45 protein-coding genes and 1 riboswitch are annotated in these 46653 nt (G+C 55.4%); of the genes, 23 read left to right on the forward strand and 22 right to left on the reverse strand.

Annotation, left to right across the window (positions count from 1 at the left end):
• The 5 genes from yihA to ftsY all read left to right on the forward strand — a co-directional run bounded on the left by yihA (position 1) and on the right by ftsY (position 5154).
• Entirely contained in the window at positions 1-609 is a 609-nt protein-coding gene (yihA, locus tag B2R48_RS07075) for a ribosome biogenesis GTP-binding protein YihA/YsxC (RefSeq protein WP_296999078.1), read from the forward strand.
• 39 nt (positions 610-648) lie between these two features.
• Positions 649-1578 carry an acetylglutamate kinase gene (gene argB, locus B2R48_RS07080; protein ID WP_213475456.1) on the forward strand — a complete coding sequence of 310 codons (930 nt, stop codon included), beginning with the start codon at positions 649-651 and terminating at the stop codon, positions 1576-1578.
• A gap of 151 nt (positions 1579-1729) precedes the next feature.
• Entirely contained in the window at positions 1730-2752 is a 1023-nt protein-coding gene (locus B2R48_RS07085) for a GGDEF domain-containing protein (RefSeq protein ID WP_296999081.1), read from the forward strand.
• Between the two features lie 222 nt (positions 2753-2974).
• A complete protein-coding gene (gene mtaB / locus B2R48_RS07090; RefSeq protein WP_296999083.1) occupies positions 2975-4222 on the forward strand; it encodes a tRNA (N(6)-L-threonylcarbamoyladenosine(37)-C(2))-methylthiotransferase MtaB in 1248 nt (415 codons plus the stop codon).
• On the forward strand, positions 4219-5154 hold the full coding sequence (ftsY, locus tag B2R48_RS07095; protein WP_062953984.1) for a signal recognition particle-docking protein FtsY: 936 nt from the start codon (positions 4219-4221) through the stop codon (positions 5152-5154). The genes mtaB and ftsY overlap by 4 nt, the downstream gene beginning before the upstream one ends.
• Before the next feature lie 59 nt (positions 5155-5213).
• Here the strand turns inward: ftsY and B2R48_RS07100 are convergent, their stop codons facing one another.
• Together B2R48_RS07100 and B2R48_RS07105 are read right to left on the reverse strand one after the other, a co-directional pair.
• Positions 5214-6593: a diacylglycerol/lipid kinase family protein gene (locus B2R48_RS07100; protein WP_296999086.1), complete on the reverse strand. Its 1380-nt coding sequence runs from the start codon at positions 6591-6593 to the stop codon at positions 5214-5216.
• Between the two features lie 82 nt (positions 6594-6675).
• Complete coding sequence (locus B2R48_RS07105) at positions 6676-7179, reverse strand: Dps family protein (protein WP_296999088.1); 504 nt, start codon at positions 7177-7179, stop codon at positions 6676-6678.
• Between the two features lie 226 nt (positions 7180-7405).
• Between B2R48_RS07105 and B2R48_RS07110 the strand changes: the two genes are divergently transcribed.
• Together B2R48_RS07110 and B2R48_RS07115 are read left to right on the forward strand one after the other, a co-directional pair.
• Complete coding sequence (locus B2R48_RS07110) at positions 7406-7861, forward strand: hypothetical protein (RefSeq protein WP_062953981.1); 456 nt, start codon at positions 7406-7408, stop codon at positions 7859-7861.
• 164 nt (positions 7862-8025) lie between these two features.
• Positions 8026-8565, forward strand: coding sequence for a YqaA family protein (locus B2R48_RS07115; protein WP_296999091.1), 540 nt, complete (start codon positions 8026-8028; stop codon positions 8563-8565).
• A 76-nt stretch (positions 8566-8641) separates the two neighbouring features.
• Here the strand turns inward: B2R48_RS07115 and B2R48_RS07120 are convergent, their stop codons facing one another.
• Positions 8642-8851, reverse strand: a complete 210-nt coding sequence (locus tag B2R48_RS07120) for a hypothetical protein (RefSeq protein WP_114129905.1) — start codon at positions 8849-8851, stop codon at positions 8642-8644.
• Positions 8852-9195: 344 nt separating this feature from the next.
• Here B2R48_RS07120 and B2R48_RS07125 point away from each other — a divergent pair, with 344 nt between their 5' ends.
• The 4 genes from B2R48_RS07125 to chrA all read left to right on the forward strand — a co-directional run bounded on the left by B2R48_RS07125 (position 9196) and on the right by chrA (position 13410).
• Positions 9196-9723 carry an RNA polymerase sigma factor gene (locus B2R48_RS07125; RefSeq protein ID WP_062953994.1) on the forward strand — a complete coding sequence of 176 codons (528 nt, stop codon included), beginning with the start codon at positions 9196-9198 and terminating at the stop codon, positions 9721-9723.
• A gap of 1 nt (position 9724) precedes the next feature.
• Positions 9725-9967 carry a hypothetical protein gene (locus B2R48_RS07130; protein WP_296999093.1) on the forward strand — a complete coding sequence of 81 codons (243 nt, stop codon included), beginning with the start codon at positions 9725-9727 and terminating at the stop codon, positions 9965-9967.
• Positions 9968-10481: 514 nt separating this feature from the next.
• Positions 10482-11957, forward strand: coding sequence for an AMP nucleosidase (locus B2R48_RS07135; RefSeq protein ID WP_062953977.1), 1476 nt, complete (start codon positions 10482-10484; stop codon positions 11955-11957).
• 187 nt (positions 11958-12144) lie between these two features.
• On the forward strand, positions 12145-13410 hold the full coding sequence (gene chrA / locus B2R48_RS07140; RefSeq protein ID WP_414716180.1) for a chromate efflux transporter: 1266 nt from the start codon (positions 12145-12147) through the stop codon (positions 13408-13410).
• Between the two features lie 16 nt (positions 13411-13426).
• Here chrA and B2R48_RS07145 read toward each other — a convergent pair whose 3' ends face one another.
• From B2R48_RS07145 to B2R48_RS07170, 6 genes are all read right to left on the reverse strand, one after another.
• Positions 13427-14884 carry a serine hydrolase domain-containing protein gene (locus B2R48_RS07145; protein ID WP_296999095.1) on the reverse strand — a complete coding sequence of 486 codons (1458 nt, stop codon included), beginning with the start codon at positions 14882-14884 and terminating at the stop codon, positions 13427-13429.
• A gap of 91 nt (positions 14885-14975) precedes the next feature.
• Positions 14976-16151 carry a CynX/NimT family MFS transporter gene (locus B2R48_RS07150; protein ID WP_296999097.1) on the reverse strand — a complete coding sequence of 392 codons (1176 nt, stop codon included), beginning with the start codon at positions 16149-16151 and terminating at the stop codon, positions 14976-14978.
• Positions 16152-16262: 111 nt separating this feature from the next.
• The gene (locus B2R48_RS07155) at positions 16263-16844 is read right to left on the reverse strand and encodes a helix-turn-helix domain-containing protein (protein WP_213475464.1); all 582 of its coding nucleotides are present in this window, start codon (positions 16842-16844) and stop codon (positions 16263-16265) included.
• Positions 16845-16912: 68 nt separating this feature from the next.
• Positions 16913-17482 (reverse strand): 16S rRNA (guanine(966)-N(2))-methyltransferase RsmD, encoded by a 570-nt coding sequence (gene rsmD, locus B2R48_RS07160; RefSeq protein WP_213475465.1) that lies wholly within the window; start codon positions 17480-17482, stop codon positions 16913-16915.
• Between the two features lie 5 nt (positions 17483-17487).
• Positions 17488-18837 (reverse strand): pseudouridine synthase, encoded by a 1350-nt coding sequence (locus tag B2R48_RS20315; protein WP_348657872.1) that lies wholly within the window; start codon positions 18835-18837, stop codon positions 17488-17490.
• Positions 18834-19556, reverse strand: a complete 723-nt coding sequence (locus B2R48_RS07170) for a gamma-glutamyl-gamma-aminobutyrate hydrolase family protein (protein WP_296999100.1) — start codon at positions 19554-19556, stop codon at positions 18834-18836. Before B2R48_RS07170 ends, B2R48_RS20315 begins: the two co-directional genes overlap by 4 nt.
• A 270-nt stretch (positions 19557-19826) precedes the next feature.
• On the opposite strand from B2R48_RS07170, the gene B2R48_RS07175 reads away from it, so the two are divergent.
• Complete coding sequence (locus tag B2R48_RS07175) at positions 19827-20279, forward strand: nucleoside deaminase (RefSeq protein ID WP_044826992.1); 453 nt, start codon at positions 19827-19829, stop codon at positions 20277-20279.
• Positions 20280-20301: 22 nt separating this feature from the next.
• Here the strand turns inward: B2R48_RS07175 and B2R48_RS07180 are convergent, their stop codons facing one another.
• Positions 20302-20754: an RrF2 family transcriptional regulator gene (locus B2R48_RS07180; RefSeq protein WP_213475468.1), complete on the reverse strand. Its 453-nt coding sequence runs from the start codon at positions 20752-20754 to the stop codon at positions 20302-20304.
• A 153-nt stretch (positions 20755-20907) separates the two neighbouring features.
• Here B2R48_RS07180 and B2R48_RS07185 point away from each other — a divergent pair, with 153 nt between their 5' ends.
• Positions 20908-21537, forward strand: coding sequence for a class I SAM-dependent methyltransferase (locus B2R48_RS07185; RefSeq protein ID WP_296999104.1), 630 nt, complete (start codon positions 20908-20910; stop codon positions 21535-21537).
• Positions 21538-21602: 65 nt separating this feature from the next.
• Here B2R48_RS07185 and B2R48_RS07190 read toward each other — a convergent pair whose 3' ends face one another.
• Both B2R48_RS07190 and B2R48_RS07195 read right to left on the reverse strand, forming a co-directional pair.
• Positions 21603-21860, reverse strand: coding sequence for an Atu4866 domain-containing protein (locus tag B2R48_RS07190; protein ID WP_296999106.1), 258 nt, complete (start codon positions 21858-21860; stop codon positions 21603-21605).
• Positions 21861-21943: 83 nt separating this feature from the next.
• Complete coding sequence (locus B2R48_RS07195; RefSeq protein ID WP_296999108.1) at positions 21944-22690, reverse strand: SDR family oxidoreductase; 747 nt, start codon at positions 22688-22690, stop codon at positions 21944-21946.
• A gap of 170 nt (positions 22691-22860) precedes the next feature.
• Here B2R48_RS07195 and B2R48_RS07200 point away from each other — a divergent pair, with 170 nt between their 5' ends.
• Positions 22861-23787 carry an AraC family transcriptional regulator gene (locus tag B2R48_RS07200; RefSeq protein ID WP_296999110.1) on the forward strand — a complete coding sequence of 309 codons (927 nt, stop codon included), beginning with the start codon at positions 22861-22863 and terminating at the stop codon, positions 23785-23787.
• A gap of 37 nt (positions 23788-23824) precedes the next feature.
• Here B2R48_RS07200 and B2R48_RS07205 read toward each other — a convergent pair whose 3' ends face one another.
• Positions 23825-25426: a glucan biosynthesis protein gene (locus B2R48_RS07205; RefSeq protein ID WP_296999112.1), complete on the reverse strand. Its 1602-nt coding sequence runs from the start codon at positions 25424-25426 to the stop codon at positions 23825-23827.
• Positions 25427-25598: 172 nt separating this feature from the next.
• Positions 25599-25800, forward strand: a riboswitch (cobalamin riboswitch).
• 226 nt (positions 25801-26026) lie between these two features.
• Here B2R48_RS07205 and B2R48_RS07210 point away from each other — a divergent pair.
• From B2R48_RS07210 to B2R48_RS07220, 3 genes are read left to right on the forward strand one after another with little or no spacing between them, the layout of a single operon-like run.
• A complete protein-coding gene (locus B2R48_RS07210) occupies positions 26027-27052 on the forward strand; it encodes an ABC transporter substrate-binding protein (RefSeq protein ID WP_084271955.1) in 1026 nt (341 codons plus the stop codon).
• A gap of 40 nt (positions 27053-27092) precedes the next feature.
• A complete protein-coding gene (locus tag B2R48_RS07215; protein WP_296999114.1) occupies positions 27093-28169 on the forward strand; it encodes a FecCD family ABC transporter permease in 1077 nt (358 codons plus the stop codon).
• Positions 28166-28978, forward strand: a complete 813-nt coding sequence (locus B2R48_RS07220) for an ABC transporter ATP-binding protein (protein WP_296999116.1) — start codon at positions 28166-28168, stop codon at positions 28976-28978. Before B2R48_RS07215 ends, B2R48_RS07220 begins: the two co-directional genes overlap by 4 nt.
• A 26-nt stretch (positions 28979-29004) precedes the next feature.
• Here B2R48_RS07220 and purD read toward each other — a convergent pair whose 3' ends face one another.
• Positions 29005-30288 carry a phosphoribosylamine--glycine ligase gene (purD, locus tag B2R48_RS07225; protein WP_296999118.1) on the reverse strand — a complete coding sequence of 428 codons (1284 nt, stop codon included), beginning with the start codon at positions 30286-30288 and terminating at the stop codon, positions 29005-29007.
• A 115-nt stretch (positions 30289-30403) separates the two neighbouring features.
• On the opposite strand from purD, the gene xseA reads away from it, so the two are divergent.
• Genes xseA through B2R48_RS07240 form a run of 3 tightly spaced genes read left to right on the forward strand, consistent with a single transcriptional unit; the run spans position 30404 to position 34500 of the window.
• Positions 30404-32089, forward strand: coding sequence for an exodeoxyribonuclease VII large subunit (xseA, locus tag B2R48_RS07230; protein WP_414716179.1), 1686 nt, complete (start codon positions 30404-30406; stop codon positions 32087-32089).
• Entirely contained in the window at positions 32089-32943 is an 855-nt protein-coding gene (locus B2R48_RS07235; protein ID WP_296999121.1) for a M23 family metallopeptidase, read from the forward strand. The genes xseA and B2R48_RS07235 overlap by 1 nt, the downstream gene beginning before the upstream one ends.
• Positions 32944-32958: 15 nt before the next feature.
• Positions 32959-34500: a gamma-glutamyltransferase family protein gene (locus B2R48_RS07240; protein WP_296999123.1), complete on the forward strand. Its 1542-nt coding sequence runs from the start codon at positions 32959-32961 to the stop codon at positions 34498-34500.
• On the opposite strand, the gene B2R48_RS07245 is transcribed toward B2R48_RS07240, so the two are convergent.
• The 6 genes from B2R48_RS07245 to B2R48_RS07270 form a co-directional block, all read right to left on the reverse strand.
• Positions 34493-35086, reverse strand: coding sequence for a hypothetical protein (locus tag B2R48_RS07245; RefSeq protein ID WP_296999125.1), 594 nt, complete (start codon positions 35084-35086; stop codon positions 34493-34495). The two genes, B2R48_RS07240 and B2R48_RS07245, sit on opposite strands and share 8 nt — an antisense overlap.
• A gap of 106 nt (positions 35087-35192) precedes the next feature.
• The gene (locus B2R48_RS07250) at positions 35193-36092 is read right to left on the reverse strand and encodes a lauroyl acyltransferase (RefSeq protein ID WP_296999127.1); all 900 of its coding nucleotides are present in this window, start codon (positions 36090-36092) and stop codon (positions 35193-35195) included.
• Positions 36085-37056: a tetraacyldisaccharide 4'-kinase gene (lpxK, locus tag B2R48_RS07255; RefSeq protein ID WP_296999129.1), complete on the reverse strand. Its 972-nt coding sequence runs from the start codon at positions 37054-37056 to the stop codon at positions 36085-36087. Before lpxK ends, B2R48_RS07250 begins: the two co-directional genes overlap by 8 nt.
• On the reverse strand, positions 37049-38341 hold the full coding sequence (locus B2R48_RS07260) for a 3-deoxy-D-manno-octulosonic acid transferase (protein WP_296999131.1): 1293 nt from the start codon (positions 38339-38341) through the stop codon (positions 37049-37051). Before B2R48_RS07260 ends, lpxK begins: the two co-directional genes overlap by 8 nt.
• Positions 38338-39069: a lysophospholipid acyltransferase family protein gene (locus B2R48_RS07265; RefSeq protein ID WP_296999133.1), complete on the reverse strand. Its 732-nt coding sequence runs from the start codon at positions 39067-39069 to the stop codon at positions 38338-38340. The genes B2R48_RS07260 and B2R48_RS07265 overlap by 4 nt, the downstream gene beginning before the upstream one ends.
• A gap of 62 nt (positions 39070-39131) precedes the next feature.
• Positions 39132-40940, reverse strand: a complete 1809-nt coding sequence (locus B2R48_RS07270) for an ABC transporter ATP-binding protein (RefSeq protein ID WP_296999135.1) — start codon at positions 40938-40940, stop codon at positions 39132-39134.
• Positions 40941-41115: 175 nt separating this feature from the next.
• Here B2R48_RS07270 and B2R48_RS07275 point away from each other — a divergent pair, with 175 nt between their 5' ends.
• The gene (locus tag B2R48_RS07275) at positions 41116-41913 is read left to right on the forward strand and encodes a hypothetical protein (RefSeq protein ID WP_296999137.1); all 798 of its coding nucleotides are present in this window, start codon (positions 41116-41118) and stop codon (positions 41911-41913) included.
• A gap of 15 nt (positions 41914-41928) precedes the next feature.
• Here B2R48_RS07275 and B2R48_RS07280 read toward each other — a convergent pair whose 3' ends face one another.
• Positions 41929-43071 carry a glycosyltransferase family 4 protein gene (locus B2R48_RS07280; RefSeq protein ID WP_296999139.1) on the reverse strand — a complete coding sequence of 381 codons (1143 nt, stop codon included), beginning with the start codon at positions 43069-43071 and terminating at the stop codon, positions 41929-41931.
• The gene (locus tag B2R48_RS07285; protein ID WP_296999142.1) at positions 43068-43985 is read right to left on the reverse strand and encodes a UDP-2,3-diacylglucosamine diphosphatase; all 918 of its coding nucleotides are present in this window, start codon (positions 43983-43985) and stop codon (positions 43068-43070) included. Before B2R48_RS07285 ends, B2R48_RS07280 begins: the two co-directional genes overlap by 4 nt.
• Before the next feature lie 218 nt (positions 43986-44203).
• Between B2R48_RS07285 and B2R48_RS07290 the strand changes: the two genes are divergently transcribed.
• Positions 44204-45151 carry a diacylglycerol/lipid kinase family protein gene (locus B2R48_RS07290; protein ID WP_296999144.1) on the forward strand — a complete coding sequence of 316 codons (948 nt, stop codon included), beginning with the start codon at positions 44204-44206 and terminating at the stop codon, positions 45149-45151.
• A 386-nt stretch (positions 45152-45537) separates the two neighbouring features.
• The coding region (locus tag B2R48_RS07295) for a HAMP domain-containing protein (RefSeq protein ID WP_296999146.1) at positions 45538-46653 on the forward strand (1116 nt) is incomplete at its 3' end.

A 46653-nucleotide genomic window follows, 5' to 3' on the forward strand; every position in this document is an offset into this window, starting at 1 on the left:
GTGATCGAAGCCGGGCGGAAGCTTTTTAGCCGCCCGGTTAACTTCGTTCTTGGCGTAGCACAGCTTGAACAGCTTCCGCCTGAAGACAAAACAGAGATCTGTTTTGCGGGCCGTTCGAACGTGGGAAAGTCCAGCCTGATCAATGCGATCACCGGGCGAAAGGATATCGCCCGGACGTCGAACACCCCCGGTCGTACGCAGCAGCTGAACTATTTCGATCTTGATGGTGCGTGCCATATCGTGGATCTGCCGGGCTATGGCTTTGCCCAGGCCCCCAAGGATATCGTCGATACGTGGCATGCGTTGATCAAACAGTATCTGCGCGGGCGCGTCACGCTCCGCCGTGTGTTTGTTCTGATTGATTCCAGACATGGCTTCAAAAAGGCTGATCTTGATATGATGAAGCTGCTTGATGAGGCCGCTGTGCCGTATCAGGTTGTGCTGACCAAGGCAGACAAGCTAAAAAAAGGTCAGCTTGAAAAGCGGATCAAGGAAGTGGTCGACGGGCTGGTCAAACACCCCGCTGCCCTGCCGCAGATTTTTGCGACTTCAAGCGAGAAAAATACCGGCCTTGCCGAACTGCGAGCAGAGATTTCAACCCTGCTTTGATACCGGCAGCCGCATAGCGCGATAATATGGGGAAGTGACATGAACGAAGAAATCCGTTCTGAAGAAGACCAATCGGAAGCCAGCGCATACCGGATGCTGGCACGTGCCAAAGTGCTGTCCGAGGCTCTTCCCTTTATGCGACGCTTTAACGGGCAAAAAATTGTCGTCAAGTATGGCGGCCATGCTATGGGGGACCCGGAGCTTGCCCGTCTGTTCGCCCAGGACATGGTTTTGCTTAAACAGGTCGGCATGAACCCGATTGTTGTGCATGGCGGTGGGCCGCAGATCGGCCAGATGCTCAAGCAGCTTAATATTCAGTCGGAATTCATTGACGGCTTGCGGGTGACCGATCAACAGACCATCGATGTTGTTGAAATGGTTCTGGCCGGCAAGATCAACAAGGAAATCGTTTCCAATATCAATGCCGCTGGCGGTGTTGGTGTCGGTCTGTGCGGCAAGGATGCCAACCTGATCACGGCACGTAAATTGACGCGGACCAAACGCGACCCCGAAAGCAATATCGAGAAAGTTCTTGATCTGGGTTTTGTTGGCGAGCCGGAAAAAATCAATCCGCACGTTCTTGATTGCTTTATTGATACAGACATCATTCCGGTCATTTCACCGATTGGCGTTGGGGCGGACGGGCAAACCTATAATATCAATGCGGACACGGCCGCCGGTGCGATTGCGAAGGCCGTTGGCGCAAGCCGTCTGTACATGCTGACCGATGTAAAAGGTATCCTTGATCAGGATAAAAACCTTGTACGCGATGCTGACACTGCCCACATCAATGCCATGATCGCGGATGGCACCATTCAGGGGGGCATGATCCCCAAAACCGAGACTTGCATGGATGCAGTCGAAAACGGTGTTGAGGCCGCAGTCATTGTGGACGGACGCGCGCCACATGCTGTTCTGCTGGAACTCTTCACCGAACGCGGTGCGGGCACCATGATCAGGGGCAACTAAAGGTCGAAGTCTGACTGACCCTTTCGGGTAGTTAATTTCGACGTATAGCTGGTTCCGGCTGTTAAAGTAGGGTATCTTGAGCCCAATCGTTATGTGCAAAACGCATAACACATTGACTTTGATGATGAAAACACGAGCCGGAGCACCCGTTGTGACCACAGCGGAAAAAGAACTTTCCCGCCATTGGGATTATGCTGATGAGACCTTAAAGGCGCTGCGCGAACGCGGCCTGCGCCCGACGCCCGAATTGTACCATGTCTGGTTCGTCTATTTTGCTGAAGAAAACCCGGAAATTCTGCGGGTCATCGATGCGGTAAGGGCCAGTGGGGACGATTTGGCCGAGGATACGCTCCTTCAGCTTTATTATCGCTATATCTTTGACCGTCAGGCTGCGGACTTCTTGCAGCGCGGGATGGAAGATTTCTCGGAACTCGTTGAAAATAGCGATGATTGCCTGACGACAGCCCGCAGCGGATTGCAGGATTACGGGGCGTTGCTTGGCCGGTCGCTTGAAACACTCAAGGACCATGAACAGGTCAGCCCGGTTCTGAGCGAGGTGATCGAACAGACCGACCAGATGCAAAGGACGGTCGAAGGCCTGCATCAGCGCCTTGATCGTTATCTGGGCAAGGTCGAACGGCTCCAGCGTGAACTGGAAGAAACCCGCGAACGATCCTATACCGACGGTTTGACGCGCGTTTCAAACCGTATGTATTTCGAAGAGCAGCTTAATCAGACAATTGAAGAGCACGACTCATCGAAACGGCCGGATCCGTTCTGTGTGATGATTATCGACCTTGACCAATTCAAGGCGGTCAATGACCGGTTCGGACATCGTATCGGCGATGAAATTCTGGTTCTGATTGCCTCAATGCTTAAAGCCAATATCAAGGGCCGTGACGTTGTGGCGCGCTATGGCGGTGACGAGTTTGCCATTCTGCTGCCCCAGACACCTTTGGCTGATGCCATGGTTCTGGCCAGCGATATGAGCAAACGTATCGCCGCACGCGAAATCAAGGCAAAGCAGTCGGGCATTTCATTTGGTCAGATGACCATATCTGTCGGTGTGGCAGAATATGTTTCCAAAGAAGGCAGCACGAAACTGATCGACCGCGCCGACCGGGCATTGTATCGGGCGAAGAAAGAAGGTCGTAATCGGAACTGCGCGGCCTAACGGGCGCAATCCAACCCTTGGTTTGAATTGTTGCCATTGAATTGCGCGCTTGCTGCATGTGTGCCATGACAGGTGCCGGGCTTGCATTGAAGTGTTCAAAAGCGTATGTAACCAGCGCCCGGCAAGGTCATTGAGCCTTGCCGGGCGTTCCGCACTTGCACCAGTGTTTTGATTGTGCAGGTGGAAAAATTCCAAGCAGAACTGGATGACAGAAGTCCGACCATGAAAGAGCCGCGCGTCGTCACATTTGGTTGCCGCCTTAACACCTATGAGTCAGAGGTGATGCGCGACCATGCCAAAAATGCGGGACTTGATGATGCGATCATCATCAATACCTGTGCGGTGACGACCGAAGCAGAACGCCAGGCGCGTCAAAGCATTCGTCGCCTGCGGCGCGAAAACCCCGAGGCCAAGATTTTTGTCACCGGCTGTGCCGTTCAGGTCAATCCCGACAAGTTCGCCAATATGGGCGAAATTGATCGGATCTTTGGCAACGACGCCAAGATGAAGGCCGAAACGTTTGCCATGCCCGATCATGAACGTGTTGTCGTCAATGACATCATGTCGGTCGAAGAAACGGCAAGCCACCTTGTTTCCGGTTTCGAGGGGCGTGCGCGCGCCTTTGTGCAGGTCCAGAACGGGTGTGATCACCGTTGCACGTTTTGCATCATCCCATTTGGCCGGGGCAATTCGCGCAGTGTGCCCATGGGCGAAATCGTTACCCAGGTTCGTGAACTGGTCGCCAATGGCTATGGCGAGGTTGTTCTGACCGGGGTCGATATTACATCCTATGGCCATGATCTGCCGGGACAGCCGACCCTGGGGCAGATGTCGCGCCGCCTGCTGGCACAGGTGCCTGAGCTGCCGCGTCTGCGTATTTCATCGATTGACCCGGTCGAGGTGGATGAAGATCTGTTTCGCCTGATCGAAACCGAACCACGCTTGATGCCGCACATGCATATCAGCCTGCAGGCCGGTGATGACATGGTGCTTAAGCGCATGAAGCGTCGCCATCTGCGCCAAGACGTTGTCGATTTCTGTAAAAAGGTCCGCGATCTGCGCCCGGATGTGACGTTTGGCGCTGATATCATTGCCGGCTTCCCGACCGAAACCGATGAAATGGCCGAAAATACCCTGCGTCTTGTTGATGAATGCAGTCTGATTTACCTGCATGTTTTCCCGTATTCATCACGTCCGGGGACACCAGCGGCCAAGATGCCGCAAGTGCCCAAGGATCTTCGCAAGGAACGCGCAAGCGCGCTTCGCGAAGCGGGCGAGGTGCAGCTGAACAAGTTCCTGCAATCGCGCATCGGCATGATCGAGAATGTGTTGGTGGAAAAGGAAAATACCGGCCATACGGAGCATTTTGCTCCCGTTCTGCTTGATCGCGTGATAGAAGCGGGCACGATAGCAAAGGCCAAGGTCACCGGCCTTGAAAATGGAAAATTGATTGCGGAGCTTGCGGAATGAGTGAAGAGGGGAAGAAAAGCTGGTTTAGCCGCCTGAAAGACGGGTTGAAGCGGTCCTCCTCGAAGCTGACTACCGGGATTACGGATATCTTCACAAAGCGCCGTCTTGATGATGATGCGCTCGAAGAATTCGAAGACCTTCTGATTACTTCCGACCTTGGCGTGACGACCGCCGCGAAACTGAGCGCGGAACTGTCCAAGACCCGGTTTGACAAGGAAGTCGATTCCGCCGAGATTCAGGAATTCATTGCCGAAGAAGTTGCCAAAATCCTTGAACCGGTCGCACAGCCGCTGGTGATTGATGCCAACAAGAAACCGCATGTGGTGCTGGTGGTTGGTGTTAACGGATCGGGCAAAACCACGACCATCGGCAAGCTTGCCAAGACGTACAAGGACCAGGGTCTCAAGGTCATGATGGCCGCGGGCGACACGTTCCGTGCGGCTGCGGTCGAGCAGCTTAAAGTCTGGGGCGAACGCACCGACTGCCCGGTGATTGCGCGTGACACGGGTGCCGATGCCGCAGGCCTTGCCTTTGATGCGATCGAACAGGCCCAGCGCGAAGGATATGACCTTTTGCTGATTGATACGGCCGGTCGTCTGCAGAACAAGGCACACCTGATGGACGAACTTAAAAAGATCGTCCGCGTGATCAAAAAACGCGACGAGAGTGCGCCGCATGACACGCTTCTGGTGCTGGATGCGACAACTGGTCAGAACGCCCATTCACAGGTCGAAACCTTTGGCGAGGCGACCAATGTATCAGGCCTGATTGTGACCAAGCTTGATGGCACGGCAAAGGGCGGTGTTGTGGTTGCCCTGGCCGAGAAGTTCGGTAAACCTGTCCATGCGATTGGTGTGGGTGAGACTGCCGAAGACCTGCGCCCGTTCGAGGCAAAATCCTTTGCCAGAAGTCTTGCCGGGCTCGAAGACTGATCCGGATCGCTTGCAAGGATGGAAAATGAAAGACCGCCAGATGGCGGTCTTTTTTCGTTTTACAGGCTTTTGATGATGTCGCCGAGATTGCCGGTGAAACTGTCGACTTCGCTTGCCAGGGTATCAAGCGCCTTTGCGACATCGGTTGGCTGGTCGTCGATTGATATTGCTGCAGTTTCGCGCATAAGCAGTTCCGCACGTGCTTTCAGGCCGTTTGACAGACGGCTGTCGGCATTGCCCAGCAGCCAGCCCATGACTTTGTCGCGAAGTTCCTCAAGATTCTGAAGGTCCGGGTCGGGCGACGCCGGATTGATACCATAGGGGCGCAATCCCAGTTCAAGTTGCCGCGCGATGTCGCGGAATTTGCCTGCACTATCATGACAAAGTGCCTTCAGATCGCTGTTTTGTGCCACCGGATAGATGGCCTCCAGGCGCAAGGCAAAATCGACGGTATCGCGCATGACGTCATTGATTTCATTTTGCTGCGGCAGGGATTTGTTTTCCAGCGCGGTGGTGTCTTCGATTTGATCGACAAAGCTGTTTGGCGCGAAAACTGGCAGGACGCTGGCGCGAATGGCGAAACTGGCGGGCAGTTCGGCGATGATTTCACCATCGGCCAGAACAGGCGCGCCGTTGGCGCCTTCTACCTTGATGGTGGCGCATTGCATGGTGGTGGCATAGCTGCTGTCATCAACAGAGCCAAACAACAGCTCGGCCGCGACATCAAGGCCGCTCAGTGTGTCGACACTGTCGCGGATGGCGAACATATGTAGATATCCGTCTTCGGGACTTTTGGTTTCACTCGGTCGTAAGCCGCCCCCGAAGTAACGGCCATTGGTGATGGTAATCTGGCGCAGTTTCATATTCTGCGGTGCTTCGTCGCCACACGTGATGGTCAAATCGAGCGGTTCCATTTCATGCCAGCTTTGCCAGTTGGCAACCGCATAGCTGATGGCGCCCAATGTGCGTTTCAGGTCGGGATTGATGCGTTTGCGGGCATCGGCAGGCACACCGATGCTGGCAGCATTCACAAAGCTTTTGTTGTTCACACTGCCGATATCAAGCATCCGGATTTGTCCATGAATGGATGCACGGGCAGCATCAATCAAGTCATCTGGCAGGGTCAGGGTACGGGCAAAATCATTTGCGGTGCCAAGCGGGACGGGGATCAGCACCACCTTGTTGGCAATGATCGTATCAAGAACCGCATTAATGGTTCCATCACCGCCGCCAACCGCAACGATATCCCCCGGCTGGCAGGAGAAGTTGATTTGTTTGTTGATAGCCTCGGGACCATCACAAAGGGTCAGCTCTGTTTGGTAACCGGCATCATCGAACACATCGCGGAGCGGCTGCGCACCATTTTCGCGCCAGTCTTCGGGCAGTTTTGCCTTCGACAGCAGTAGGTGAACCTTGCCAGTCAGATCAGAGCTTTTCATGATGTTGCAACATTGTTTTTGGACAAAAAAACGACCGGTGCCCGAAGGCACCGGTCTATCGTATCACATCGTTTCGCTACGATCAGGAGATCGTTGCACGCAGCATCCAGGCTGCTTCTTCGTGCACCCCGATCCGCTCGGTCAGCATATCGGCGGTCTTGACGTCATCAACGTCTTCGGCCGCTGCGACACCATCGCGGATCAGTCGTGCCATTTTTTCGTGATCCTCGACCAGTTCCTTGACCATGTCATCGGTCGAAAGAAGTTTGGTCTGATCCGTAATTGCTGAATTCTCCATCATTGCGCTCAGACCGGTCGGGGCGGAAAAGCCGATTGCACGAATGCGCTCTGCCATATCGTCAATCGCTGTATTGAGGTCTTCATATTGCTCCTCGGTCATCTTGTGAAGCGAATAGAAGGCCGGGCCCACGACGTTCCAGTGAACGCCACGAATTTTGGCATACAGTACATGCGACGATCCGACGATCTGCGTCAGCATTTTCGCCAGTTCGTGACGATCCTTGCGATCCACGCCAGTTTCGACGGGGAATTCCTTCGCAACGGTCTGCATACTGCTATGTGCCATAACTAAGACTCCTTTTGTTTATCGCGCGCCCGTTAAATCGGATTGCGCATCGACACTGCGCTGTACCCCGGTTCGTTGTTGGGCGCTTGCAGATGAAACGTCGACTTCGGCGAAAGGTTCCATGAAATAAAATCAACACAATCGGAACATCCTTTCGCTCCACCCGTTGTGGAGGGTAAGCAGCGCGCAAGTAATTGTGCTGTTATTGTTAAACAAGGAGGTTGTGATGTTGAGCAAGAATATGTTGATGGTCGGTACAGTACTTATGTCTGTTTCGGTAGTTGCCCCGGCCTATGCAGAATCCGACGCATCAAACACGATGGCAACCGACGATGCCGTGGAGTCCGATGTCAACAAGCTGGGCAATGAAATTGCTGCCCAGTATGAAGAAGCCAAGGACTTCACGTTCGAACAGAAAGAAGATTTTCTTACCTGGGTCGATAACAAGTCCGAGCAGCTCGGCGAACAGTATAACGACGTTTCCGCAGAGGTCGAAAAAGACAGTGAGGAAGCGGTTGAAGAACTGGCAGAAGCTTGGGATAGCGCAAGCGATGAGTTGAGCAATGCTCTTGAAGATGCCAAAGATGCATCTGCGGACACTTGGGAAGATGTAAAGGCCAATACGGTTAGTGCGCTTGAAGGCGCGCAGAAGGCCATCTCGGGCAATCAGACCGCTGAATAAGACGTCACAACCTGAACTCGGCGCCTGACGTCCGGGGACCGCAGCCCGCCCGATTTAGGGCGGGCTGCTCTTGTTTGGGCAGGACTTTGGGCAACATGGCGCAAAAAGGAACAAAACCAACGATGTCGAATGAGAGAAAACGACCCGGGCAACAGATCAAAGCAATGGCAGGCTATGCAAAAAGCCGCCTTGCAAGGCTTGCAGAGGGAAGAAAGGGTCTTGGCGGTATTTCCGTGGCATCGTTTCTTGAAACAACGATTATCCCGATCCCGATTGAGGTCATCGTCGCCCCGATCATGGCGGCATCGCGAAAGCGCGGCTTTATTGTCGCAACCGTAACATTGGCAGGCAGTGTGCTTGGCGCGCTGGTGCTTTATTTGCTGGCGTGGGTTTTGTTTGACGAGTTTGCCCAGCCCCTTATTGATATGGCTGGCGGGCAGCAGGAATTTGACGAGCTTGAAGCACAGTTCAGGGAAGGCGGCTTCTGGATTGTCTTTGCCATCAGCATTACCCCGGCACCGATGCAAATCGCAGCTTTGGCTGCAGGCGCCGCATCTTATCCGATCTGGTTGTTCGTGATTGCGATTACGACCTCACGTGCGATCCGATATTATGGATTGTGGATGCTTGTTCTGGCGTTTGGTGCTGGAATCGCGCGCATATTTGAAGGGCGAAAACCCGATCTGAAGCGTAATACCGGCTGAAATGACGTCAAAAAGTACCAAAACACAAAAAGGCCCGGCAAAATGCCGGGCCTCTTTTACGTGGCGGGATCACAATTTATTCCGATTCAATACGGAAATCGCTTGTGCTTTTGCCTTCGGTATCTGGTTCTTCGAGGTCGTCAGTCACCAGTCCGCGGCGAATAAGTTCGCGTATCGCAGCTGCGCGGGTTGGCATCCGGTGTTCAAAGCGCCAGTCATCAATGACCTTAAGCTCCTCGTCATCAAGCATGATTTGGAGCTTTTCTGTTCTTTTTGACGTCGACACGTAGGGTTTCCTGTCAGTTTCGGCGGCTATGATTCCCGCCTGAAGTCATTGAAAATCAATGCGTTCACAAATTTTGGAGTAAGTTACGTTACCGCTGTTTCCTCCATAACACAACCATCTTGCTCAGTATCGGTCAGTTCGATATGTGATGTAAGTAATGTAAAGTAATTATAGAACGTAATGAAGGTAGTATCATCAATATAACTACTGTATGTAAAGTAAGTCTATTGATGTTGTTGTGTATAGTATGTGTGTTCATTGTGTTGCCTAAGTTAAACATACGATTTTACTTTAAATTCTATTTTTCTTTGTTAGGGTCAGTGCATCCGAACAAGGAGGTTGTGATGTCTGAACAAGTGATGAACGAAATCGAAGACCATGTCCCTGCACTGCGCCGTCATGCGTACCGCCTGACCGGCAGCACCGATCTTGCGCAGGATCTGGTCCAGGACACGCTGTTGAAAGCCATCAGCAAAAAAGACCAGTTCGAAGAAGGCACGAGCCTGAAGGCCTGGTTGCACAGAATTCTGTTCAACACTTTCATTTCCGGAAAACGTCGTGAAAAGACACGCGGCCCGCAGGTCGACTGGGATGATCTTGGTGATGTCTATGGTCATGGCAGCAACCAGATGGCCCGTCTCCAGTTGCGCGACGCCGACCGCGTTCTTGAAGACCTGCCCGAGCAGGAGCGTGAAGCCATAATGCTGACCGCAGTCGATGATGTTTCCTATCAGGATGCAGCCGACCAGATGTCGGTCGAAATCGGCACAGTCAAATCACGGGTTGGCCGCGCACGTCGCAAGCTGCGCGCATCGGTGGGTCGAATCGAAGCACGTGAACATGCATCACGTTATGTCGCGGAGGCAGCATGATATGAGCCCGGTTCTTGCGATATATGGCAAAGATCACATTCTTGGCTATGTACGCGGGACGCTTGAAGACGACGAAGAAAAACAGGATATCGAAAGTCTGGTCGAAAGTGACCCACGCGCAGCCAAGATTGTCCGTAAACTCAGTGAAGTTGACCTGGATGACCAAGGGACAGTTGATGATTCCGTGCGTAGGCGGCTTGAAAAACTGCAGAATATTGCGACTCAGGCTGATATAATGGTCTGAGTGCGTGATCAAGATATCTGCCATGCGTTTAATGGAATTGACTCAACTGACCAATGGTCATATAAATAATCCATATCAGGGTTGATCGTCTTTTCCCTCAACGTCTAAGGCCCTTCCCTGAAATTGCCGAAACCGTCCCCCGGTTTCGGCATTTTTTTTGCCGATTTCGCAAGGGGCACCTGAAAAGGGCTGACACGCCAACAGGGCGGCAGTGATCGGTTATGATGATCGAATCAAAACTGTCATTTGGAATTCTTGAAAATAAACCCGACATATATTGCATAACCTTTTGTAAATGCCGGGAAAGATGATTTTTTGCATCATGGCGATTGCCGCAGAACGGACGTTTTGTCGTCTGGATTGAAAAGGTTGGCAAAGTTTTCGGTTGTCAGAAGGCGGGCGAGCGGTGATAAATCTCTCGCTCCAAGGGCTTTTGTCATTGATCGGGCGCGATTTTGCGCATCCGGATCTGATAGAAGAACCCAAACAACAATAACAAAAAGGAGCATCCAATATGGTTTCTGAAGTACACGGATCGGTACGCGATCTGTTTGAATTTACCGACGCCGACAGGGCACTTGCGCGCATCAAGGACATTTATGCGACCGGTGCCAACGCCGTCCAGGAGGCCTTTAACCGTTTCGGTCAAGGCCAGCAATCTTCCCCGGTACGTGCCTATTACCCGTATCTTGGCATCGAAGTGCCACCGGAAAAACTGCATGTCGAAAGCACCCTGTCCTTTGGTGCGCCGCGCGATCCGGGGGTTTATGGCACAACGCTGACGCGTCCTGACCTGTTTGAAGAATATTACCGTGAACAGATCGAGCTTCTGCTGAAAAACCACGACGTTCCTGTCGTGGTCGGTGTGTCGGATCGTCCGATCCCGTTGCCGTTTCTGGTTGAAACCGCAACCGACAGTATCGGACCGAATGACATCCGCCCGATGCAGCTGATTTTTGATATGCCGGATCTGGCACGTACCGATGATGACATCGCCAACGGTGTTCATTATGGCGCGAATGCCGCACCGGGGTCCAAGCCGCTATCGCTGTTTTCCGGCGAACGCGTGGACTATTCACTGGCACGTTTGCGCCACTATACGGCGACTGCGCCGGAACATTTCCAGAAGTTCGTTCTGTTCACCAACTATCAGCGCTATGTCGATGAATTCATCGAATTCGCCAAAGAGCAGCTCGAAGATCCGAAAAGCCCCTATGTCGCATTTGTCGAACCGGGGCCGAAAGTCAGCGTGCGCAAGAACGCGCCGAAGGGCTGGGTGGAAACGGGTGAAGCGGTCAAGCAGCTTCCGCAGATGCCGTCCTATCACTTGGTTCGCGAAGACGGTCTTGGCGTCACGCTGGTCAATATCGGTGTTGGCCCGTCGAACGCCAAAACGGCCACCGACCATATCGCCGTTCTGCGCCCGCATTGCTGGTTGATGCTGGGGCACTGTGCCGGATTACGGCGCAGTCAGCTTCTGGGTGACTATGTTCTGGCCCATGGTTATGTCCGTGACGATCATGTGCTTGATTCGGACCTGCCGCTTTGGATTCCGGTGCCGCCCATCGCCGAGGTGCAAGTGGCACTGGCAAATTCGGTGACCAAAATCACCGGCCTGAAAGGCCGTGAAATGAAGGCGCGCATGCGCACCGGTACGGTGGCCACCACCGATAACCGCAACTGGGAACTGCGTTACAGCGAATTGTTTGTGCGCCTGAACCAGTCACGCGCCATTGCGGTCGATATGGAAAGTGCGACCATTGCTGCCAACGGTTTCCGGTTCCGTGTGCCGTATGGCACGCTGTTATGCGTATCGGACAAACCGGTTCATGGTGAACTGAAGCTGCCGGGCATGGCCAATAATTTCTATCGCCAGCGCATTGGTCAGCACCTGCAGGTTGGTCTGGATACGATTGATACGCTTCGTCAGGATGTCAATCAGCTCCATTCCCGCAAACTGCGTTCACTCGACGAGCCAGCCTTCCGCTAACAGGATAGTCAGCTCAGACACGTTGGTGTTACGTTTGAAACCCCGCCCGTGGTCCTGCCGCAGGCGGGGTTTTGTTATGGATATATTACGAATGGTCAGGCTTTCGGTTTTGGCTTTGCCAGCTTCGGGTGATTGCGTATGGTCAGGCAAAATCAGGGGTTAGGGCAGGAATATCAAAATGCCAGAGATGACACCAAAGGGTGATGCCACAGAAAATCTGAACAAGAACCACACGCCGGCCATGCCAGCTGATGGCGTGGGTCTTTGGCAGATTTTTCTGATTTTTCTGCGACTTGGCCTGACCAGTTTTGGCGGGCCGGTGGCGCATATCGGCTATTTCCGCGAAGAGTTTGTCGCGCGACGCAAGTGGCTTAGTGACGCCGGGTATGCAGATCTGGTTGCGCTTTGCCAGTTTGTGCCGGGCCCCGCCAGTTCGCAGGTCGGCATGGGGATCGGCATGGCGCTGGGCGGACTGCGCGGATCATTGGTCGCGTGGCTTGGTTTTACAATGCCGTCGGCAATTGTTCTGGCGGCACTTGGTATGGCGTTTGTCGGAATTGATCTTGGCAGTATCGATGGCGTCATTCGCGGCCTTAAGCTTGTTGCCGTCGGGGTGGTTATTCATGCCCTTCTTGGTATGGCACGGAGCCTGTGCCCCGATATCCCCCGCGCCATTCTTGCGGTTCTGGCTGCCGCGGTCATGATTGCCAGCGATACGGTACTGGCCCAGTTCGCCGTGATCCTTGGGGGCATGGTTGCGGGCTTGTTGCTTTTGAAAAACAAGGTCGCGGACGATACGGATCGCGGTTCTGCACCACGTTCGGCCACTGGCGCGATTGTCGCGCTGGGGGCGTTTTTTGCGCTGCTTGTCGTTTTGCCGGTTCTTGCCAGGCTTGATCCGACCGGCCTGTTCGCTGTCATTGACGGTTTCTATCGCAGTGGCGCGCTGGTGTTTGGCGGCGGGCATGTGGTTTTGCCCTTGCTGCAAAATGCCGTTGTGACACCGGGCTGGATCGACACCGAGACATTTCTTGCCGGTTACGGCGCAACGCAGGCGGTCCCCGGGCCCATCTTTACGTTTGCGGCCTATTTGGGCGCAGCCCTGCATACGAGCGCAGCTGGCAGCGGGATTGTTGTCAGTGCGCTGACAGCGTTGGTGACGCTGGTAGCGATCTTTTTACCCGCGTGGTTATTGGTGGTCGGGCTTTTGCCATTCTGGGACCGGGTGCGCCATGTCCCGTCGATGCGGGCCGGATTGATGGGGGTGAATGCGGCGGTTGTCGGGTTACTGGCCGCTGTTTTGTATGACCCGATCTGGACCGGGGCAAATCTGGACATCTTTGATATCGGCTGCGTGGTTCTGGTCTTTGCCATATTGCAATGGCGGATTGTCCCAGTTTGGGCCGTTGTCGGTTTGGGGGCGGTTGTCGGCTATCTGGTGGGCTTTTTCTGATCGGCGAATAGTCGGGCTAGCCGCCATTCACTTCGGCGGTCGTGTTCCCAGAGCTTTCTGCCGGGCTGGCTTGGCGATCTGATTTCTCCGGGAAAACAGCACTCAGATCAGCGATGAATTTTCGCAGATCAAAGGCATCGCGATTGCGCGTCACCCCGAAACGGACAACAACAACATCTCGTGACGGAATGACCGTAAGCGATTGCCCGTCATGACCAAGTGCGAAAAAGGCGTCTTCGGGCAGGGGCGGCACGTCAGTACGCGGGCTGCCATCCTCGTTTCGGCTGCCGGGCAGATCAATCCACCAATGGGCACCGTAAAGGCCGTTCGGGTCTTCTGCAGCGGGGCTGGTGGAATATCCGACCCAGCCTTCGGGCAAGAGGCGCTCCCCATTCCATACCCCGTCTTGCAGGAACAGCTGGCCGATCTTGGCCCAGTCGCGCGCAGACGCATGCATGAAGCTTGAAGCAACAAAATAGCCGTCCGGGTCTGTTTCGATCACGGCACTGCTCATGCCAAGGGGGCGGAACAGAAGTTCTGTCGGGCGGCTCAGATAGGTCGAACGCGAACCGCTAAGGTTGCGGATCGCAGCCGAAAGGATGTTGCTTGCCCCGGAATTATAGGAAAATTCACTGCCTGGCGTATTTTCAAGGGGCTTTGAAACGGCAAATCCGGCCGCGGCGGGCTCGATAAACAGCATTTGCACGACATCAGACAGCGGGTTGGCATAACTTTCGTCAAACTCAAGCCCGCTTCGCATGCGAAGCAATTCATCATAGTTGATGGTTGCGCGTGGATCGCCGGGCTCTGCCTGCCATTCATTGATCAAAACAGGTTCCTGCAGATCGGAAATCATGCCTTCAAACCGCATGCGACCAAGGATGGCGTTGAAAACACTTTTGGTCATGGACCAGCCCGGCAGGGGTGTTTCGGCTGTGATGCCCGCGGCATAGCGTTCGGCGACAACTTTGCCGTCATGCAGGATGACGACGGCGCGCGTACGGCGTTCCGGGCGTAATCCCGGCTCATCCATGGCATCAAACAGAATGCTGTTCAGCACCCGGCGGTCGACATCGGCCGGAAGTGACGTGGTCAAAAGCGGGCGCGGTTCAACCGGGGTCATGACCGGGGTTGAGTTGCGCAACTGTGCGATATGTTCCGGACTGTCGGCCAATGTGCAGCCAAGATTTGGGCGGTAGATTGCAAATCGCTTGCGAAAACCAAAAGCGTGCGCGCTGACAGCTTGGTTTCGCAAATCGACGTTCGTCGTAATCAGCGACAACAGCGGGTTATTGTCGGCAAGAACATCGATTTCACGGGCGCGCGTGGATGTCAGGCCATTAACGAAAATGGCGGAACACATGACCTTTGCGCTATAGGCCGCGCCAACAGGGGCGAGCCAGATAAAGAAAACAGCAAGAACAGACAGGCCGATCAATATCAGTCCGATAAAGATGGCCTTGATCCACTGCATTCCATTTCCCTGAATATTTTTGAATTTGTTGGGGACGGAAAGGGTCGCTTGCTTCGAAGAATAGGTCAAGCCATCGTATCGTATAGTTTTATTATGATTTTTGTCTAATGGGTGCTGATGCACCCGGCTTGCGTAGCGAAATCAGGAAGCCAACAAAGTAAAAACCGCCCAAAACTGCGGCTGCGCCGGCCCAGCCGTCGCGATCAATCATCGCCCCGGCAAAGGGCGGCACGATCACGACAAATATCTCGGCAAACTGGGCGAGCATCCCTTGCAGGGCGGGCATGGAAAGACCTTCTGTTGCGATTTTTGGCAAAAGGGCAAAGCACGTTCCTGCAACAGCACCCTGACAGATATTGAAAACAATCAGCATCGAAATGCTAAGCGGAACCGATGTGCTGACAAACAGGGTTGAAATGGCAATGGCCATGATTGGCAGAAACACGATCAAAATGGCTCTGCCCGGAATGCTGCGGCCCAGCAAGGCGCCAGCAGCCACACTGCCAACCACGTTGCCGGCAATCGCAGTCGTGCCGATGATACCGGCCGAAAGGGCGATACCGATATCAAGGTTGTCGGCCAGCATCGCGGGCATAAAGGCCAAGGCCGCCGAGGTCCCCCCGGCAAAGGCGGCAAAGGTCATCGCGACCTGAAGAGCTGCGCGCGATTTCAAGACACCCATCACCCCCAGAAGCAGGGACCGTCGCGCACTGCCGGTTTCTGGTTTGTCCATCAGTGCCAGAAGCGGCAGCAAGATCAAAACAGGCAGCGTGCAGGCACCAACCGCAAGCCGCCAGTCAATCCAGGTGACAACGGCGGCACTGATCCAGTTGCCCAGTGCAATGCCAACCGGGATGAACGTGCCCCAGATGCTCATGGCCATGGCGACCAGTTTCGGGTTTCGAAACCCGGCCATCCAGCTTGGCGCGCCAACAACGATCAACAGATATCCAACGCTGGTGACGAGCCGCCCAACATACAAAAGGCTGCTGACACTTGCCGTGGCAAAGATCAGCGCGCCCGTGATCATCATGACGCAGCCAAGCACCAGCGATTTTCGCAAACCCGCCCGGGCGGCCCACACACCGGCGGGAATGGCGCACAACGCACCGGCAGCAGTGATCAGGGAGGCCACCAACCCGAATTCTGCCTGACTAAGCCCGAAGCTTGCGCGCAAATCAGGCGCAATCGGACCGATAAGACCGACCTGCATTGAGGCGGTCAGTCCAAGTCCGTAAAGAATAATAACGGTGACGATGGGCGGCATGGGTCGGTTCCGTGGGGGGGAGATCAGTGTGGCGTGTTCGTATGCATCAGAAAACTGATACCCGATTTACCACAATGATTGCCATGTATTAAATATGCGTTGGTCGGGTGACTAAATGTGCGCGGGCTTCTGATCAAACCCGGTGGTCAGGCGCACAGCCGTGCCATCAGACAGGAAAAACCGTTCCCACAGGATGTAAGTATCGATGATGCGCATTGGATCGCCATCCCGGCGGGACGTTTCGAACGTCAGGTGATCGGTCTGGTCTTCATGCCAGCCAAGGTCATGCAGGCTTTTCTCCGCCGATGCGATTTCCGGTGTGGCAAACCGCCAGAGCGATGTGCCAAGCAGGGGCGTGCAATCGCGTTGCCATTCGTTTTCGCGCGGGCGCGATGCACATAGCAGGCGGTGTGAACGATCCTCGATCAGGTGTACGCGTTGTGACGAGTGCATGACCAGCCGTTTGACCGCGTGATCAAGGCGGAAATTGCGCTTGCGCGTCATCATTTGATGGATGAGGTCATATTGCAACGGGGCCGGGCTTTGCGCCCCGCTTTCCCAACGCGATACGGTTGCCTGTGTTACGCCCAGAATATCGGCCAGACGGGATTGCTTGATGTCGCTTGTGCGTCGCCACTGGCGCAAAAGGCGACCAAATTCCTTGTCTGGTGCAGTCTCATCCATGGGTTTCATGACGATCAACCGGTTTTGAGCATGTCCCAATCTATCACATCGTCCGGGTATCGGCAGCAATGCCGCAATCAGGCGATAAAGCGCCCGATATCAATCCGGCAGCGACCATATTTGCGACTGTCGCACAGATAAAAATCTTCAAGCGCGATTTCCGGATCGCGCGGATCGCGTTCGGCAACGATCAGGGTATTGCCATCAATCCACCCGGCCTTGGCCAGGGCTGTGATGCTGGGCTCGATCAGGTCTTTGCCATAGGGCGGATCCAAAAACACCATGCTGGCCGGCCGACTTGCACGCGGTGGTTTGGTGGCATCGGCACGTCGCGCGCTAGCCTGATCGGAAATGCGAAGGGCGTCGATATTTTGTTCGATGATCGCAACCGCCTTGCGGTCATTGTCAAAGAATACGGCTTGGTCGGCGCCACGCGAAATGGCTTCAAGCCCAAGCGCACCGGACCCGGCAAAGGCATCAAGGATCACGCCATCAAACAGCGGGTTGAAGTCATCCTCATACCAGCGCGATGCGTGTGACAGGATGCTGAAAAGCGCTTCGCGCACCCGATCAAGGGTCGGGCGTGTGTCGCGTCCCTCAGGTGCGTTCAGAAGCCTGCCACGATGTGTCCCGCCAACAATCCGCATTCAGCTTAGTCCTTCTTGCCGCGCGGACGGTTGCCGGACGGCTTGCGGCCGGGCGCACTATGTGTGGTGTCGCCGGAACGACCAGCCGGTTTTCCCGATGGTTTTCCGTTTGGTTTTCCGCGTCCGCGTCCTTCGATGAAGCCCGGTTTACCTTCGCGGCCACCAGAACCCCGTCCGCCATCGCGACCGCCATCGCGACCGCCATCACGACCGCCATCGCGACCGCCATCACGACCGCCATCACGTCCACCGGCTGCTTTGCCCTCGGCACTGTAACGGCCACGGCCCTTGTTGGTCGGTCGTGATGATCCGCGTTCTTCGCGCATGTCACGTTCCTGGCGCCCACCACCACCGGCGGCCGGTTTGCCACGTCCACCGGCACGCGGGGCGGCGCCGATGCGCGGGCCTTTCCGTGCAGCACCGCCAGACGGGCGTTCGCGGGTTTCACGCTGTTCTTCTGCTTCTGCATTCTGGGCTGCGGCGTTCGGGCCACCTTGCGGGCGTTTGCGCTGTGCCGGTTGGCCAAACACGGTGCGTGGGGCCTTCGGGCGCGATGTACCGCCACGGGCGACCGATTTCTTTTCGGAAACCTTGGAATAGTCACCCTTAAAGAATGCTGCGAGCTGTTCTTTCATGACCTTGCCGGTCACTTCCTCGCACTCGCCCGGGGCCAGATTGCCAAGCTGGAACGGGCCATAGGATACACGCATCAGGCGCGTGACAGGCCAGCCAAGATGTTCCATGACACGGCGAATTTCACGGTTCTTGCCTTCGCGGAGGGTCACCGTCATCCAGGCATTGGTGCCTTTCTGAACATCGACCTCGGCGTGGATGGAGCCGTAATTGATTCCGTCGACCGTCACACCGTCTTCAAGCTGTTTAAGCTTTGCCTCGTCGATCTGGCCATGCACGCGCACGCGATAGCGCCGCGCCCAGCCGGTGGCCGGCAGCTCAAGATAACGGGCAAGCTCGCCGTCATTGGTCAGCAACAGCAACCCTTCGGAGTTGAGATCAAGTCGACCAACCGAAATCACGCGCGGCACATAGCTTGGCAGATGCTCAAATACCGTATCGCGGCCCTGCTCGTCGCGGTGGCTGGTGACAAGACCGCGCTTTTTAAACAGGCGCCAAAGACGCGGCTTTTCCTTTTCGGGAAGTGGCTTGCCATCGACAATGATTTCGTCTTCGTCGGTCACGGTGACCGCCGGGGTGTCAAGCTTCTTGCCATTCAGGCGCACGAGCCCCTCGGCAATCATGCGTTCGGCATCACGCCGCGAACAAACACCTGAGCGCGCAATGCGCTTGGCAATGCGTTCGGGTTTGTTGTCGTCTGGTGTGGTGTTCTTGTCGCTCATTTGCGGGCCTCGGAAATCAGGGCGTCGAAAATCTTCGCATCGCCCGAACTGATATGGAATTCGGGATGCCACTGGACCCCGAGACAATAACGATATTTCGGATGTTCAATCCCCTCGATCACGCCATCGGGCGCATAGGAATTAATGATCACATCCGGGCCAACCCCCTCAGCCGCCTGATGGTGGGCGGAATTGACCGAAAGACTTTTCACATCGCCAACGATCTTCGCCAGAAGTGTATTTGGTTCAACCGTCACATCATGGCCCGGCTCGTTACGCGGGTTCGGCTGTTCGTGGGGCAGGCAGTTTTCGATCGAGTCCGGGATATGCTGGATCAGCGACCCGCCCAGAATAACGTTCAAAAGCTGTTGACCACCGCAAATGCCCAAAACCGGCATGTCGCGCTCAAGCGCGCCTTCGGCCATCGCCCATTCAAATTTGGTGCGCCGGTCCTTGGTGACAACCGTATCATGGGTTTCCGTCGCACCAAACAGGGTCGGATCCACGTCAAATGCACCGCCCGTGACCACCAGACCGTCAATCAGATCAAGCAGATCGGGGACCAGTTCAACCTCGTGGGGCAGGGGCATCGGAATGCCGCCCGCCTCGGTCACCGCACCGGCATAGTTTTCACGCAGCGCATACCACGGGAATTTGGAATAGCCCCCCGGCTCTTCGGAATCGAGTGTGATACCAATGATCGGCTTGCGCGTGGTCATGATCAAAATAGCCTTGATGCTGGTGACGGAAACTTAGGCGGAAACTACCTGTGTAACCCCGTAAGGGCAACGGCAATTCACGCTGATAGTCTATGCGTTCTATGCAGGCAGCAAGCGCCTGCACACCAAACGACAGTTAACAGATGATCGCTTGACCGATTATCTGCGTGGTAGCACTCTGGAGCCCAACGCCCTAAAACGAAGTAAAAACAAGAACAGCCCTGACAAACAACGTGATTTGTCAGATGGCACAAGCGGGATGGAAAGATCATGAGTGCAGACAGCTATATGGATATGGCGCTTGAAGAAGCCCGCGCAGCTGCGCGCCGGGGCGAAGTGCCTGTGGGTGCCGTTCTGGTCGACGCTGATAGCGGAGAGGTTTTGGCGCGTGCCGGAAACCTGACCGAGGAAATGAACGACCCGACGGCGCACGCCGAAATCCTCGTGATCCGGGCCGCTGCCGGGGCCAAGGGCGAACCCAGACTTCCCAATTGCGATCTGTATGTCACGCTTGAACCTTGTCCCATGTGCGCAACCGCCATTTCATTTGCCCGTCTGCGCCGGGTTTATTTCGGGGCTTATGATCCCAAGGGTGGCGGCGTCGATCACGGCCCGCGCGTGTTCGAAAGCACAAGCTGCCATCATCGCCCGGAAGTTTATGGCGGCATTGGCGAGGTTGAGGCGGCCAAGCTTTTGAAGGATTTCTTCGGATCGCTGCGCTAGGTCAGTGTTGGCCTGTGCCTTCTTAGGCAAAGTCTTCCGGGGTTAAACCAAGCTCTTTCATGCGCAATTCAAAATCATCGGCCAGGTCGGCCATGGTGACGGACGACAGCACCTGTATAAAGGTCTGGGATGCCATTTCCAATGCGCGCGCAGTCGCGGTGTTGGCGGCTTTTTCCATCAAGCATTGAGAGTCTTCATCCCCGCAGCCCAAGGCAAAAAGGGTCGGCGCACCCAGCGCCTTGTAAATCTCGGCCAGTGTGATTTCGCCCAGTGGTCTTGCCAGTTGCCAGCCGCCGCCATGCCCCTTGATTGACGTCAGGATTCCCTGATCACGCAGGCCCGCCATGGTGCGGCGGACCACGGCCGCATTGGTGTTGAGCATCTCGGCCAGTTGATCGGATGTGGCCGGGTCTTTCATGCCATCAAGATGTAAAAGCGCATGTAAAACCCGCGGAAGGCGGTTGTCCTGACGCATGGATATGGTCCTGTCTGCCTATCGGTTTTCCGGTCATTTTTAACATATGTAACTTTCAAAGATACATGAAATTGACAGGGTTGCCGAATCATGTAACTTTTAATGTTACGTGATTCGTGAGCACGCCTCTGCAACAAGCCCGGAAGACAAGACATGAATATCGATCCGAAAATGGACCCAAGAAAGTTTTGGGAAGAAATCTACGAAAAGGAATCGCCACAAACCAGCGGCCGTCCGTCTGCGATCCTTGAACGCTTCGCCAAAGACAGGCCGGTTGGCCACGCGCTTGAACTTGGCTGCGGCAAGGGTGATGATGCGGTCTGGCTCGCGCGGCAGGGCTGGACAGTAACCGCCGTTGATATTTCCGAGACGGCCTTGGGGTATGCGCGCGCCAATGCCGAGCGCCATGACGTAGAAAACAAGATCACGTTCGAGGCGCATGACCTGACAAAAAGCCTGCCAGACGGTTTGTATTATCTGGTGACCGCGCAATTCTTGCAGTCGCCGGTTGAATTTGCCCGCGAAGCGGTGCTGAACCGGGCTGCGGCAATGATCGCAACGGGTGGTTTGTTCCTCATTACCAGCCATGGATCACGGCCTTCATGGTCGTGGGCGCCAGAAGATACGGTGTTTCCAAGTCCGCAAGAAGCCCTTGATGCACTGTCACTTGATCACACCTGTTGGCGTCAGATCGCAGTCGATAATTTCGAAAGAATGGCAACCGGACCAAAGGGCGAGAAGGGATCAGTCATCGATACCGTCATTGCCCTTGAGCGTCTCTGACGAAACAAAAATCGGGCGGGTTTTGTGTGCCCGCCCGATTTGCTTTGCCCGATTGCAAAGGCTGCCTAGTCTTCAGCCGTTTCACGAAACATCACCATGCCAGCGTGATACAGGACATCATTTTCAAAATAGCCATCGGCCGTAAAGCCGGTGTCATCCTGATAGGTGATGTCGTTCCCCGATATCTGATAGTCACCCTGATAGGCCGACTGGCGTTCGCCACGGGCCTCGTCATAGCGGCCGTTGGCACGAAGTTCCTGACGGACATAACCGTCCCTGGTGACCCACATGCCGACATAAGGATGGGGGGCGTTGCTGTTCATCTCGGTGTCCTGTTGGGCATTTGCTGGTGGTGCGAACACCACCAGCAAGGTTAGAAAACATAGCGAATACAAACTGATCTTCATCAGAATGCCGATGCTGTTGGACGCACGATCACCTCGTTGATGTCGACATCAGCGGGCTGATCGAGTGCATAAAGAACCGCCCGCGCAATCGCATCCGGCTTAAGGGCGAGTTGGCGGAACTGGGTGAGCAGTTCCTTGCTGGTCGGGTCGGTGATGTCATGACCCAGCTCTGTCTCGACCACGCCGGGCGAAATCGTCGTGACGCGCACATCAGTGCTTTCCTGACGCAGGCCTTCGGAAATGGCCCAGACGGCATATTTGGTCGCGCAATAGACCACACCACTTGGCACAACGACATGTGCACCAATGGAGGCCGTGTTGATGACATGGCCGCCACCTTGTTCCTTGAACAGGGGCAGGACGGCCGCAATCCCGTTCAGAACGCCGCGAATGTTGACATTGATCATGTTGTCCCATTCGCCGGTTTTGAGTTCCGACATGGGCGCAAGCGGCATCACACCGGCATTGTTGAAAATTGCGTCGACCCGGCCAAACAGGTTGTTGGCATGATAGACAAGGGCATCAACACTATCGGCGTCGGTGACATCCACGGAACGGGTCATTGCGGATCCGCCTGCGGCTTCGATCTCTGCTGCGATCTCGTTAAGGCGTTCGGTGCGACGTGCAGCAAGAACCACATTTGCACCGCGCTCGGCCAGAAGCCGTGCAGTGGCCTCGCCAATGCCGCTGCTTGCGCCGGTGATGATAACGGTTTTGTTTTCGACATGATTGATGGGGTTCGACATGACATCCTCCGTATGTTTGTGCCATGGCCCATAACCTGTCGTCAGAACGGTGATTTCTGAATACACAGAACTCGAAACCGATTGCCTATTCCTCCAAATCCGTCTTTGCGGTCTTTTACCTTGGGTTCCGGGATGTATACTGCACATACCGGAAATAAAGGATTCTGCGCATGGATAGTTACCAGCGGCTCTGCGAGTTGATTGATAAATACTGTGAGGTCGATGGTGCGGTACGGACCGCGATTGATCCGGTGTGGATGTATCGTGCGACCAATCCGACGCTGAAGGTGCCAACGATCTACAAACCTTGCCTGTGTCTGATTATTTCGGGGGCAAAGGAAGTCACGCTTGGTCAGGAAGTCTATCGTTATGAGCCAGGCCAACTTTTGGCGGCATCGGTTGATTTGCCGCTGGTCGGGCATGTGACCAATGCCAGTGAAGACGCACCATACCGTAGTCTGTCGCTTGACCTTGACGGCCAGATCCTGAGCGAGCTTGTCACCAACATGGATCTGGACATTGGCGTGGATGGCGACAGTACACGGGGCTTGTTCGTTGAACAAACCACCCAGTCACTGGTAGATGCGGTTTTGCGCGTTGTGGATTTGCTTGATCGTCCTGACGAGATACCGGTCATGCTGCCGCTTTTGATGCGTGAAGTGCATTATCGGCTGTTATGCACCGGGCAGGGGGTCTTTATTGCGCGCCTTGCGATGGGGGGCAGCAACATGCAGCGCATCTCGGCCGTCCTGCGTTTGATGAAAGACAACTTTGACAAGCCGCTTCGCGTTGATGAGCTGGCGCAACATGCCAATATGAGCCCGTCTTCCTTCCATCATCATTTCAAGCAGGTCACGGCGATGAGCCCGCTTCAGTATCAAAAACGCCTGCGCCTGACCACAGCGCGTCAGATCATGCTGGCCGAAATGAAGGATGCGGCAAGTGCGGCCTATGCGGTTGGCTATGAAAGCACATCACAGTTCAGTCGCGAATATGCCCGCATGTTTGGTGCGCCGCCCATGCGTGACATCACCGCAATCCTGGGTCAGCCAGCAAATACGGTGTCCCAGGGCAGTATTCCCGGCAGCCGGTTCTAATTGACGGGAACCAGTTTCCGGTCGTCCTGCGGGGTGGTTACCCCTGTTGCTGATTGCCAAGTGCAGGCAGGTGCTGGAACATCCAGGTTTCACTGAGCGGGCTATCACCGCGTTTCAAATACATGCGCAGATCAACCGGATCGGTGCCAGCCGCCTTAAGGTCAAAGGCCGCACGCCAGATGCGGGTATCCATGATCGGTTCGATCTTGGTGCGGGTAATTTCCCCGCGCGACGTTGAAACGACGATTTCCGGAAATTCGCCATAGGCAAGGGTTCCCAGAACATCGCCTTCGAACTCGACCGAAAACTTGATTTCGTCCTTGGGCCGGTTGGTGCCCGGTTCGCCACCACGGCCCATGCGGGTTGCGGTGGCGCGTGCCAGTTCCTTGACCGGGAACGGGTTATGGGCCTGCCAGTAAAGCCGGTATTTGAACTGATAGCTGTTGCCTGCCTTGGCTTCGCCATTCGGCACCCAGAAGGCAGCAATGTTATCGTGGATTTCATCGTCGGTTGGAATTTCGATCAACTGAACCGCGCCGTCATGCCAGTCGCCTTGCGGTTCGACCCACAGGCTGGGACGGCGGTGATAACGCACACCATCCAGATAGTTCTTCACATCGCGATCACGCTGCATCAGGCCAAAACCACGCGGGTTGTTATCACCAAATGCCGAAGCACGGATGGTTTCCGGGTTATTGAGCTGTCGCCAGATGCGTTCGCCGCTGCCGGTCCAAAGCTCCAGCCCGTCGCTGTCATGCACTTCCGGGCGCCAGTCAAAGCGGAACGATTTGTTCTGTTCGGAATACCAGAACATGCTGGTCAGCGGTGCGATGCCAAGGCGTTCGATGTCACGGCGGACAAACAGATGCTTTTCGACATCCATCGTGACCCCTTCGCCGCGATACAGCAGGAATTTATAAGCCCCGGTGATGCTGGGGCCATCCAGCAGGGCATAGACCGTCACCGGGTCTTCGGGGTTTTTGGCCGGTTCGATAAAGAATTGGCGGAAATCGGGGAATTCTTCGGGAACAGAGGTCGCGGTATTGACCGCAATCCCGCGTGCCGACAGACCATATTGGCCTTCATCCCCAATGGCGCGGAAATAGGATGCACCAAGAAATGCCGCCCAGTCCTGGGTTTTCCAGTCATCGCGCGCCTGATTTTCATGCAGGCGAAAACCGGCAAAGCCGCTATTGGCGGGCAGTTGGCGGGCGATGCTGTCTTCGGGCATGTCAAAGTAATCGGGCTTATAGATCACCTCGCGTGCCTGCCCGTTTTCCAGAAGATACATATGCACCGGTTTGGCGAAATACATACCCAGATGGAAAAAGGTCACCGGATAGGTGCCCGACCCATCAGAAAACGGCGAATGATCGCATTTGTAGTGCAGCTTGCCGTGCGTGTCGTAATCAATCCTGCCGACAATTTCCGGATTTGGTGCAACAGGGGCCTCATATGGCGATGCGGCCATGGATTTGGCGCGTGAAATCAGATTGGCAAAATCAAAGGGCTGTGCCGAACCAAGATCAAGGCCTTCGACATCTGCCAAAGCATGCTGATAGATCGACATTCCCGGCAGGATAAGTCCGGCTGCCGCGATGGATTTCAAAAAGCGTCTGCGTTCAACAGAAGTCGTCATGTTCATCACATTCCAGTGGTTTAAGCTGTCGGGAAAGCATACCCGGCAGTGTGGAGGTAATCGGGATGAAACATGGCAAATTCAAGGTCGTATCAACTGCATTTTATGCATGGAGGCGCAGCGTTAATGCCGCTGGTGGTCTGCCAATTTCCTTGACCGTGTTTTTGGTTTAATCTAACCGTGACGTGTCGGTATCCGATTTCGGATAAAGGGAATTCGAGATGAGCCGAACATGGGCTCATTAACCGAAGCTGCCCCCGCAACTGTAGGCGGAGAGCATTTTTCTGACCAATGCCACTGGGATCAACCCGGGAAGGCCAGGGAAAATGCGTTGACCCGTAAGCCAGGAGACCTGCCGACACGAAGACGACGGACCGGGCGGGGTGCCCCGGAGAATGTCGGTACGTGTCTTGGCCCAACAGTTTAGCCTAGGTTTTCTAAGCTTTAAGGCCGACATCTTCCGCCATCTCCTGACACTTTTGCCAGTCCATTGACAGCAGCAAAAATGATGTTATGTTATAACATAACATTTGATGATGTGTTGAAACTGGATCATCCAAAACGGTCCCGGATCAGCGCATCAGCAAGAGGGAAGTCAAAGTGATCAATCACGATAAACGTGTACTGGCGGTCGGGGTGTTTGCCGCTGGTCTTATTTCATCTGTTTCATTTGCGTCCGCAACCGAATATCCGCTCAGTATCGAGAACTGCGGGACTGTGCTGCAATTTGACGCGGCCCCGGAACGCGTGGTGTCGCTGGGCCAAAGCACGACCGAAATTCTTTATTCGCTGGGCCTGGCCGATAAGGTCAAGGGTACCGGTGTCTGGTTCGGCCCGGTGATGGATGAATTCAAGGACGTCAACGCATCTGTGCCGCGCCTGGCCGACAATGATCCGGGGTTCGAAACCGTTGTCGCGCAAAAGCCGCAACTGGTTGCCACCCAGTATCAGTGGCATGTCGGGCCCAAGGGCACCGTCGGCACCACCGAACAGTTCAACGAACTGTCCATTCCCGTCTACACAGCACCTGCCGATTGTGTGGGCAAGGACAATGCCGGTGGCGGTGACGGGGTGCGTCACGAAGGATTCACCATGGATCTGATTTATCGCGAGATTGCCGATCTGGCGCAGATTTTTGATGTCGAAGATCGCGGTGAAGAACTGATTGCCACCTTGAAGGAACGTCAGGCGAACTCATTGGAACGTGTGACGGCAAGCGGCCATGACAATGTTTCTGCCGTCTTCTGGTTTTCCAGCCCCGAAATCAACAGTGATCCCTATGTGGCGGGCAAAAACGGCGCGGCGGGCTATATCGCGGGCAAACTTGGTGTTCGTAACATCATTGACAGCAATGAAGAATGGCCGACCGTTGGCTGGGAAACCATCGCGCGCGCCAACCCTGATATCATCGTGATTGGTAAAATGGGACGTCGGCGTTTTCCGGCCGATGACTGGCAGGTCAAGATGGACTTCCTGAAAACTGATCCGGTCGCAAGTCAGATGAAGGCGGTGCGCAATGGTAATATCGTGGTGATGGACGCCCAGTCGATGGATCCGACCATTCGCCTGATCAATGGTATTGAAACACTTGCCGAAGCCGTCGAACGACTAAGTGCTTCGAACTGACCTGCACTGCCAAAGGCGCCTGATATGCCCGGAGAATTCAATGTTTGAAACATCGCCAGTTCAGCAGCCGGTTCAGCCACCCGGGCAATCGCTGGCGGGTCGGGCATATCTTATGCGGGCCGGTGTCAGTATTGGTGCTTTGGTTTTGCTTGTTGGCGTCATCGCGATGGCGGCAGCCAAGGGGGAAACACACATTCCCCTTGGCACCGTGCTTCAGACCATTGCCAATCATCTTTGGCAGGCGGGCTATGACGTTGATCCGATTGATGCCGGGATCATCTGGAATTACCGGATATCGCGTGCGATGGTGGCGGCGGCCTGCGGCGCATCCCTTGCGCTATCGGGCGCTGTTTTGCAGGCGCTTTTGCGCAATAGTCTGGCGGATCCCTACTTACTGGGCATTTCGGCCGGGGCATCGACCGGTGCGGTCAGTGTCGCCATTCTGGGGTTCGGCGCGGGGATGGTTTCCCTGTCGCTTGGGGCCTTTGTCGGCGCGTTGGTGGCGTTCGGGTTTGTGGCGCTTTTGGCCATTCCGGCCGGGCGCGGAGCAGGTGCCATCATTCTGGCCGGGGTTGCCGGATCGCAACTGTTTAACGCATTGACGTCATTTATCGTGACCAAGGCCGCCACGGCGGACGAGGCCCGTGGGGTGATGTTCTGGTTGCTTGGCAATCTAAGCGGCGTGCGGTGGCCGGATGTCTATCTTGCGCTTCCGGTGGCCGTTATCGGCTTGTTGGTCTGCCTTTGGTATTCCCGTGCGCTTGATGCCTTTACCTTTGGCGTGGAATCGGCAGCATCCCTTGGTGTGCCGGTGCGACGGGTTTATGTGGTGTTGATTGCCATCGCCGCCTCGATGACCGCGGTGATGGTCAGTATTGTCGGGGCCATCGGCTTTGTCGGACTGGTTATTCCCCATGCCGCGCGGTTCTTTGTTGGAACACGGCACGGATTTCTGTTGCCGGCATCGGCCCTGATCGGGGCGGTGTTCCTTGTGGCGGCCGATATTGTATCGCGCATCATCCTTGATGGTCAGGTCCTGCCCATCGGGGTGATCACGGCACTTATCGGGGCACCGGCCTTTGCGATCATCCTGTGTCATGGGCGGGTGTTGCGATGAGCCTTGAATTACGCAATGTCGGCTGGAATGCCGGATTCAAAAAGATCATCAGCGACGTGTCGCTTCGCGTGACACGTGGCGAGTTTCTTGGCGTGATCGGGCCAAACGGGTCGGGCAAAACCAGCATGATGTCGGTTCTGGGCGGTATTCGTGCCCCTTCGACCGGGCAGGCATTGCTGGGGGATCAGCCGATGAAGAAAATCGGTCGGCGCAACCTTGCCCGTCATATCGGCTTTGTCGAACAACAGGCCGACACCATCGACCGTATTACCGTGCGTGATGCCGTTGCGCTTGGTCGAACGCCGTACCTTAGTTTGCTGTCACCATGGTCAGGGCACGACGACGCCATCGTGTGCGAAGCCCTTGCCAGTGTTGAAATGGGGCCCTTTGCCGACCGGATGTGGCATACGCTTTCGGGGGGCGAAAAGCAGCGCGTTCACATCGCCCGTGCCTTGACCCAGCAGCCCGATTTCCTGTTGCTTGATGAACCGACCAACCATCTTGATATCCATCATCAGCTGGGCCTGCTTGAACTGGTGCGCGCACTGCCGGTCACCGTGGTGGCCGCCCTGCATGATCTAAACCATGCGGCGATGTTTTGTGACCGGATTGCGATGATGGATGGTGGCAAGCTGATCGCGCTTGGTACGCCCGAACAGATTTTGACATCGCAAAACCTTCGCGATGTTTTCGGGGTTGCCGCCGATATCGAGATTGATGATCAGGGCCGCTGCCATATCCGTTATCACGCAGGCAGCCAGAAAACCGGATCCATAAAAAAGACCGGGTTGCGTAACCCGGTCCTTTGATTTCAGCATCTGGGGCTGTTTGGTGCTTAGCCCTGTTCGCGGGCAACCGCACGCCAGCCGATATCGCGGCGGCAGAAACCACCATCCCAATCAATTGCATCAACCGCCTCATAGGCGCGTTTCTGGGTTTCGGTCACCGTCGCACCGCGCGCGGTCACACCAAGAACGCGGCCACCGGTCGCAACCAGCTTGTCGCCATCCATCTTGGTGCCGGCATGCAGGACCTTGACTTTGTCCATGGCGTCTGCCGCCGCAACGTTTTTGATCTCGGTCCCTTTTTCGTAGGACCCCGGATAGCCCTTCGCCGCCATAACAACCACCATCGCGGTTTCATCGTGCCATTCGGGTTTGACTTTATCGAGCGTGCCGGTGGCCGCCCCGTCAAGGATATCAAGCACGTCTGATTTCAGACGCGTCATCAGCACCTGACATTCCGGGTCGCCAAAACGAATGTTGTATTCGATCAGTTTCGGATTGCCTGCATCATCAATCATCAGACCGGCAAACAGCACACCCTTGAACGGATGGCCTTCTGCGGCCATGCCCTTGACGGTCGGGATAATGATCTGATCCATGACCTTGGCTTCGACCGCATCGGTAAAGACCGGGGCCGGGGAATAGGCCCCCATGCCGCCCGTATTGGGGCCGGTATCGCCTTCGCCAACGGCCTTGTGATCCTGGGCTGCGACCAGCGGAATGACGTTTTCGCCATCACAAACAGCAAAAAATGAGGCTTCCTCACCTTTGAGGAATTCCTCGATCACGATTTCCGCGCCTGCATCGCCAAACTTGCCGCCCACCATGCATTCTTCAATCGCGGCAAAGGCTTCGTCATTTGTCATACAAATGGTCACACCTTTGCCCGCCGCCAGGCCATCGGTCTTGACCACAATCGGTGCGCCCTGTTTCTCGACAAACGCTTTGGCGTCTTTGGGATCGGTAAAACGGCCATAGGCAGCGGTCGGCACACCGAACTTTGCCACCATATCCTTCATGAAGCCCTTGGAGCCTTCCAACTGGGCGGCTGCCTTGGAACAGCCGAATGATTTGATGCCTTTGGCATCCAGTGCATCAACAAGGCCAGCAACCAGCGGGGCTTCTGGGCCGACAACGACCAGATCAACCGCGTTGTCCGAGGCAAAATTTACCAGACCATCAATGTCGCTATCGGAAATCGCAACGCATTCGGCGCTGTCTGCAATCCCGGCATTGCCCGGTGCACACCACAGTTTGGAAATGCGCGGGCTGCGCGCAATCGCCCAGCACAGTGCGTGTTCACGTCCGCCGCCGCCAACGACCAGAACCTTCATGACTTTATCCTTCGACTTGTCCGATTGCTTGATGGTCCATGCGCGATGAACTAGGCTTGTGCCAAACCCACCCCGCTTAACAAATAATGCGGGCTTTTAGCATAAAGTACCCTTGATGACGCAAGATTTGTTCGACCCTTATGCCCCGGTTCCAGAAACGCCTGTGAAAACAGGAAATGCGCCCGAATTTTCAGTTTCCGACCTTTCGAATGCGTTGAAGCGGACCGTGGAGGATGCCTTTTCCTTTGTTCGGGTGCGCGGCGAAATTTCCGGGTTCAAGCGCGCGGCCAGTGGGCATATGTATCTTGCGCTGAAAGACGACAAGGCGGTGCTTGATGGTGTGTGCTGGCGCGGGCAGGCGGGCAAGCTTGGCCTTGTGCCCGAAGACGGCATGGAAGTCATCGTTACCGGGCGCCTGACAACTTTTCCGGGCCGATCAAAATACCAGATCGTTATCGAGACGATGGAAGTCGCGGGTGAAGGCGCGCTTTTAAAGCTTCTGGAAGAACGCAAAAAGAAACTGGCTGCCGAAGGCCTGTTTGAGCCCGAACGCAAAAAGCCGATCCCGTTCCTGCCCGATGTCATCGGGATTGTCACATCGCCCACGGGTGCCGTGATCCGCGATATCATGCATCGCCTGCGCGATCGTTTCCCGCGCCGGGTTTTGCTATGGCCGGTCCTTGTGCAGGGACAGGGGGCAGCCGATCAGGTGGCCGAAGCCGTGCGCGGTTTTAATGATCTTTTGCCTTATGGCCAGATCCCGCGCCCGGATGTGCTGATTGTTGCGCGCGGTGGTGGATCGCTTGAAGATCTGTGGTCGTTTAACGAGGAAATCGTTGCCCGGGCGGTGGCCGAGTCCGATATTCCGGTGATTTCGGCCGTCGGGCATGAAACCGACACCACGTTGATTGACTTTGTTTCCGATCTGCGCGCGCCCACCCCGACCGGGGCGGCGGAAAAGGCCGTACCAGTGCGCGGCGAGCTGATCGGCCAGGTCGAGGAAGATGGTGTTCGCCTGGCCCAAGCCGTGCGGCGTTTGGGCGTTGAAAAGAAAACGGCACTTGAAAGTCTGGCGCGTGGTTTGGGCGATCCCAAGCGCATGCTTGAGGAACGCAGCCAGACCCTTGATAACTGGGCGGATCGTTTGCCGCGCGCAGCGGTCAATGTCACGCAACAAGCCCGGGCGCGGTTGAACGAGGCCAGCGCGCGACTGGTCAGCCCGCGTGAACAGCTTTCGGAAAAACGCGGGCGTCTGGACAATGCGGCGCTTCGTCTGGATGGTGCGATGAAATCCGCTCTTCAGATGCAGCAATCCCGCCTTGATCGGGCAACTGCGGGCCTGCGACCAAGTGATGCCAAGCGCGACGTTGCCCGGGCCGACAAACAGATCATTGATCTTGGTACCCGTCTGCAAGCTGCCATTCGCAATACGCTTAACCGCGAGGCAGAGGGACTTGCCCGTTACGACCGGCTGTTGGAGAGTTATTCCTATCGCAATGTGCTGAAACGCGGTTTCGCCGTGGTGCGTGATAGCGCAGGAAATCTGATTGGCAAGTCGGCTGATATTGTTGCGGGTGAAGGATATGATCTTGAAATGGGCGATGGCGTGACACGGGTGACGGCAGGCGCGGGTGTCGATGTCAAACCCGCTTCTGACACGGGCGGAACTGGGGATGCTGCCAACACAGAGACATCCTCAGAGCCAGCGACCGCGAAGGCCGAAAAGCCAGCCAGGCAAAAACCGGCAAAGAAGAAAAATCCAAGTCCCAAGGACGATGACAGGCAAGGGAGCCTCTTGTGATGCGTATGACCATTTCCGGCATGCTGGCCGCAGCTGGCCTTCTGATGGTTGGGTTGTCTGCCGAGGCGGCCGAGCCAACCTATCAAGGCCAGTTTGTTCAGGGCGGGATTGTTTTTGGGCAAACCGATGCGGGATCCAAGGTGTTGCTTGATGATGTGGCGATTGACACTATCGCATCGGATGGCCGGTTCGTTTTGGGGTTCCCGCGTGATTACGAAGGCCCAGCACGGGTCAGTGTCCGCCATGCCGACGGCAGTGTTGAGTCGTTCAGTTACGACATTGCTGATCGTGAATTCAATATTCAGCGTATTGACGGCCTGGCACCCAAAATGGTCAACCCCGACCCGGACGTCATCAGCCGCATTCAGGATGATTCGCGTCAGGCGCGCGAAGCGCGAACCGAACGTTTTGCCGAGGATTTCCTGCAAAGCGGCTTTGTCTGGCCGGCAGTGGGCCCGATCAGTGGCGTGTATGGATCACAACGGATTCTGAACGGCGAGCCGCGTGCGCCGCATTGGGGCATTGATATCGCGGTTCCGGCTGGCACGCCCGTCATTGCGCCAGCGGATGGTATTGTGACGCTGGCGCACCCCGATATGTATTTTTCCGGTGCGACATTGTTTGTTGATCACGGCCTTGGCGTTGTGTCGGCCTTTTTGCATCTGTCGGAGATGAATGTGCAGGTCGGTGATGTCGTGCGGCAGGGCGATGTGATCGCCAAGGTTGGATCATCGGGCCGGTCAACCGGTCCGCATCTGGATTGGCGGGTCAATGTTGGGCCAGCCAGAATTGATGCCCAATTGCTGGTCCCGCCGATGGAAGAAGTGCGAAAGACGGCAGACGCCAATAACTGACGGGAAATCAAAATCATGAAAACCCACGGGGCCGTTGCTGCAGGACATTCAGTTACCGCACGTGCTGCGGCCCGTGTGCTTGAAGAAGGCGGCAATGCCTTTGATGCGGTGATTGCCGCAATGTGGGCGGCCTGTGTGGCAGAGCCGGTTCTGGCTTCCCTTGGCGGTGGTGGCTTTGTCATGGCCAGGCCTGCCGGGAAGACGCCCAGGCTTTATGATTTCTTTGTTGAAACCCCGCTTGAAAAGCGATCACGGGAAGACCTTGAATTTGAAAGCCGCCTTGCGACCTTTGCCGGTGGTGTGACGCAGGAATTTCATGGCGGCTATGGATCGGTGGCAACACCGGGCGTGGTCGCGGGTTTGTTCGCGGTTCATGACGATCTTGCCAAACTGCCAATGGCACAATTGGCCGAGCCCGCCATTGAGGCGGCCCGCAATGGCGTCAAACTTGATGCATTTCAACGCTATGTCATGGGGATTGTCGAACCGCTTCTGGCCTTTTCCACAGATAGCCGAAAAGTCTTTGGCAAGGCAGGTAAAACCGATCCCGACAATTTCGAGTTGCTGGATGCCGGTGTGACCCATCGTCAACCCGACCTAGCTGACAGCATTGCCTATTTGGTCGAAAGCGGGGCAGAGGGCTTTTATCAGGGGGACCTTGGTACTGCGCTTGTGCGTGAATGTGCTGACCATGGCGGATATCTGACAGCACAGGATCTGGCGGACTATCGCGTGTTGGTGCGCGATCCCTTGCTGATCACCGGGCGCAAGGGGCGGTTTGTTTTAAACCCGCCACCGGCATCGGGCGGGGTTTTGGTCGGGTTTGGATTGAAGCTGGCGCGTGAAATGGCGCTGGGGGCATTTGGTTCTGAACGCCATCTTGAAGCGATATCGCGGATCATTCATGCAACAGGTCTTGCGCGTGGGGATCACGGGGCGAGCCCGTCGATTCTGGGCGATGAGCTTTGCGAGCGGTATCGATCGATGATTGGCGAACGTCCGCTTAGTCAGCAGGGTACGACCCATATTTCTGTCGTGGATGCCAAGGGAAATCTTGCTGCAGCGACCATTTCAAACGGATCCACTTCCGGGCGGGTTGTGCCCGGAACCGGCATCATGTTGAACAACATGCTGGGCGAGGCAGATCTTTCACCGGAGGGCTTTCATAACTGGCCATGCGGCGTTCGGATGACCTCGATGATGACGCCATCGCTGTATTTGGGCGAAGACGGGGCATCGGTTGCGCTTGGATCGGGCGGATCAAACCGTATCCGGTCAACCATGTTGCAGGTTTTGCTTAACATAGATGCCTTCGACATGACCTTGCACGGGGCGATTTCAGCACCCCGCATGCATGTGGAAGATGATCTTTTATCGGTCGAGCCGGGTTTTGATGGCGCGTTGCTTGACGGCTTAAGCCTTGCCAATCAACAACGCTGGGATTGTGAGGACATGTTCTTTGGCGGCGTACACGCGGCCAAGGTCAGCCTTGGGGGGGACAATCTTTCGGCCATTGGTGATGGACGCCGCAACGGGCATCAGGTCGTAGTCACCTGAACCGCTGAATAACGGCAAAAATCAACGAGAAGATCGCGATGAGAATAATGGCGACGGTTGCAATCAGTAGTGCCTGCTTGGTGCGCAGTTCGTAGGCCTGTTTGCGTTCGATAAACACGATGACATCGCGGCGCAGCTGGTCCATTTCTGGCGCGACATCAAGGCTGGTGAGGTAAAGTTTTGCACCCGCACGTGCGAGCAGGTCATTCGTCTTGTTCATTTCGCGTGTGAACAATGCAAAGCGTTCTTCGGTATCGGCAAGATCGTCGAGAAGGTCGGCATCATCCCCACCAGATGAGGCAATGGTGATCGTCGTTCGCGTCAGATCACGGGCGTCTTCTTCGATGCATTTCGAAAGTGATTTGCGTGGTTGATCCGTGGTGCATTCCACCGGACGCGTGCCGAATTCTTCAAGGGCACGGCGCAGATGTTCCTTAAGTTGCTGATCAAGATCGGAAATCTTCAGGCGGATATCGCGCGCGGTATCGCGAATGCTGGTGTCATCCTGATCCAGTGCCATTGTTGGCCAGGCGACAAAGATCGACCCGGCAAGGATAAGACACAAAATGATCAATAAACGGCGCAAGAAAGGGCAGCTCCGGAGACGCGTTCGACAGGAAGCGAACCCGCAGTTTGCGTGAGCAGGGTTCTTATTCTGTTAATATTGGGACGAAATCGTCTGGCACCGGTATTTATTTTGGCCAGCGCCGATGCAGCCAAAGCCATTGTTCAGGGCGCTCGCGGATCCAGCGTTCCATGGTGGTGTTCACATCGGTCATGGTTGCCAGAGTATCGGCGCGGCGGTCACCGGTTTTGGTGACTTCAAGTGGCGGATAGAACGTCACGCGGAAATGCGCACCATTAAGGCGTTCTGAACGAACAGGGATGATTGGCGCATCGTATTTAAGGGCAAATTGTGCCAGTGCGGGGGCTGTCATTGCATCGCGGCCAAAAAACGGCACGGCGATCCCGTCTGTCATCTTTTGATCAACCAGCATGCAGGCATGACCGCCATCTTTCAGATAGCGCGTGAGCTTGCGTGCGCCTTCCGGGCCCTTTTTGACCAGTTTCCCCTTAAAGGTTTTGCGCGCTCGCATGAACAAGCCTTCTACCCACGGATTATCCGGCGCGCGATAGACACTCATCATGTCCATATCAAGCACCTCGGCGATGCACATGGTCGCTTCCCAGTTGCCGATATGGCCGGAAAAGAACAGGCCAGGTTTGCCATCAGTCTTGGTGGCAAGGCCGTTTTCAATGCCAACGATTTCGATGCGGGATCCACCCGGGCGCATTTTATGCAGGTGGGGAATTTCGGCAGCCGAACGGCCAAGATTGTCCCACATGCCAACAATGATCTTGTCGATCTCTTCGGAGGATTTTTCCGGAAACGCTGCAACCAGATTGTTGCGTGCCTTTTTGGTTTGGCCGACTTTGGGGCCCAAGGTACGCAGAAGCCAACCACCAACCGCCGATGCCATGTCAACGGGCATCAGGGCAAACATCCAGTAGACCAGATACGCCCCAAAACCCTGCAGCGGGTGGGAGATGTATTTCTGGCGCATTTTGTAAAGTTGGCTGTTCTTATCCATCGGCAAGTACTGATGTCACAATCTTTGCAAGCTGATCTGGTGCCTCGAACACCAGACGAATGTCGAGACTGCTTATGCCGTCCCGGTCCTGTAATGGCAAGCGCATCAGATCCTTTTGGGTGGTGACCAGTCTGGCATCAAGCCGTGCCGCCTCGGCACGCAGATCGCCAAGCTCTTGCGCCGTAAAGGGGTGGTGATCTGAAAAGTCACGTGTCTGGATGATTTGAGCGCCTGCCTTTCGGAGGCTGTCATAGAATTTCGATGGCCGACCAATACCGGCAAAGGCCAGAACACGGGACTGATCGAACTCCGCGCCGTTGATCGGTTCTATTCCGGCGCGCAGCACCGGAACCGACGCCGGGAGGTGCGCAATGAATTCAGGTGTCTTGTCGCCAATCAGGATGATGGCGTGCACCTTCTCAAGGCCGCTGATCAGGGATTCACGCATCGGGCCAGCAGGCATGACACGCCCATTTCCAATGCCATAACTGCTGTCAATCACGGCAAAGCTGCAATCCTTGATCAGGGACGGGTTTTGCAAGCCATCATCCAAAATGATGGCATTCGCCCCGGCATTTCGTGCCGTTTCTGCACCGAGCGCACGGTTGCGTGAAATCCAGGCGGGTCCGTGCTGGGCAAGTAAAAGCGGTTCGTCCCCGACTTTGGCAGCGGTGTCAGCGTCGGGATCGACGCGATGTGGGCCTTCGATGGATCCGCCATAACCGCGACTAACGAAATGCGGCGTGCGCCCAAGTTTTGTCAGCAGGTTATAAAGCGCAACAGCGGTGGGTGTTTTTCCGGCCCCGCCGACAGTGAAGTTGCCAACGCAAAAAACCGGGCAACCGGGATGACGCGGGGTTGTGGTCAGGTTCCGGAAACACGTGCCTGCCCGCCAAGCCGCGGAAAGCGGGCTTAGAAGTTTTGGGATAATACCTTCATGTCGCCAGAATTCCGGGTCACGCATGATCCACCTCTTTGATGTCCTTTTGCGCCATCAGGGGGCGCAAGGCATCAAGTGTTCTATCAAGGACCTCTGCCTTGGAATTTGCGTAATCCAGTGCTGCTTTCGCAACCTTTTTGGCACTTTCCGTGTCGCGTAGCAGCACCGCAACTTGTCGGGCAAGGTCATCCCCATCGGTTGCAGGACGACATGCGCTGCTGGCTAGCATCTCGGCGCTGATGGCCGCGAAATTGCTCATATCCGGGCCATGCAGGATGGCGCAGTCAAGGCGTGCTGGTTCAAGCGGGTTCTGCCCGCCGCCGACACAGAGGGTTTTGCCCATGAAGACAACCGGCGCAATCCGGTAAAACAGGCCAAGCTCGCCCATGGTGTCGGCAAGATATATGTCCGTTCCCGGGGTGATGTCATGGCCTAGGCTGCGACGCGAAACCTGAAGACCCTGCGCGACCAGATCGGATTCAATATCATCTGCCCGGTCGGGATGCCGCGGGACGATGATGGTCAGGACCCCTGTATGGTCCTTGGCAAGATTTTTGTGTACCTCGCCGGCAATCTTTTCTTCGCCCTTGAATGTGCTTGAGGCCAACCAGACCGGACGGGTGCCAATCTGTTCCTGCAGCTTGGAAAGGGCCGCCTCATCTGCCGGGAGCGGCGGGGCGGCAAATTTCAGGTTCCCAACCGTTTGAACCGATGTCGCGCCGAGGCTTTCGAAGCGTTCGGTCTCGTCGCTGCTTTGTGTCAGGATAACATCAAAGGCGGAAATAACGGGACGGATGAAGGACGGGTAGCGTGAATATCCCTTGAAGCTCTTTTCGGAAATCCGGCCATTGAGAAGGGCAAGTTTGACGCCCGCCTTTTTTGCCTTGGTCAAAAGGTTCGGCCAGAAGTCGCTTTCAAGCCAAAGCGCGACATCAGGTTTCCAGTGATGAAGGAAACGTGCGACACAGACCTGACGGTCAATCGGGACAAACTGGTGAATGACACCATGGGGCAGGCGCGCGTGCATCATGGTCGCCGATGTGACCGTGCCAGTGGTTACCAGAATGGAAGCGTCCGGATAACGACGGCGGATTTCATCAATCACCGGCAAGGCGGAAAGGGATTCACCAACACTGGCACCATGTATCCAGACCAGATGGCCCTTTGGACGGGCTGCGCCCGGATGGCCAAAGCGTTCACCGATCCGGCCTGCATCTTCCTTGCCGCGGTTCTTGCGACGGTTCAGATAAAGGTTTAGCGCCGGACCAAGCAGGCGGGTTGCCGCGCGATAGGCGTAAAACAGGCTCATGACCCTGTTTCCCCGGCCGCAATGGCCGATCGCTTTTGTTTGGGGAGTTCATCGGGCGCAGCAGGCGGGATAACATCAAGACCCAATGACTGATCGGTTTTTTGGGTGAGCTCGGTCAGGGCATTTTCGAGCTCAACCCGTTTGGCTTCCATGTTTTCTTCATCAAGCTTGCGGTCGACAAAGATCGGATCGCCCCAATGAAAAACACCGCGAGAAAATGGCAGCGGTAAAATGAACCGATCCCAGCTTTGAATGACCTTGCGATTAGAGGCCGAATAGGTCAGCGGGAAAATCGGTACACCGGCCATTCGGGCGGCCTGAATAATGCCGTCCGATGCCCGCATGCGTGGACCGCGCGGGCCATCGGGGGTCATGCCGACAACTTCACCGGCTTTCAACGCTTTAAGAATTTGGCGCAGGGCTGCGGCACCGCCTTTGCCCTTGCCGGTCGATCCGGCGATGGTCTTGATATCAAACCGCGCAATCGTACGAGAAATGATTTCCCCGTCACGATGCGATGAAATCAGCATGTTAAACGGCCGGTCCCCGCCAACAGATCGCCACGTATAGGGCATCATCAACAGGCGCTGATGCCAGAAGGCAACGATGAACGGTTTGCCTTCTGTCAGATAGTGGGCCGGATGGTCGCCGCCTTCGGTGCGCCAGCGCCCTGTGGTTCGCATCAGGCGCACATACGATGCCGCCAGCCAGCACAGTGTGCTGCGCATTGTATCGCTTTTTATGATCCGTTTATGCCACTGCACGCAAGTTTGTCCCGAAGTTGCCCGGATCAGTTTCCGTTTTCTTCCGAGAATTGCAAGTTATAGAGATGGGCATACGCCCCTCCCTGTTCGAGCAATTCGTCGTGTTTGCCCTGTTCGGTGACGCGCCCGTTGCTGATGACGCAAATCTTGTCGGCATCAACGATGGTCGACAGACGGTGCGCGATCACAAGGGTGGTGCGCCCCTTCATCAGTTCGGCCAGCGCCCCCTGAATGTGGCGTTCGGATTCCGTATCAAGGGCGGATGTGGCTTCATCAAGCAACAGGATCGGCGCGTTCTTCAGCATGGCACGCGCAATGGCGATACGCTGACGCTGCCCGCCCGACAGCTTCACACCATGTTCGCCGACAATCGTGTCATAGCCATGTTGCAGCTGTCCGATAAAGTCATGGGCAGCGGCCTGCCGTGCGGCTTCTTCGATTTCGGCATCCGATGCCCCGGCACGACCATAGGCGATATTGGCGCGCACGGTATCATCAAACAGGGTGATTTCCTGACTGACAAGTGCGGTCGCCTTGCGCAGGCTTTCAAGCGTCACATTCCGGATATCCTGACCATCAATGGTGATAGCACCCTGATCAATGTCATAGAAACGCGGGATCAGGTTGAGGATGGTTGATTTACCTGCACCAGATGGGCCGACAAGGGCAACAGTTTCACCCGCCTTGATATCCAGATCAATCTCACGCAGCGCTGTGATTTCCGAGTTATAGGCAAAGGCAACGTTTTTGAAGTTGATGTTGCCGCCCGAAACCACAAGGTCCTTGGCATCGGGGGCGTCCTTGATTTCCGGTTCGATATCAAGAACCGTGAAAACACGCTGGGATGCAGCAAGGCCTTGCTGCAGAGTGATGTTGATGTTGGCCAGACGTTTGACCGGCTCATAGGCAAGAAGCAGTGCGGTGATAAAGGCAAAGAAGCTGCCCGGGTCACTTGCACCATCAATAACGCGGCTACCACCATAAATGATGATTGCGGTAATCGCGGCACCACCAAGTGTTTCCATGATGGGGGATGAACGTGCGCTGACGGTCTGTGCCTTGAAGCTGAGATTGAAGACGGTTTCAACCAGCTTGCCCATGCGCGAGCATTCATAGGGCTCCATGCCGTAGGCCTTCACATGGCGGATGCCCTGGAAGGTCTGTTCAAGCAGGGTGGCGAATTCGCCAATTTGTTGCTGGGTATTGGCGGAAACCTTGCGCATGCGCTTGCCCAGCCGCGCAATCGGATAGATCGCCGCAGGAAATACGGTAAAGGCGATAATCGCCAGCAGCCAGTCCTTGTAGAACATGACGCCGACCAAAACGATGGCGGTCAGAAGATCCTTGCCAAACCCGGTGAGCGAGTTTGAAACTGCTGCACGCATTGCAGTGATATCATTGGTAAAGCGTGTGATCAGCTTGCCGGTATTGGTGCTGTGGAAAAATCCGATATCCAGCCGAATGACATGCTCATAAAGGTTGTTTTGCAGATCGGCCAGAATACGCCCGCCAACATAGCTCATCAAAACGGTCTGGCCATAGTTGGCAAAGCCCTTGAGCGCGAAGGAGCCAAGAACCGCCGCGCCAACGGGCACAAGCATGTGTTCCTTCTTGTTGATGAAAACATCATTGATGATCGGATCCATCAAAAGCGCGTAAAGACCGGTCGCACCGGCCATCGCCGCCATACACAGAAGGGCAAGCAGGATTTTGCCAAAATAGGGGGCAACCGCATCTCGCACGATACGCTTGACCAGCGGCCAGGTACCCCAGTGTTCTGCAGTATGATCCAACGAATTCTTTGGCAATGATTTGATCCCGGCCTTCTTTGCCATTTCCAGATTGTATCGAACTGATACTATCGTTATGGATACGGCATTATAAAAGTAAATTGCACGCGCTGTTGCTAGCACGCTCGGACAAGGGCGGCAAGCTGCTGAAACGCTTTATCGGACACAAAAATGGTCTGCATTACAGCAGATTGCCAACTGCGACATATAAGACAAATAAATGAACGAGCAACTCCACGCACTTGTTGAAAGTACCCTTGCCAAGGGTGTGGGGGCGCGTGTCTTTCCGCTGCGCTGGGACAACCGTCGTATTTGGGTGAAGCAATCTGTTCGAGCCAAGCACAAGGTCTGGCACCGGGTTCAGCGTTTTGCGGCAAACATTACAGGCATCCAGTTATTGCGTCCGACGGTGTCGCCGGGCGGACAGGCCGGACTTGAAAGCGAAGCTGCAACATTACGCAAACTAGCCCAGGTTGGCGTTCTGGTCCCTGATCTGATTGATGTCGCAGATCACTGGATTGCCATTGGCGACAATGGCCGCATTCTGAAAAACTGTATCGAAGATGACGTGCTGAAAGGCGACGATAACGCCGTTCGCGCGTATGTTGTCGATGCTGGCAAGGCCTTGGCACGGTTGCATGGCGAAGGCGTTGCACATGGTGCGCCGCTATTGCGCAATATGACCCTGCGTGATGATGGTCAGATCGGTTTTATTGATTTCGAAGAAGACCCAAACGCGCGTATGCCGCTTGCCGATGCACAGGCGCGTGATGTTTTGCTGTTTGTGTTTTCCATCCAGCGCGAGTTCAAAAAACGCCCGGAACTGCTGCGGTCCGGTTGGCAAGCATATGTTCAGGCCGCTGGCGAAACCGCCCCGCAATTGGTGCCGCTGCGTAAGGTGGTCCGTCTTCTGCGGCCGATTTACCTGCTGCTGCGTCCGTTCCGCCGTTGGCTGGGCACAGATGCGCTGAACGGGCTTTGGGCCTATCGGACGTTGCGCAAAAGCCTTTACCGTTAGGCTTGAATGCCCGGCCTATTGTGCAGGTTGGCCGATGGGCGCGGTCCCTGTATTTGCGTCGGTACCCCGGTCGTCGGCGGTTGCATCCGGCCTTGTCGTGCTGGCGCATGCAACATCATCCAGCGACACACGCACCGCCTTGATCCCGTCAAATCCACCGGAAAACGGTGCGAGATTGTGCAGGAACTGGTTGGCCGAGTTCCGCCAGCTATATTGTTCGGCCAGTGCGCGGGCATCTTCGCTTTTCAGATCCAGTGCGGCCAAGGCAGCCTCGCGAAGATCGGCATCAATCGCCCCGGCCTTGGTGTCGCGCACGATGTCTGCTGGTCCCTGAACAGGGAAGACGGCAACCGGGGTGCCTGATGCCAGTGCCTCAAGGATCACCAGCCCGAATGTGTCGGTCTTGCTGGGGAAGACAAAAACATCCGCCGCGGCGAATGCTGTCGCCAGTTCCTCACCAACTTTTTTGCCAAGGAACTGCGCGTTGGGATACTTGCCCTTGAGTTCATTCAGCTGCGGGCCGTCGCCAACAACGAACTTTGTGCCGGGCAAATCAAGGTCAAGGAAATGGCCGATATTCTTTTCCACCGCGACACGGCCAACAAACAGCCAGTGCGGTTTGGGGAAGTCACCAAAGCTCGCGTCCGGTCGTGGGCGGAACAGATCAAGATCCACACCGCGTGACCAGATGTGCAGGTTGTTAAAGCCCCAGTCGGACAGTTCCTGACGCAGGGTTTCGGTCGCGACCATGACCGATTGCGATTTGCCGTGGAAGTGCTTCATGCCGCGATAAAGGATCGAAAGCGGCAGACGCCAGCGGGCATGAATATATTCCGGGAAGCGCGTGTGATAGGCGGTCGAAAACGGAATGCCGTTTTTCAGGCAATAGGCCCGTGCAGCCTGACCCAGTGGCCCTTCTGTTGAAATATGAATGGCGACGGGATGAAGGGCCTCGATCATTTTGGCCATTTTGCGCTTGGCAAAAAGGGCCAGCCGGATTTCCGGATAGGTCGGGCAGGGGATGGTTTTAAACTGATCGGGTGAGATGACATGAACGTCATGCCCCATCTCGCCCAACTCGCCCCGTACGGTTTCAAGGGTACGGACTACACCGTTGACCTGCGGATACCAGGCATCGGTTACGATCAGTATTTTCATGCAGTCTTTCCAATCGGTGCATCATTGCCCTTTTTCGATGAGCCTGATGCAGAAGAGCCCGAATTATGGGCGGTGCGGAACATGGAAATCAGTTTGCCAAGGCCAAGCGAAGGCGCGCTTGCGGCGTCGCGACCGGGACTTGAATGGCTCATCGCCATCTGGCGCATTTCAGCCCAGTGCAGCAATTCAAGCTTGCCATCCATGTCTTCGACAAGGGCAGTGCAGCTTTCGACCCAGTCCCCGTCATTGCAATAGAGCACATCACCGATTTCGCGCTTTTCAGCGTGATGGATGTGTCCGCAAACCACACCGTCCACCTTGCGTTTTGCAGCTTCGTGGGCGACGGCATTTTCAAAGTTGCAGATGAACTGAACAGCGTTTTTGACCCGGTTCTTGAGATAGGCCGAAAGCGACCAGTACCCATAGCCGAGGCGACGGCGCAGGTTGTTGAAATGGCGGTTCAGGGTGATGGCAAGGTTGTATGCGGTATCACCCAGATAGGCGAGCCACCTAGCATATTTGACGACCCCGTCAAATTCATCGCCATGAATGACAAGCAGGCGTTTGCCATCAGCCGTGATGTGGATGTCGTTCATTTTGACGTCGACATGGCCGAATGTCATGTCGACAAACTCACGGGCGAATTCATCATGGTTGCCGGGGACGAAGATGACTTTGGCGCCATTCTTTGCCTTTTCCATGATTGTCGTGATCACGGCATGATGACTTTCCGGCCAGTACCAGCTTTTCTTGAGTCGCCAGCCGTCAATGATGTCACCGACCAGATAATAGGTGTCTGCCGTTACTTCGTTGAGGAAATCCAATAGAAGGTCTGCCTGACATCCACGTGTCCCCAAATGGACGTCTGAAATCCAGACCGTGCGGTAATGCGGTTGCAGCGTCATCGCTGTCATTGCCGCTCCTCCGTATCCTGCCAAAAGGACGGCTGGAATTCGACAATTTGTCTTGCCGAATACTGTCCCCAACCAGTATCCGTTTAAAACAAATCATGCGATTATATAACCCGTTCACAGAAATTTCGCGGTTCTGTAAAGCAACTGTTACAATTTTTATTTCATATGTTAGGGCGCATGAAAAATTTATTTCATTTTTATTTCGGAAGTTGGTCCAGATGCCCGATACGGACGTGACTGTCATCTTTAATCCGCGTGCCGGGGGCAACAAACAACGGTTTTTGTCCCAGATATTGCAACATGCCGGTGTCAAAGTGGACTTGCTTCAAACCACCCATCCGGGACACGCCCGTGAACTGGCGCGCAAGGTCCGCGCGCATCAACGTCTGTTTGTTGCGGGCGGTGATGGATCCTTGAATGAGGCGCTGAACGGGCTGCTTGATGCCCAGATCGAAGGGCACGAAGTCCCGCCACTTGGTATTATTCCGCTTGGAACGGCCAATGTGCTGGCGGTTGAGGTCGGTCTTGAGGTCAAGGCAAGGGCGATTGCCGATTACATCAACAATCCCGGCATGGTCTGGGTGCGTCCGGGACTGGTTAATGGCCGGGCATTCTTTTTGATGGTCGGCATGGGCGCCGATGCGGATACGGTGGCCAATGTATCGCTGCGCCTGAAACGCCTGATCGGCAAGGGAGCCTATGTTCTTGAAGGACTGCGCAACATCTTCTTTCCGCGTCATCGTGATTTTGAAGTCAATATCGGTCGGGAACATTACCGGGTGTCGGGTGTGGTCGTGACCCATGCCCGCCATTATGGCGGGGCATTTATCATCTCGCCAGAAGCCAGCTTGACCGAGAACAGCCTTGATGTGGTCATGATGCCCGGTAACGGGATCGGTGCCCTGTCGCGTTATGGCTTGGCGCTGACCTTGAACCGCTTGCATGTACAAAGTGATGTTTCGGTGGTCCGGGCAGAGCGCATCACGATCAACAGTCATTGCGGACCGGCACCGCTGCAGATTGATGGGGAAAGTGCGGGTAAACTACCTTGTGAAATCAGTCTGTCACCCTATCCGGTAAGGTTGATGGTGCCGCCAGCATATGCGGCGCTTGCATCCGGATCGGATGATGTTCCGAAGGATTTGCTTCGCATTGCCGCAGACTAGCAGACACCCCGACTGGGCAGTTGAGACACTACCGGCGCGGCGTGTTGCGAGCATGGCTTAGCAATAAAATTCAACCAGCTTGTATGGCGGAAATTGATGCCTGTGGATCAGTGTGCCTCATCATCTGGTCATTAATTGATCCGGTTGAACTTCTTTTTGTGATGAAAGAAGAATGTCTCCTTGAAGTTGCATTTCCTTTCCCCACTTTCATTTCAGGGCGGTATGTATGCCTGGTTATTCCCCGTCCTCGTTTGGGGATAGGGGGGGCGTTGCGCGTTGCATTAGTCTGAGCTGGCGAAATTGATAACGGTCTTCGCCCTATATGGAGAATGACAATGGTTTCGGGGTCCTCTGCTTTGGTTCTTAACTCAGGTGGGTTGGCTAATATGCGGATAAAATCAAAAATTCTTGCTGGTTTTACGGTGGTGTTGGCAATTCTGATTGCCGCGCTGGGGTTTGCTTATTTTACCTTCGTGGCGGTGTCGCATGATGTCGATGAATACGCACATTATGTCGAAGAAGCAGCCCTGATCAGCGAGATCGAAACACAGTTCCTGCGCTTTAACAGCCATGCACGTGAGTTTGCCAATACCGCAGACCCGGCAGATGCCGAAGCAGTGATTACTTATGCCAAACAGCTTGAGCTGATGCTTGAAGATGCACACGAGCAGTTTATCGGCGAAGAGCACCGGAGCCGCATCAAGCATATCGGTCAGGAGCTTGACGTTTATCTTGCAAGCTTTGCTTCGGCCAAAAGCCTCAGTGACGAGTATCATTCCCTGATCCTTGATCGCCTGGAACCAGACGGGATCAAGATCGTTACCGATCTGGACAAGCTGGTGGCACATGCCGAGGATACCGGCGATATCGAACTGCTTAAACGCACTGTGGCCGCGCGCGAGCATGCCCTTCTAGCAAGGCTTTACGCCAATATCCTGATTGGTCGTCAGGATGACAGTTTCGGTGCCAAATCTGCCGACGAATTTGCCAAACTTGAAGCCGCACTGGGCCGCATCGGGGATCAACCATTGTCTGGTGAACTTGTCGCCGTCCTTAACGAAGCCAAGGAACTGTTCGCTGATTACCGGCAGGTATTTGACAAGATCCGGGCTGATGAACTGGAAATTGTCGCGACCGTTCATGGCACCATGCGCGAAGCGTCCGAGGGCATCATCGCCGATGCCGAGGCGCTGAAACAAGAACTGGTGGTGGCAGAAAAGAACATCTTTGAAAAAGTCGTCGGCGAAATCATTCTGGCCGAAACCGAAATCCTGATCGCATCAATCAGTGGTGCGGTTCTTGGCATGATCCTGGCCTGGGTTATGGGCGACCGTTTGTCGCGTCCGATCATTGCCATCACGGCCATCATGCGCAGGCTTGCTGATCGTGATCTGGGTGTTGAAATCCCCGGACAGTCCCGCAAGGACGAGATCGGCCAGATGGCACAGGCGGTTCAGGTGTTTAAAACCAATGCCATTCGCAACGACGAACTCGAAGCCGAA

It is taken from the genome of Thalassospira sp. UBA848 (genome assembly GCF_002295455.1).
GTDB lineage: Bacteria > Pseudomonadota > Alphaproteobacteria > Rhodospirillales > Thalassospiraceae > Thalassospira.

What these genes read in the sequence shown, in the direction of transcription:
- B2R48_RS07280 (WP_296999139.1), bottom strand. Translation starts at nt 43,071, where the DNA reads ATGAAAATACTGATCGTAACCGATGCCTGGTATCCGCAGGTCAACGGT.
- B2R48_RS07100 (WP_296999086.1), bottom strand. Translation starts at nt 6,593, where the DNA reads ATGAAAAGCTCTGATCTGACTGGCAAGGTTCACCTACTGCTGTCGAAG.
- mtaB (WP_296999083.1), top strand. Translation starts at nt 2,975, where the DNA reads ATGAAAGAGCCGCGCGTCGTCACATTTGGTTGCCGCCTTAACACCTAT.
- argB (WP_213475456.1), top strand. Translation starts at nt 649, where the DNA reads ATGAACGAAGAAATCCGTTCTGAAGAAGACCAATCGGAAGCCAGCGCA.
- B2R48_RS07270 (WP_296999135.1), bottom strand. Translation starts at nt 40,940, where the DNA reads ATGGCAAAGAAGGCCGGGATCAAATCATTGCCAAAGAATTCGTTGGAT.
- B2R48_RS07265 (WP_296999133.1), bottom strand. Translation starts at nt 39,069, where the DNA reads ATGCGCAGCACACTGTGCTGGCTGGCGGCATCGTATGTGCGCCTGATG.
- B2R48_RS07190 (WP_296999106.1), bottom strand. Translation starts at nt 21,860, where the DNA reads ATGAACAGCAACGCCCCCCATCCTTATGTCGGCATGTGGGTCACCAGG.
- B2R48_RS20315 (WP_348657872.1), bottom strand. Translation starts at nt 18,837, where the DNA reads ATGAGCGACAAGAACACCACACCAGACGACAACAAACCCGAACGCATT.
- xseA (WP_414716179.1), top strand. Translation starts at nt 30,404, where the DNA reads ATGACGCAAGATTTGTTCGACCCTTATGCCCCGGTTCCAGAAACGCCT.
- ftsY (WP_062953984.1), top strand. Translation starts at nt 4,219, where the DNA reads ATGAGTGAAGAGGGGAAGAAAAGCTGGTTTAGCCGCCTGAAAGACGGG.
- B2R48_RS07260 (WP_296999131.1), bottom strand. Translation starts at nt 38,341, where the DNA reads ATGAGCCTGTTTTACGCCTATCGCGCGGCAACCCGCCTGCTTGGTCCG.
- chrA (WP_414716180.1), top strand. Translation starts at nt 12,145, where the DNA reads ATGACACCAAAGGGTGATGCCACAGAAAATCTGAACAAGAACCACACG.
- B2R48_RS07240 (WP_296999123.1), top strand. Translation starts at nt 32,959, where the DNA reads ATGAAAACCCACGGGGCCGTTGCTGCAGGACATTCAGTTACCGCACGT.
- B2R48_RS07215 (WP_296999114.1), top strand. Translation starts at nt 27,093, where the DNA reads ATGTTTGAAACATCGCCAGTTCAGCAGCCGGTTCAGCCACCCGGGCAA.
- B2R48_RS07290 (WP_296999144.1), top strand. Translation starts at nt 44,204, where the DNA reads ATGCCCGATACGGACGTGACTGTCATCTTTAATCCGCGTGCCGGGGGC.
- lpxK (WP_296999129.1), bottom strand. Translation starts at nt 37,056, where the DNA reads ATGCGTGACCCGGAATTCTGGCGACATGAAGGTATTATCCCAAAACTT.
- B2R48_RS07250 (WP_296999127.1), bottom strand. Translation starts at nt 36,092, where the DNA reads ATGGATAAGAACAGCCAACTTTACAAAATGCGCCAGAAATACATCTCC.
- B2R48_RS07200 (WP_296999110.1), top strand. Translation starts at nt 22,861, where the DNA reads ATGGATAGTTACCAGCGGCTCTGCGAGTTGATTGATAAATACTGTGAG.
- B2R48_RS07175 (WP_044826992.1), top strand. Translation starts at nt 19,827, where the DNA reads ATGAGTGCAGACAGCTATATGGATATGGCGCTTGAAGAAGCCCGCGCA.
- B2R48_RS07105 (WP_296999088.1), bottom strand. Translation starts at nt 7,179, where the DNA reads ATGGCACATAGCAGTATGCAGACCGTTGCGAAGGAATTCCCCGTCGAA.
- B2R48_RS07130 (WP_296999093.1), top strand. Translation starts at nt 9,725, where the DNA reads ATGAGCCCGGTTCTTGCGATATATGGCAAAGATCACATTCTTGGCTAT.
- B2R48_RS07125 (WP_062953994.1), top strand. Translation starts at nt 9,196, where the DNA reads ATGTCTGAACAAGTGATGAACGAAATCGAAGACCATGTCCCTGCACTG.
- B2R48_RS07150 (WP_296999097.1), bottom strand. Translation starts at nt 16,151, where the DNA reads ATGCCGCCCATCGTCACCGTTATTATTCTTTACGGACTTGGACTGACC.
- B2R48_RS07115 (WP_296999091.1), top strand. Translation starts at nt 8,026, where the DNA reads ATGGCAGGCTATGCAAAAAGCCGCCTTGCAAGGCTTGCAGAGGGAAGA.
- B2R48_RS07145 (WP_296999095.1), bottom strand. Translation starts at nt 14,884, where the DNA reads ATGCAGTGGATCAAGGCCATCTTTATCGGACTGATATTGATCGGCCTG.
- B2R48_RS07155 (WP_213475464.1), bottom strand. Translation starts at nt 16,844, where the DNA reads ATGAAACCCATGGATGAGACTGCACCAGACAAGGAATTTGGTCGCCTT.
- rsmD (WP_213475465.1), bottom strand. Translation starts at nt 17,482, where the DNA reads ATGCGGATTGTTGGCGGGACACATCGTGGCAGGCTTCTGAACGCACCT.
- B2R48_RS07275 (WP_296999137.1), top strand. Translation starts at nt 41,116, where the DNA reads ATGAACGAGCAACTCCACGCACTTGTTGAAAGTACCCTTGCCAAGGGT.
- B2R48_RS07220 (WP_296999116.1), top strand. Translation starts at nt 28,166, where the DNA reads ATGAGCCTTGAATTACGCAATGTCGGCTGGAATGCCGGATTCAAAAAG.
- B2R48_RS07110 (WP_062953981.1), top strand. Translation starts at nt 7,406, where the DNA reads ATGTTGAGCAAGAATATGTTGATGGTCGGTACAGTACTTATGTCTGTT.
- B2R48_RS07180 (WP_213475468.1), bottom strand. Translation starts at nt 20,754, where the DNA reads ATGCGTCAGGACAACCGCCTTCCGCGGGTTTTACATGCGCTTTTACAT.
- B2R48_RS07205 (WP_296999112.1), bottom strand. Translation starts at nt 25,426, where the DNA reads ATGACGACTTCTGTTGAACGCAGACGCTTTTTGAAATCCATCGCGGCA.
- B2R48_RS07285 (WP_296999142.1), bottom strand. Translation starts at nt 43,985, where the DNA reads ATGACAGCGATGACGCTGCAACCGCATTACCGCACGGTCTGGATTTCA.
- B2R48_RS07185 (WP_296999104.1), top strand. Translation starts at nt 20,908, where the DNA reads ATGAATATCGATCCGAAAATGGACCCAAGAAAGTTTTGGGAAGAAATC.
- purD (WP_296999118.1), bottom strand. Translation starts at nt 30,288, where the DNA reads ATGAAGGTTCTGGTCGTTGGCGGCGGCGGACGTGAACACGCACTGTGC.
- B2R48_RS07170 (WP_296999100.1), bottom strand. Translation starts at nt 19,556, where the DNA reads ATGACCACGCGCAAGCCGATCATTGGTATCACACTCGATTCCGAAGAG.
- B2R48_RS07235 (WP_296999121.1), top strand. Translation starts at nt 32,089, where the DNA reads ATGCGTATGACCATTTCCGGCATGCTGGCCGCAGCTGGCCTTCTGATG.
- B2R48_RS07135 (WP_062953977.1), top strand. Translation starts at nt 10,482, where the DNA reads ATGGTTTCTGAAGTACACGGATCGGTACGCGATCTGTTTGAATTTACC.
- B2R48_RS07195 (WP_296999108.1), bottom strand. Translation starts at nt 22,690, where the DNA reads ATGTCGAACCCCATCAATCATGTCGAAAACAAAACCGTTATCATCACC.